Annotated in this window: 45 protein-coding genes, 1 tRNA gene, 2 pseudogenes and 1 riboswitch (2 of these 49 cut by a window edge); of the genes and pseudogenes, 41 read left to right on the forward strand and 7 right to left on the reverse strand. The window is 45.8% G+C overall.

Translation table 11 applies throughout. From position 1 onward, the window contains the following. From truB to AC6I2O_RS17975, 8 genes are all read left to right on the forward strand, one after another. A protein-coding gene (gene truB / locus AC6I2O_RS17940; RefSeq protein WP_497743408.1) for a tRNA pseudouridine(55) synthase TruB crosses the window boundary here: on the forward strand, positions 1 to 732 show its 3' portion. Its footprint begins 228 nt before the window's first position; the window shows 732 of its 960 coding nt (coding positions 229-960); its start codon lies off the left edge, out of view; its stop codon occupies positions 730 to 732. A gap of 21 nt (positions 733 to 753) precedes the next feature. Continuing rightward, complete coding sequence (locus tag AC6I2O_RS17945) at positions 754 to 1,650, forward strand: bifunctional riboflavin kinase/FAD synthetase (protein ID WP_497743409.1); 897 nt, start codon at positions 754 to 756, stop codon at positions 1,648 to 1,650. Then, a complete protein-coding gene (locus tag AC6I2O_RS17950; protein WP_497743410.1) occupies positions 1,643 to 2,089 on the forward strand; it encodes a DUF3592 domain-containing protein in 447 nt (148 codons plus the stop codon). The genes AC6I2O_RS17945 and AC6I2O_RS17950 overlap by 8 nt, the downstream gene beginning before the upstream one ends. A gap of 123 nt (positions 2,090 to 2,212) precedes the next feature. Continuing rightward, positions 2,213 to 2,479: a 30S ribosomal protein S15 gene (gene rpsO / locus AC6I2O_RS17955; RefSeq protein WP_120391528.1), complete on the forward strand. Its 267-nt coding sequence runs from the start codon at positions 2,213 to 2,215 to the stop codon at positions 2,477 to 2,479. A 274-nt stretch (positions 2,480 to 2,753) separates the two neighbouring features. Continuing rightward, positions 2,754 to 4,844: a polyribonucleotide nucleotidyltransferase gene (locus AC6I2O_RS17960; RefSeq protein ID WP_120391529.1), complete on the forward strand. Its 2,091-nt coding sequence runs from the start codon at positions 2,754 to 2,756 to the stop codon at positions 4,842 to 4,844. A 135-nt stretch (positions 4,845 to 4,979) separates the two neighbouring features. Beyond that, positions 4,980 to 7,013, forward strand: a complete 2,034-nt coding sequence (locus AC6I2O_RS17965) for an ABC transporter substrate binding protein (RefSeq protein WP_497743411.1) — start codon at positions 4,980 to 4,982, stop codon at positions 7,011 to 7,013. Between the two features lie 2 nt (positions 7,014 to 7,015). Next, a complete protein-coding gene (locus tag AC6I2O_RS17970; protein WP_120391531.1) occupies positions 7,016 to 8,374 on the forward strand; it encodes a M18 family aminopeptidase in 1,359 nt (452 codons plus the stop codon). Between the two features lie 16 nt (positions 8,375 to 8,390). Continuing rightward, positions 8,391 to 9,374 (forward strand): diaminopimelate dehydrogenase, encoded by a 984-nt coding sequence (locus tag AC6I2O_RS17975; RefSeq protein WP_497743412.1) that lies wholly within the window; start codon positions 8,391 to 8,393, stop codon positions 9,372 to 9,374. A 120-nt stretch (positions 9,375 to 9,494) separates the two neighbouring features. Here AC6I2O_RS17975 and aroA read toward each other — a convergent pair whose 3' ends face one another. Together aroA and AC6I2O_RS17985 are read right to left on the reverse strand one after the other, a co-directional pair. Beyond that, on the reverse strand, positions 9,495 to 10,772 hold the full coding sequence (gene aroA, locus AC6I2O_RS17980) for a 3-phosphoshikimate 1-carboxyvinyltransferase (RefSeq protein ID WP_497743413.1): 1,278 nt from the start codon (positions 10,770 to 10,772) through the stop codon (positions 9,495 to 9,497). Positions 10,773 to 10,859: 87 nt separating this feature from the next. Further along, positions 10,860 to 11,960: a prephenate dehydrogenase gene (locus tag AC6I2O_RS17985; protein WP_120391534.1), complete on the reverse strand. Its 1,101-nt coding sequence runs from the start codon at positions 11,958 to 11,960 to the stop codon at positions 10,860 to 10,862. A 211-nt stretch (positions 11,961 to 12,171) separates the two neighbouring features. Here AC6I2O_RS17985 and AC6I2O_RS17990 point away from each other — a divergent pair, with 211 nt between their 5' ends. From AC6I2O_RS17990 to AC6I2O_RS18025, 8 genes are all read left to right on the forward strand, one after another. Next, positions 12,172 to 14,247 carry an elongation factor G gene (locus tag AC6I2O_RS17990; RefSeq protein WP_120391535.1) on the forward strand — a complete coding sequence of 692 codons (2,076 nt, stop codon included), beginning with the start codon at positions 12,172 to 12,174 and terminating at the stop codon, positions 14,245 to 14,247. Positions 14,248 to 14,417: 170 nt separating this feature from the next. Next, on the forward strand, positions 14,418 to 15,137 hold the full coding sequence (locus tag AC6I2O_RS17995; protein ID WP_497743414.1) for an HAD family hydrolase: 720 nt from the start codon (positions 14,418 to 14,420) through the stop codon (positions 15,135 to 15,137). Between the two features lie 186 nt (positions 15,138 to 15,323). Further along, positions 15,324 to 15,467, forward strand: coding sequence for a six-cysteine ranthipeptide SCIFF (gene scfA, locus AC6I2O_RS18000; protein WP_120391537.1), 144 nt, complete (start codon positions 15,324 to 15,326; stop codon positions 15,465 to 15,467). Between the two features lie 75 nt (positions 15,468 to 15,542). After that, positions 15,543 to 16,913, forward strand: coding sequence for a thioether cross-link-forming SCIFF peptide maturase (gene scfB, locus AC6I2O_RS18005; protein WP_120391538.1), 1,371 nt, complete (start codon positions 15,543 to 15,545; stop codon positions 16,911 to 16,913). 13 nt (positions 16,914 to 16,926) lie between these two features. Further along, positions 16,927 to 19,074, forward strand: coding sequence for a protein translocase subunit SecD (secD, locus tag AC6I2O_RS18010; RefSeq protein ID WP_120391539.1), 2,148 nt, complete (start codon positions 16,927 to 16,929; stop codon positions 19,072 to 19,074). Between the two features lie 189 nt (positions 19,075 to 19,263). Then, positions 19,264 to 21,063, forward strand: coding sequence for a single-stranded-DNA-specific exonuclease RecJ (gene recJ / locus AC6I2O_RS18015; RefSeq protein WP_497743415.1), 1,800 nt, complete (start codon positions 19,264 to 19,266; stop codon positions 21,061 to 21,063). A 76-nt stretch (positions 21,064 to 21,139) separates the two neighbouring features. After that, positions 21,140 to 23,554 carry a leucine--tRNA ligase gene (gene leuS, locus AC6I2O_RS18020; RefSeq protein WP_120391541.1) on the forward strand — a complete coding sequence of 805 codons (2,415 nt, stop codon included), beginning with the start codon at positions 21,140 to 21,142 and terminating at the stop codon, positions 23,552 to 23,554. A 261-nt stretch (positions 23,555 to 23,815) separates the two neighbouring features. Further along, positions 23,816 to 24,076, forward strand: a complete 261-nt coding sequence (locus AC6I2O_RS18025; RefSeq protein WP_497743416.1) for an HPr family phosphocarrier protein — start codon at positions 23,816 to 23,818, stop codon at positions 24,074 to 24,076. A 22-nt stretch (positions 24,077 to 24,098) separates the two neighbouring features. On the opposite strand, the gene AC6I2O_RS18030 is transcribed toward AC6I2O_RS18025, so the two are convergent. Then, positions 24,099 to 24,479, reverse strand: a complete 381-nt coding sequence (locus AC6I2O_RS18030) for a putative ABC transporter permease (protein WP_120391543.1) — start codon at positions 24,477 to 24,479, stop codon at positions 24,099 to 24,101. A 204-nt stretch (positions 24,480 to 24,683) separates the two neighbouring features. After that, positions 24,684 to 24,790, forward strand: a riboswitch (THF riboswitch). Positions 24,791 to 24,872: 82 nt separating this feature from the next. On the opposite strand from AC6I2O_RS18030, the gene AC6I2O_RS18035 reads away from it, so the two are divergent. The 11 genes from AC6I2O_RS18035 (at position 24,873) to AC6I2O_RS18085 (ending at position 41,513) form a co-directional block, all read left to right on the forward strand. Continuing rightward, a complete protein-coding gene (locus AC6I2O_RS18035) occupies positions 24,873 to 25,439 on the forward strand; it encodes a folate family ECF transporter S component (RefSeq protein ID WP_120391544.1) in 567 nt (188 codons plus the stop codon). Positions 25,440 to 25,648: 209 nt separating this feature from the next. After that, positions 25,649 to 26,932 carry a bifunctional folylpolyglutamate synthase/dihydrofolate synthase gene (locus AC6I2O_RS18040; RefSeq protein ID WP_497743417.1) on the forward strand — a complete coding sequence of 428 codons (1,284 nt, stop codon included), beginning with the start codon at positions 25,649 to 25,651 and terminating at the stop codon, positions 26,930 to 26,932. 30 nt (positions 26,933 to 26,962) lie between these two features. Beyond that, entirely contained in the window at positions 26,963 to 28,093 is a 1,131-nt protein-coding gene (gene pheA / locus AC6I2O_RS18045; RefSeq protein ID WP_120391546.1) for a prephenate dehydratase, read from the forward strand. 82 nt (positions 28,094 to 28,175) lie between these two features. Beyond that, a complete protein-coding gene (locus AC6I2O_RS18050; protein WP_497743418.1) occupies positions 28,176 to 29,471 on the forward strand; it encodes an ATP-binding protein in 1,296 nt (431 codons plus the stop codon). Positions 29,472 to 29,596: 125 nt separating this feature from the next. Continuing rightward, on the forward strand, positions 29,597 to 31,141 hold the full coding sequence (locus AC6I2O_RS18055; protein WP_120391548.1) for a Ppx/GppA phosphatase family protein: 1,545 nt from the start codon (positions 29,597 to 29,599) through the stop codon (positions 31,139 to 31,141). Positions 31,142 to 31,152: 11 nt separating this feature from the next. Then, positions 31,153 to 33,282 carry an RNA degradosome polyphosphate kinase gene (locus AC6I2O_RS18060; protein ID WP_120391549.1) on the forward strand — a complete coding sequence of 710 codons (2,130 nt, stop codon included), beginning with the start codon at positions 31,153 to 31,155 and terminating at the stop codon, positions 33,280 to 33,282. A 61-nt stretch (positions 33,283 to 33,343) separates the two neighbouring features. After that, positions 33,344 to 34,399, forward strand: a complete 1,056-nt coding sequence (gene ispG / locus AC6I2O_RS18065; protein WP_120391687.1) for a flavodoxin-dependent (E)-4-hydroxy-3-methylbut-2-enyl-diphosphate synthase — start codon at positions 33,344 to 33,346, stop codon at positions 34,397 to 34,399. 19 nt (positions 34,400 to 34,418) lie between these two features. Further along, entirely contained in the window at positions 34,419 to 35,033 is a 615-nt protein-coding gene (locus AC6I2O_RS18070; RefSeq protein WP_120391550.1) for a GNAT family N-acetyltransferase, read from the forward strand. Positions 35,034 to 35,096: 63 nt separating this feature from the next. Further along, positions 35,097 to 39,563, forward strand: coding sequence for a PolC-type DNA polymerase III (locus AC6I2O_RS18075; protein WP_497743419.1), 4,467 nt, complete (start codon positions 35,097 to 35,099; stop codon positions 39,561 to 39,563). A 49-nt stretch (positions 39,564 to 39,612) separates the two neighbouring features. Further along, a complete protein-coding gene (locus AC6I2O_RS18080) occupies positions 39,613 to 40,125 on the forward strand; it encodes a YqeG family HAD IIIA-type phosphatase (RefSeq protein ID WP_120391552.1) in 513 nt (170 codons plus the stop codon). A 68-nt stretch (positions 40,126 to 40,193) separates the two neighbouring features. After that, the gene (locus AC6I2O_RS18085; protein ID WP_497743458.1) at positions 40,194 to 41,513 is read left to right on the forward strand and encodes a replication-associated recombination protein A; all 1,320 of its coding nucleotides are present in this window, start codon (positions 40,194 to 40,196) and stop codon (positions 41,511 to 41,513) included. 41 nt (positions 41,514 to 41,554) lie between these two features. Here the strand turns inward: AC6I2O_RS18085 and AC6I2O_RS18090 are convergent, their stop codons facing one another. Continuing rightward, on the reverse strand, positions 41,555 to 42,856 hold the full coding sequence (locus AC6I2O_RS18090) for a dihydroorotase (RefSeq protein WP_497743420.1): 1,302 nt from the start codon (positions 42,854 to 42,856) through the stop codon (positions 41,555 to 41,557). A gap of 228 nt (positions 42,857 to 43,084) precedes the next feature. On the opposite strand from AC6I2O_RS18090, the gene efp reads away from it, so the two are divergent. Further along, a complete protein-coding gene (gene efp, locus AC6I2O_RS18095; protein ID WP_120391554.1) occupies positions 43,085 to 43,642 on the forward strand; it encodes an elongation factor P in 558 nt (185 codons plus the stop codon). A gap of 429 nt (positions 43,643 to 44,071) precedes the next feature. Then, positions 44,072 to 44,974: a DUF5688 family protein gene (locus AC6I2O_RS18100; protein WP_120391555.1), complete on the forward strand. Its 903-nt coding sequence runs from the start codon at positions 44,072 to 44,074 to the stop codon at positions 44,972 to 44,974. Positions 44,975 to 45,030: 56 nt separating this feature from the next. Here AC6I2O_RS18100 and AC6I2O_RS18105 read toward each other — a convergent pair. Continuing rightward, a tRNA-Arg gene (locus AC6I2O_RS18105) sits at positions 45,031 to 45,103 on the reverse strand. A 779-nt stretch (positions 45,104 to 45,882) separates the two neighbouring features. Here AC6I2O_RS18105 and AC6I2O_RS18110 point away from each other — a divergent pair. The 6 genes and pseudogenes from AC6I2O_RS18110 (at position 45,883) to AC6I2O_RS18135 (ending at position 49,114) form a co-directional block, all read left to right on the forward strand. After that, on the forward strand, positions 45,883 to 46,272 hold the full coding sequence (locus tag AC6I2O_RS18110; RefSeq protein WP_120391556.1) for an Ig-like domain-containing protein: 390 nt from the start codon (positions 45,883 to 45,885) through the stop codon (positions 46,270 to 46,272). 19 nt (positions 46,273 to 46,291) lie between these two features. Then, positions 46,292 to 46,525, forward strand: a complete 234-nt coding sequence (locus tag AC6I2O_RS18115; protein ID WP_120391557.1) for a hypothetical protein — start codon at positions 46,292 to 46,294, stop codon at positions 46,523 to 46,525. A 230-nt stretch (positions 46,526 to 46,755) separates the two neighbouring features. Next, positions 46,756 to 46,875: pseudogene (locus tag AC6I2O_RS18120) on the forward strand (TnpV protein); the annotation flags it as partial. A gap of 104 nt (positions 46,876 to 46,979) precedes the next feature. Beyond that, positions 46,980 to 47,582: a TetR/AcrR family transcriptional regulator gene (locus AC6I2O_RS18125; RefSeq protein WP_120391559.1), complete on the forward strand. Its 603-nt coding sequence runs from the start codon at positions 46,980 to 46,982 to the stop codon at positions 47,580 to 47,582. A 68-nt stretch (positions 47,583 to 47,650) separates the two neighbouring features. Further along, a complete protein-coding gene (locus tag AC6I2O_RS18130; protein ID WP_120391560.1) occupies positions 47,651 to 48,472 on the forward strand; it encodes an MBL fold metallo-hydrolase in 822 nt (273 codons plus the stop codon). A gap of 114 nt (positions 48,473 to 48,586) precedes the next feature. Continuing rightward, a complete protein-coding gene (locus AC6I2O_RS18135) occupies positions 48,587 to 49,114 on the forward strand; it encodes a GNAT family N-acetyltransferase (protein WP_120391561.1) in 528 nt (175 codons plus the stop codon). 11 nt (positions 49,115 to 49,125) lie between these two features. On the opposite strand, the pseudogene AC6I2O_RS18140 reads toward AC6I2O_RS18135, so the two are convergent. Continuing rightward, positions 49,126 to 49,281 (reverse strand): annotated as a pseudogene (locus tag AC6I2O_RS18140) (cysteine-rich VLP protein); the annotation flags it as partial. A gap of 41 nt (positions 49,282 to 49,322) precedes the next feature. Further along, positions 49,323 to 49,955 carry a type 1 glutamine amidotransferase family protein gene (locus tag AC6I2O_RS18145; RefSeq protein ID WP_120391562.1) on the reverse strand — a complete coding sequence of 211 codons (633 nt, stop codon included), beginning with the start codon at positions 49,953 to 49,955 and terminating at the stop codon, positions 49,323 to 49,325. 120 nt (positions 49,956 to 50,075) lie between these two features. Between AC6I2O_RS18145 and AC6I2O_RS18150 the strand changes: the two genes are divergently transcribed. The 6 genes from AC6I2O_RS18150 to AC6I2O_RS18175 all read left to right on the forward strand — a co-directional run. Continuing rightward, the gene (locus tag AC6I2O_RS18150; RefSeq protein ID WP_120391563.1) at positions 50,076 to 51,008 is read left to right on the forward strand and encodes a helix-turn-helix transcriptional regulator; all 933 of its coding nucleotides are present in this window, start codon (positions 50,076 to 50,078) and stop codon (positions 51,006 to 51,008) included. Positions 51,009 to 51,492: 484 nt separating this feature from the next. Further along, positions 51,493 to 52,422, forward strand: a complete 930-nt coding sequence (locus AC6I2O_RS18155; RefSeq protein WP_120391564.1) for an SH3 domain-containing protein — start codon at positions 51,493 to 51,495, stop codon at positions 52,420 to 52,422. A 237-nt stretch (positions 52,423 to 52,659) separates the two neighbouring features. Next, entirely contained in the window at positions 52,660 to 53,430 is a 771-nt protein-coding gene (locus AC6I2O_RS18160; protein WP_120391565.1) for a pseudouridine synthase, read from the forward strand. After that, the gene (gene ligA, locus AC6I2O_RS18165) at positions 53,427 to 55,400 is read left to right on the forward strand and encodes an NAD-dependent DNA ligase LigA (RefSeq protein ID WP_497743421.1); all 1,974 of its coding nucleotides are present in this window, start codon (positions 53,427 to 53,429) and stop codon (positions 55,398 to 55,400) included. The genes AC6I2O_RS18160 and ligA overlap by 4 nt, the downstream gene beginning before the upstream one ends. A gap of 87 nt (positions 55,401 to 55,487) precedes the next feature. Beyond that, positions 55,488 to 56,429: a homoserine O-acetyltransferase MetA gene (metA, locus tag AC6I2O_RS18170; RefSeq protein ID WP_120391567.1), complete on the forward strand. Its 942-nt coding sequence runs from the start codon at positions 55,488 to 55,490 to the stop codon at positions 56,427 to 56,429. A 181-nt stretch (positions 56,430 to 56,610) separates the two neighbouring features. Next, a protein-coding gene (locus AC6I2O_RS18175) for a C69 family dipeptidase (RefSeq protein WP_120391568.1) crosses the window boundary here: on the forward strand, positions 56,611 to 57,671 show its 5' portion. Its footprint extends 502 nt past the window's final position; 1,061 of the gene's 1,563 nt are visible here — the first part of the coding sequence; its start codon is at positions 56,611 to 56,613; the stop codon falls past the right edge of the window.

Raw genomic sequence — 57,671 nt, forward strand, 5'->3', positions numbered from 1 at the left:
ACTGACACGCAGGATTTGACAGGGACAGTGATACAGAATGCGCCGGTACACTGTACAGAAGAGGAGCTACTGCCATGTATTTCAGGTTTTGTCGGAACGCAGGAGCAGATTCCGCCGATGTATTCAGCCTTGAAAGTGAATGGGAAGAAGCTGTATGATCTGGCCCGCCAGGGGATTGAAGTGGAGCGCAGGCCAAGGACGATTACGATTGAAAAGATTCAGGTGGAAGAGATTCGTTTTCCTGAGGTGGTTTTTACGGTTCGCTGTTCAAAAGGGACCTATATCCGGACACTTTGTCACGATATTGGCGCAGTGCTCGGTTGTGGGGGCTGTATGAAGGCGCTGCTGCGCACGCAGGTCGGTCCTTTTTTGGTGAAGGATAGTGTCAGACTGGACGAAATTGTCCGTTACAGAGATCAGGGAGAGCTGGGGAAGATCGTTCAGCCAACAGATTCCGTATTTATGCAGTTTCCGTCTTTTACATTAACTGCGCAGATGGAACGAATGGTGCGCAATGGCAACCCGCTCCCACAGCGCTTGATGTGCAGCCAATATATGCAAGAGGTGGGAGAGGAAGCGTGTGCGGCGGCAGGGACAGGTGACGAAAAGAGTTGCCGTCTGGAAAATCCGGCAGAGCAGCTGCGTCTGTACAGCCCGGATGGAGAATTTTTGGCAATTTACGGATGGAATCACGAGAATGCCTGCTATAAGGCAGTAAAAATGTTTTTATAAAAGGAGCTGGCCGGGAAACTGATGATATATATACACGACACGACAGAATTTTATTCAGAAGTACCTTCGGTTGTCACACTTGGGAAATTTGACGGATTTCACAGAGGGCATCAGAAGCTGCTGAGGGAAGTGAAGAAATTGCAGGAAGAGCAGGGACTTCGCGGGATTGTTTTTACCATTTCATCGGAAAAGCTTCCGGTGCTTCTCTCAACGGACGAAAAACGTTGGATGGTGGAGCAGTACGGAATCGACTGCATGATACGGTGCCCGTTTGTACCGGAAATTCTGAGTATGGACCCGGAAACTTTTGTGTCGGAAATTCTGATAAAAAAATTGCAGGCGAACTATATTGTGGTTGGAACAGATTTTCGGTTCGGACATCAGAGAACAGGGGATGTACGGCTACTTGGGGCGCTTCAGCAGGAGTACGGATTTACACTGCGAGTGATGGAAAAAGAGTGTCTGGGCGAGAGGGAAATCAGCAGTACCTATGTGAAAGAAGCGCTGGCCGGAGCAGACATGGAGCTGGTGACGGAACTGCTTGGTTATCCGTATCTCGTAAAAGGGACTGTACAGCATGGCCGCAAGCTGGGCCGCAAGCTGGGGATGCCGACTGTGAATCTGATCCCGGAGGATAAAAAATTACTTCCGCCGCCCGGGGTATATTTCAGCCGGACGGTTTGTGAAGGGCGTACCTATTTTGGCATGACAAATGTAGGCTATAAGCCGACGGTAGATGGTTCCTTTCTCGGTGCGGAGACCTATCTGTTCGGGACAAATGAGGACATGTACGGGAAAGAGCTTGAAGTCAGCCTGATGAAATTCCGCAGGCAGGAGCGAAAATTTGATTCAGTAGAAGAACTGAAAGCTCAGATGCAGAAGGATATACAGGCAGGAAAGGAGTATTTCCGTGTATAATATACTTTGGAGCGTCAGTGTGCTGCTTATTTTTCTGGGAATTCTTTTGGCTGGGGCCGGAGCGTTTTTTAAGTTTTTTGCACAGAAAAACGAAGTGTATAAAGGGCGTGCGGAGGCGCGAGTCGTGGATATCGTTACGGAACCGCGCAAAGGCGCAGCGTCTTTATCAGAATTTCGAAACTATCAGGTAGCTGTGTTTGAATTTTACGCGGAAGGACATTTAATAAAAGTCCGTGACTCTGCGGATACATATCCCTGTCCATATTACCGTGGGCAGAAGGTTCGCATTGCTTATGATGAATCAGCTCCGGAACACTTTCAGATTGAGGACCGGAATTTATTTTATCAGCTTGGCAGCGCTGCAAATATTTTAAGCGCGTGTTTCATTCTGGCAGGTTTTTTGCTGTTTTTCATGTATGCGTCGGGAGTCCGCATTTAGGTTGACAGCTTCCATTTTCTATGCTATATTGAACAAGTATGAGTTTTAGCCACTGCCCGGAATATCGGATTCTCCGACCGTACTCTTGGCAGACAGGCGATTAAAAAAATAGGAGGATTTATCATGATTTCAAAAGACAAGAAAACAGCAATCATCAACGAGTATGCAAGAACACCTGGTGATACAGGTTCACCGGAAGTTCAGATCGCAGTCCTGACAGCAAGAATTCAGGAGCTGACAGCACATCTTCAGACACATCCGAAGGATCATCATTCAAGAAGAGGTCTTCTGAAAATGGTTGGTCAGAGACGTGGACTTCTTGCTTATCTGAAGAAGACAAATCTGGAAGGCTATCGTGAGCTGATTGCAAAGCTTGGAATCAGAAAGTAAGACACAAAAACAAGGGCGGATTTTCCGCCCTTACTTTGCATTGCTTTGAAGATAACAGGAGAGCCCATATTACTTTTATTGGGAAAGATTTTTGCAGGAACGTCGCCGAGACCACTGAAAAGCAGATTTTTGCACAGCATCAAATCTTTTTTTCAGTAGTTTCGGACTCTTGCAGAAATCACTTTTTTGGTTCAGCGTTTGAGCGGACTGTTTCAGACGCAGGCTTTGTGAAGAGATAATAGTGATTAGCAGAAGTAGAAAAGGAGATCAAATGATGTATAAGAGTTTTTCGATGGAGCTTGCAGGGCGTACGTTGACTGTTGATGTGGGACGTGTTGGTGCGCAGGCAAATGGATGTGCATTTATGCACTATGGTGATACGACTGTTCTTTCCACGGCTACTGCGTCAGAAAAGCCGAGGGACGGTATTGACTTTTTCCCGCTGAGCGTAGAATATGAAGAAAAATTTTATGCTGTAGGAAAGATTCCGGGAGGTTTTAATAAAAGAGAGGGACGTGCGTCAGAAAATGCGATTCTCACATCACGTGTGATTGACCGTCCGATGCGTCCGCTGTTTCCGAAGGATTACCGCAACGACGTAACCCTCAATAACATGGTTATGTCGGTAGATCCGCAGTGCCGTCCGGAGCTTACTGCTATGCTTGGCGCAGCGATTTCGACAGCGATTTCCGATATTCCGTTTGACGGTCCGTGTGCGATGACTCAGATGGGTATGGTAGACGGAGCGCTGATTGTGAACCCGTCGCAGACTCAGTGGGATAATGGCGATTTGCAGCTTACCGTTGCATCGACGCGTGAAAAGGTCATTATGATCGAGGCAGGCGCCAATGAGATCAAAGATGAAGTTATGCTGGATGCGATTTACAAATGCCATGCGATTAATCTTGAGATCATTGCATTTATCGACAAGATGGTAGCAGAGGTAGGCAAGCCGAAGCACACATATGAGAGCTGCGCAATTCCGGAGGAGCTTTTTGAAGCAATGAAAAAAGTCGTTACCCCGGAAGAGATGGAAGTAGCTGTGTTTACAGATGTAAAGCAGGTGCGCGAAGAAAATATCCGCCAGGTATCTGCAAAGCTGGAAGAGGCGTTTGCAGAACATGAGGAGTGGCTGTCCCTGCTTCCGGAAGCGCTTTACCAGTATCAGAAAAAGACTGTGCGTAAGATGATTCTGAAGGATCACAAGCGTCCGGATGGACGTGCGATTACGCAGATCCGTCCGCTGGCTGCGGAGGTTGACCTCATTCCGAGAGTGCATGGTTCTGCGATGTTCACGCGTGGACAGACACAGATCTGTACTGTGACGACACTGGCTCCGCTTTCTGAGGTACAGAAGGTGGATGGTCTGGATGAAAATATTACAAACAAGAGGTATATGCATCATTATAATTTCCCGTCCTATTCGGTGGGAGAGACAAAGGTCAGCCGCGGACCGGGACGCCGCGAGATCGGACATGGAGCGCTGGCTGAGAAAGCACTCGTTCCGGTTATTCCTTCTGAGGAAGAGTTCCCATATGCAATTCGTACGGTGTCTGAAACGTTTGAATCCAACGGCTCTACTTCACAGGCAAGTATCTGTGCATCCACGATGTCGCTGATGGCTGCCGGGGTTCCGATTAAGAAGATGGTTGCCGGTATTTCCTGCGGACTTGTGACAGGAGATACAGATGATGATTATATTGTTTTGACTGACATCCAGGGGCTGGAAGATTTCTTTGGCGATATGGATTTCAAAGTGGCAGGAACAAAAGACGGTATCACTGCAATTCAGATGGATATCAAGATTCATGGCCTGACCCGACCGATTGTGGAGGAAGCGATTGCGAGAACACATGAAGCAAGAGATTATATCTTGAATGAGATCATGATTCCGTGTATTGCGGAGCCGAGAGAGACGGTCAGCGAATATGCGCCGAAGATTATTCAGCTTCAGATTGATCCGCAGAAGATCGGAGACGTGGTTGGACAGCGCGGAAAGACGATCAATACGATTATTGAGCGCACTGGCGTAAAGATTGATATTACAGATGACGGTGCGGTATCCATCTGCGGAACAGACCAGACGATGATGGATAAAGCAGCTGATATGATTCGAATTATTGTGACAGACTTTGAGGCCGGTCAGATTTTTACAGGTGAAGTTGTCAGCATTAAAGAGTTTGGCGCATTTGTTGAGTTTGCTCCGGGCAAAGAGGGAATGGTACACATTTCCAAGATTGCAAAAGAGCGTATCAACCGTGTGGAAGATGTTCTCACACTTGGCGACAAGGTAAAGGTTGTTTGCCTTGGCAAAGATAAGATGGGACGAATGAGTTTCAGCATTAAAGATGTAAAAGAAGTATAAAAGATTTAAGATGTGGGAGCTGCCGCAAAATGCTTCCGAAAGGTTTTTGCAGCCCGCAGGGATGTCCAAAGAACTTTTCATGCATTTTGCAACAGCTCCTTTGTGTTTAAAACAGGGGAGATAAGGAGGATTGCGATGAAATACAGAGTGATTGCCGGAATAATAGGGATTTCCATGATGATGGCAGTTTTGTCAGGTTGCAGCAATTTGCAGGGTGACAAAGAAACAGAACTCCAGTCATTGGAGATTGCCGATATGGAAATCGTTGAGATGACACAGAGCAATTCTGACACAGAATCAGGCTCAGAGGCAGAATCGCTTGCGATGGAACTTGATCTGAGTAATCAAACAAAAACACCATCTGCGGGGGTGGAAAAACAGACAGGTAATGTAGCAGAAACACAGACAGAAGAGACGCAGGCCGAGACAATTGCTGCGACTGAGCCGGAGACGCTTCAGCTGCCGGAAGCCCAGCAGAAAGGTGCTGGAACACAGACAGACCAAAAGTCAGAGACTTTACCGGATACAGAGAAAGTGCCGGAGAAGCAGAAAGAAACGGAAAAGCAAACAGAAAAACAGACGGAACAGGTATCTGAAACTCAAAAGGCAACGGAAAGGCTGACGGAAAAAGAGTCAGAGTCAGAAGAACAGTCTGAGTCCGTGGAACAGGCAGATATGAACACGGAAGTTCAGACAGAGGATCGAACAGAAGCTGAGACGGAAGAACGGACGGAATCCCAGACAGGGGTTGAAACAGAAGAAGAGACAGAGACTGAAACAGAAGAAACCGAGACTGAGACGGAAACCGAAACAGAAAAAGAGATACCAAAGGCGGAAGTACGGATTATCAATGATCGCGTAAATGTCCGGCAGGAGCCGTCCACAGAGGCGGAGATTGAGGCGCTTTTGATTTGTGGTATGCGTGTGGCAGCGATTGAGGCGAATGATGAGTGGAGCAAGATTCGCTATGAAGGTTCTGATGGATTCCAGGATGGATTTGTAAAGACCGAGTTTTTGAGTGCCATAGACACGCTTTATACGGCGAAGGAAAAAGTAAACGTCAGGAAAACAGCATCCACAGAGTCTGACAAGGTCGGAGCTTTGCAGGCAGAGGAAAAAGTGGTTGTTGAAAAAGAAGAGGCGGATGAGTGGCTTCAGATTCGGTTCATGAATGATGATAATAAAGTGGTGAGTGCTTTTGTAAAAGCTGAATTTTTAAATCAGGTTCCGCCCGAATCGCTGAGCGAAGCGCTTGCTGATGAGCTGGAGCGTCTCCAGGAGGAGGCAGGAGCAGCAGGCACACCAGTGCAGAGCAGTGAAGCAGCGCCGCAAGCCAATGATCCGGAAACTCCTGAAGCAGCAGAAACAGAAGCACAAAATGAAACTGAGACGGAATCCGAAGAAGAAACGGAGCGTCAGAGCGAGGCAGAAACAGAGGAGGAAGCAGAGACAGAACAAAATCAGACAAATACAAAAACTATGCAGGTGACTGTCCGAGTGAATCTTCGCAAAGAGCCATCCACGGAAGCTGAAATTCTCTCACTTCTGGTTGCAGGGACCAAGGTACAGGCAGTCGGTACACAGGGAGATTGGACGAAGGTTCATTATGAAGCAGAAGAAAACGGTTTAGATGGCTATATCAAAAGTGAATACCTGACAGAGGAAGGAGCCGGAACGGCTTCAGAGAATAAACCAGAAGAAGACAACAAAAAGCCGGTTGTTTTAAAAGAAGGTACGGAAGGTCAGCTGGATTTGGCGAAACTTTTGTTCCCTGAAGTACAGGCAGTTGGTATTATATATTCGAAAGGCAACAAAGGCGCCAAAAAGCAGCTTGCATCTTATGAGAAGCTGGCAGCAAGCAGAGGGCTGACAATCGTTGCTTCTGAGATAGATTCAGAGATGGATATTGATATAGTGGCATCTGAGCTGGTAAGTATGGCAGATTGTATTCTTTGTATTGAAGATGACATGGTCACACCGTTGGTTCAGACAGTACGTGCCTACGCAGACGAAGGTGGGATTCCGGTTATCGGAATGGACGAAGGGCATGTAAAACAGGGATGTGTAGCCGCATTTGCAGACGGAAAAGTGCTCTGGAATACAGAAGAGGCTGCAAAGCTTGGTCTGAATAGTGGGTCATATAATTTTAAAGATATAAAGGAATATTAAATATGGAACAGTTTTACGCAGAATCAGAGAAATTATTGCAATTTATTGCGCAGAGTCCAACGAGTTTCCATGTAATAAAAAATGTGGAGGAACAGCTAAAGAGCGGAGGGTTTCTTGCATTAGAAGAGCATCAGGCCTGGAATCTGGAGCGTGGCAAATCTTACTATGTGACGAGAAACAGTTCTTCCTTGATTGCATTTCAGATTCCGGAGCAGAGCTATCAGGGATTTCAGTTAATCAGCAGCCATACGGACTCGCCCTGTTTTAAGGTCAAAGAGTTGCCAGAGCTGGATGCAGATAAAAAATATACAAAGCTGAATGTGGAAAAATATGGCGGAATGCTGATGGCGCCGTGGTTTGACCGTCCGCTGTCGGTTGCAGGCCGTGTGATGGTATGGGCGGGAGACAGGATTCGTCAGGTTCTGGTGAATATCGACCGGGATCTTCTTATGATTCCGAACCTCGCGATTCATATGAACCGGAAAGTAAATGAGGGCTATGCTTACAATGCCCAGGTAGATCTGTGCCCTGTCTTTGGAGATGAAACGGCAAAGGATTCTTTTTTGAAGCTGATTGCAGAAGAAGCGGGTGTTGATAAGAAACAGATTTATGGAATGGATTTGTTTCTGTATAATCGTCAGAGAGGTACTTTTTGGGGGGCCGGGAATGAATTCATCGCAAGCCCACGCCTTGACGATTTGCAGTGTCTGTACGGATCATTGCAGGGATTTCTCGAAGCAGATGCGCCTCAGAATATTTCAGTTTTGTGTGCTTTTGATAATGAGGAGACAGGCAGCGTTTCAAGGCAGGGAGCTGGGTCTACGTTCCTTGTTGACACGTTAAGCAGGATGAACGAGGCCCTTGGCGGCTCAGGAGAGGATTATCGACGGCTTCTGGCAGGGAGCTTTATGATCTCCGCAGACAATGCGCATGCGGTACACCCGAATCATCAGGAGATGGCGGATCCGGCAAACCGGCCGCAGATGAATCATGGGATTGTAATCAAATACAATGCAGATCAGAAGTACACGACAGATGCAGTCAGCACAGCCGTTTTCCGGCGTTTGTGCGAATATGCGGACGTTCCATATCAGACCTATGCAAACCGTTCTGATATGGCAGGCGGGTCAACACTGGGGAATATTTCTAACACGCAGGCTTCTCTGCGCTGTGTGGATATTGGGCTTGCACAGCTTGCGATGCATTCGCCTTATGAGATGGCAGGGGCGAAGGATGTACTGTATCTGAAGCAGGTTTCCAAGACATTTTATGAGAGCAGGATTGGGATATCTCATGAGGGAATCAAAATAGAGACAAGGGAACAAGAAAGCGCATTTATGGACAAGAAACAGAACACATAAAAGGAGAGCTGAAAGTATGAATAAAATTAGAATTGGTATTATTGGATATGGCAATATTGGAAGAGGAGTGGAAGCTGCAATTGGCCACAATGCAGACTGCGAGCTTGCCGGCGTATTCACAAGGCGCGACCCGCAGACAGTAAAAATTGCATCTGATGCAAAGGTATATGCCATGGACGAGCTGGCCTCGAAAAAGGATGAGATTGACGTCTGCATCATCTGCGGCGGAAGTGCAACGGACCTTCCGAAGCAGACACCGGAAATCGCAAAAATGTTCAATGTAATTGACAGTTTCGATACACATGCAAGGATTCCGGAGCATTTTGCAAATGTGGATGCAGCGGCAAAGGAGAACGGCCATGTGGGAATTATTTCCGTAGGCTGGGACCCGGGTATGTTTTCTCTGAACCGTCTCTATGGCAACGCAATTTTACCGGATGGAAAGGACTATACATTCTGGGGAAGAGGTGTGAGCCAGGGACATTCAGATGCAATCCGCCGGGTAGAGGGCGTACAGGACGCAAGACAATACACGGTTCCGGTAGAAAGCGCGGTAGAATCCGTGAGAAATGGTGAAAATCCGGAGCTTACGACAAGACAGAAGCATACAAGAGAGTGTTTTGTGGTAGCAAAAGAAGGAGCAGATCTGGCGCGCATTGAGTCAGAGATTAAAAACATGCCGAATTATTTTGCAGATTATGATACGACAGTGACCTTTATCTCGCAGGAAGAGCTGGATAAGAATCACAAAGGAATTCCGCATGGCGGTTTTGTCATCCGCAGCGGTCAGACAGGAGACGGTACGAATAAGCATATTATCGAATACCGTTTGAAACTGGATTCCAACCCGGAATTTACAGCGAGCGTACTCGTCGCATTTGCACGCGCGGCAAAGCGTCTGGCAGATGAAGGTGTGAGCGGCTGTAAAACCGTATTCGATATCGCACCAGCTTATTTATCGCCAAAGAGCGGCGAGGAGCTGCGGGCACATTTGCTGTAAATTTTTTCGGGAAAAGGGATGGACGGGAACTGGATCGTTCGGATGCTTTTTGAAGATTAATTACATTTGCAGACTTGTCAAAAGCCACCACAGAGCATTCATCTGTGATGGCTTTTGTTTTTATCGGCTGAGCCTTTCAAGATCCTGATAAAATCCCGGATAACTGATATTGACACAGTCTCCGTCGAGAAGCTCCATTTCACCATCGCAGGCCAATGCAGCTACGGCAAAGCTCATGGCAATGCGGTGGTCTTTTTTTGTATCAATAGAAGCGCCATGGAGCGCTTTGCCACCTTGGATGATCATACCGTCGTCCGTTGCCGTGACGTCGCAGCCGATGCGCTTCAGGTTTTCAGTCATAACGGCAATGCGGTCGGATTCCTTGACCTTCAGTTCAGCCGCATCGCGGATGACGGTGGTTCCGTCTGCGCATGCGCCGAGTACAGCCAGAACGGGAAGCTCATCAATCAGAGTCGGGATAATATCGCCTTCAATGACCACTCCTTGTAAGGAACTGCTGCGTACGAGGATATCTGCGCATGGTTCGGCCCCGCTGTGGTTTTCATTTACATAAGTGATATCTCCGCCCATTGCGCGGCATACGCGGAGCAGTCCGTCGCGGGTCGGGTTGATACCGACGTTTTTCAGCAGGACTTCCGAGCCGGGTACAAGCAGGGCAGCAGCAATAAAATAAGCGGCGGAAGAAATGTCTCCGGGAACGCAGATTTTCTGGCCGGTCAGTGGAGGGTCAGGGCAAATGGAAGCAGTTGTTCCCTTGGTATTCACATCAGCGCCGAAGTAGCGGAGCATCAGCTCAGAATGATTGCGCGAAACAACGGGCTCCGTGACACTGGTTATGTCGTCGGCATACAGCCCGGCGAGCAGAACGCAGGATTTGACCTGAGCCGAAGCGACCGGTGACTTGTAGTCAATGGCTTTCAGTGACTTTCCGTGGATCGAAAGAGGGGCGCAGCCGTTCTCATAAACAGAAGAAATGTCTGCCTGCATCATGGAAAGTGGAGTCATAATCCGTTTCATGGGGCGTTTCTGTATCGAAGTATCGCCGGTGATCGAAGAGGAAAACGCCTGCCCGGCAAGGATTCCCGATATCAGACGGACGGTAGTTCCGCTGTTTCCTGCATACAGAATCTGCTCCGGAGCTTTCAGGCCATGAATCCCTTTTCCGAATACCTTCACAGAGGAACCATTTTGCTGCACCTCAATGCCCATCTGGCGGAAGCAGGAGATGGTAGAAAGACAGTCCGCTCCTGTCAGAAAATTTGTAACTTCTGTCATTCCGTCTGCCAGAGCACCAAACATAATGCTTCTATGCGAGATAGATTTGTCGCCCGGAACCGTGAGTTCTCCGCGGAGCGGTCCTTTAGATCGAACAATCATGATAAAAAGTCCTTTCTGTAGTACGTATTTTCGTATTTTTATTGATAAATTTGCGAAGTCTGATTCTGGAGGATACCTGAAACGGCATCAGCGCACCAGCACCTCATACCGGTGCTGCCGTAAAATCTGCGCTGCTTTCTGGGACGGTTCCTCTTCATAAAATTCAATCCGAAGAACTCCCTCTTCAAATTCTCTGTTATGTACAATTCCGATATTTTTAATGTTGATTCCATTTACAGCAAGTGTGGTTGCAATTGTCGCAATCGCACCGGACTCATCCACAATATCGCAGTAAACGCAGTACGTTTTTTTGATACTGCCAAGAGAGGTGGAGGAGAAGGAATCTCTGTAATCTCTGGAACGCTCAAAGGTTTCATAGATGGCAGCTCCGTTTCCGGCCGACATTTCCGTGCGGCATTTTTCAAGCAGTTGCATAAAAGTATCCATGACCTCTGAAATATTTTCACGGTTGGAAAGGCAGATATGTTCCCACATTTCCGGGGAGGAGGATGCGATTCTTGTGATATCTTTAAAACCTCCGGCAGCAATCATTTTCATGATCTCTTCTTTCGAGTCCAGATCGTGCACGGTATTGACGAGTGAGGCGGCAATCAGATGCGGCAGATGGCTCACGGCTGCAGTTACATAGTCGTGCTGTCTGTAATCAAGTACAAGCGGAAGCGAGCCGATGTCTGTGGCAAGCGTACGATAAATGTCAAGAGCTTCCGGGTTCGTCCCCTCTGACGGCGTGATGACGTAGTACGCATTTTCAAACAAATGTGCCTGAGCGCTTGAGAAACCTGATTTTTCTGAGCCGGTCATCGGATGTCCGCCAATGAAACGTCCGCCAAGCCCGAGTTCAGAGGCTGCCTGGTGAATGTCTGATTTGACGCTTCCGACATCGGTCAGAATGCAGGTGTCTGTTACGACATCCTTGAGCGACTGAAGCGCTGCAATATTACTTTGCACCGGAGTGCATAAAAATACACAGTCACATGCAGAAAATTTCAGATCAGAGGGCGACTCGCAGATATCATCAATGACATGCTGCGCGTGTGCCTGCTCTGCGGTGGCGCGTGTTCTTGTATAAGCCATGATACGGCAGTCCGGATAAATACGGCGAAGCGCCATCGCAAGGGAACCACCGATCAGTCCAAGGCCGATAAAACCAAATGTATTCCATTTCATATAATATTGATCTCTCTTTCCAAGGGTAAAAACATAACGACATTTTACTATCAAATGATTTCTCTGTCAAACGCTTCAATGCTTTAAAGTGCAAAAAATAAAAAAATTGTTAATAGTGAATAAAATGCTTGAACTATTTATAATATTTTAGTAGAATATATCTATGTGGAAAGTTGTGACCACGACTAACTAGTATTGGAGGAAAGAAGCTATGAATGTTTACACAACAGACAAAATCCGTAATGTCGTAATTCTCGGTCACGGTGGTGCCGGAAAGACAAGTCTTGTAGAGTCCATGGCATATCTGTCAGGTATTACGAGCCGCTTGGGTAATGTAGCTGAGGGAAATACCATCAGCGATTTTGATAAAGAAGAGATTAAGAGAAAATTTTCAATTAGCACAACGATGGTTCCGATCATTTGGGGAGATACGAAAGTAAATATTCTGGACACACCGGGATATTTTGATTTCTTTGGAGAGGCAGAGGAAGCTGCCGCAGCAGCAGATGCAGCTATTATCGTAATTAACGGAAAAAACGGCGTGGAAGTCGGCACACAGAAAGCATGGGATCTCTGTGAAAAATATAAACTGCCAAGATTTTTCTACGTTTCAAATATGGACTTTGACAATGCCAGCTACCGTGAGGTTGTTGAGACACTGACAGAATTATACGGAAAGAAGATTGCTCCTTTGCATCTGCCGATCCGTGAGAACGAAAAGTTTGTCGGTTATGTAAACGTTGTAAAGAAAGCAGCAAGACGCTACGTGAACAAACAGGAAAAAGTAGAGTGTGATATTCCGGATTATCTGCAGGATTATCTGGAGCATTACCGTGAGAATCTGCTCGAGGCAGTTGCAGAGACGAGCGAAGAGTTCATGGATCGTTACTTTGGCGGAGAAGAGTTCTCCGAGGCTGAGATCGTGGCAGCACTTCATGCAAATGTCGGTGATTGCTCGATCGTTCCGGTAACGATGGGCGCAGCACTGAACCTTCAGGGCACACCGCTTCTTCTGGATGATATTGTCAGCTATATGCCTTCACCGGAAAAGAGAAAGATTGCCGGTGTCAATATGAAGACAAAGGAAGTCTTTGAAGCTGATTACGATTTCGCGAAAGCTAAATCCGCATTTGTATGGAAGACAATCGTTGACCCGTTCATCGGAAAGTATTCAATGATTAAAATTGCTTCTGGCGTTATCAAGAACGACGATGCACTTTACAATGAGTCCAAGGATTCTGAGGAGCGAATCAGCAAGCTGTATGTGATGGAAGGCAGCAAGGCTGTTGAAGTAAAAGAGCTTCACGCAGGAGACATTGGCGCCATTGGCAAGCTCAATGCTGCTACCGGAGATACGCTTTCTACAAAGGCTGCTCCGATTGAATACGGCAGAATTGATACACCGACACCTTATACTTACAAGCGTTACCGGGCAAAGACGAAGGGTGAAGAAGATAAGGTAGCACAGGCACTTGCAAAGATGGCACAGGAAGACCTGACCATGAAAGTGATCAATGACGGGGAGAACCGCCAGACACTGCTTTACGGTCTTGGCGATCAGCATCTCGATATCATTGCAAGCAAGCTTCTTACCAAATACAAAGTAGACGTTGAACTGGAGAAGCCGAAGGTAGCTTTCCGCGAGACAATCCGCAAGAGTTCTGACGTGGATTCCAAATATAAAAAGCAGTCCGGCGGACATGGACAGTACGGCCATGTAAAGATGCGTTTCTCACCGCTTGCTGAGCTGGATAAGGCGTATGAATTTGAGCAGGAGGTTGTAGGCGGAGCAGTTCCGAAGAACTACTTCCCGGCAGTTGAAAAGGGAATCCAGGATTCTACGGTAAAGGGACCTCTGGCCGGATATCCGGTTGTAGGTGTGAAGGCCGTTCTTTACGATGGATCTTACCATCCGGTAGACTCCTCGGAGATGGCGTTCAAGACGGCAGCCAGCCAGGCGTTCAAGAAGGGCTTTATGGAAGCCGGCCCGGTTCTGCTTGAGCCGATCGCATCCATGAAGGTTATAGTTCCGGATAAGTTTACCGGCGATGTAATGGGTGATCTGAACAAGCGTCGTGGTCGTGTGCTTGGTATGAATCCGGACCACAAGGGCAATACAATTGTCGAAGCAGACATTCCGATGTCTGAGCTTTACGGATATTCGACGCAGCTGCGTTCGATGACCGGCGGCAGCGGCTCTTACTCCTACGAGTTTGCACGTTATGAGCAGGCTCCGAATGATGTACAGGAGAGAGAGATTGCAGCCAGACAGAAGGATGAAGAATAATACATCTGTTTACATTTTTGATGCTGTGCCAGTTTTGCATAGGATCTCTGGATCACACACATACTATAGGCCGTCAGCTTCCATTTGGGGAAGCGGCGGCCTTTTCACGGAATAGAATTAAGAAAAACACGCAAAAGCAAACTTATGGAGAAAACCAGAAAGGAAGAACTGTGATCACAATATTTTTTGATCTGGATGATACGCTGTACGATCAGATCGAGCCATTTCGGAAAGCGTATGATGCAGTGTTTGGCAATCGTTTCGACATAGATATTTACCAACTGTTTGAGGCAAGGTCTGTCCGCGGAGATGAGGTGTTTGAGCTGGCCCAGTGTGGAAAGATGCCAATGGATGAGATGCATATTTACAGAATACAGAAGGCTTTTGAAGATCTGGGTTATGTGGTGACGGACGAAGAAGCACTGAGATATCAGAAATTGTATGAGGAAAATCAGGGAAAAATTTCGATGTCAGACACTGTTAAAAAGATGCTGGAGCTTTGCAACGTCTATAACATCAGGGTTGGAATCATTTCCAACGGGCCTTCCGGTCATCAGAGAAAGAAAGCGAAGGTGCTGAACGTTGGGGCATGGATTCCCGAGGAACATATCGTTATCTCAGGTGACTATGGGGTGTCAAAGCCCAATACCGGCCTTTTTCTGCATGCACAAAGGCAGCTTGGTACGGAGGCAAAAGACTGTATTCTGGTGGGAGATAATTACCAGAATGATATCGTGGGAGCGAAGCGGGCAGGATGGAAGGCTGTATGGCTGAATAAACGAGGGCAGGATATCCGGGAGGAAGTGTGTCAGCCGGATTATGAAGTGAAAAATGAGGCAGAATTGTTTGCGTGGGTGCGTTCTGTTTGCGAGCGTGGGATGGAATTATAAGGGAAAGACTGAAAAACTTGTCATAAAAACAGGACAAGGCTGTAAATTGTGGTTTGAAATCACAAGAAATTGTGGAAATCTCCAAGAAAACTCTTTTATTTTCAAATATTCTGTGATACAATAACAGTCAAAGTCGGAAGAAGCTTTTCTTCCGCCGGAATTACGAGGATAAGGAGAGTGCAAGACATGAAACATATCAAAACACTGAATACAAAACCGTTACAGAATACTCTGAAAAAAGGCGGTTGCGGTGAGTGCCAGACATCCTGCCAGTCAGCATGCAAGACATCCTGTACTGTAGGAAATCAGACATGCGAAAATAATAAATAAAAGATCTTTCGATAAGCAGCGGACGTGCTTCGCTGCTTATCTATTGGTTTTTTATAAATACGGGAAGGAGCTTATATGATCCATCAGTATCAGAATAATGGATATAACATCGTTTTGGATGTAAACAGCGGCTCCGTGCATGTGGTGGATGAGCTTGTATACGATGTCATTGCCCTGCTTGATGAAGGAAAGACGGAAGAAGAGGTTTGTCTTTTGCTTCGGGAGAGATATCCGAAGGAAGAGCTTACAGAAGCCCTTGCAGAGTGCCGGGAGCTGAAAGAGGCCGGGGTGCTGTTTACTGAAGATATATATGAAAATGCAATTATTGACTACAAGGCGCGTAAAACGGTGGTAAAGGCACTTTGCCTGCACATTGCGCATGACTGCAACCTTGCCTGCAGATATTGTTTTGCAGAAGAGGGAGAGTATCATGGCCGCCGCGCGCTTATGAGTTTTGAGGTAGGGAAAAAGGCGCTGGATTTTCTGATCGCAAATTCAGGAGAGCGCCGGAATCTCGAAGTGGATTTCTTTGGCGGGGAACCGCTTATGAACTGGCAGGTGGTCAAAGATCTCGTGAAATACGGAAGGGAGCAGGAAAAGCTTCACAATAAAAACTTCCGTTTTACCCTGACGACCAATGGCGTACTGCTGAATGACGAGGTCATGGAATTTTGCAACAAAGAGATGGCCAATGTGGTGCTCAGCATTGACGGTCGAAAAGAGGTGCACGATTTCATGAGGCCGTTCCGAAGAGGAGACGGCAGTTATGATATGATTCTGCCGAAGTTTAAGCAGTTTGCAAAGAGCAGGAATCAGGAAAAATATTATGTGAGAGGGACCTTTACCCATCACAACCTTGATTTTTCAAAGGATGTGCTGCACCTGGCAGATGAAGGGTTTGAGCAGATTTCCGTTGAGCCGGTTGTAGCGCCGGAGGGAGAGGAGTACGCTTTAAAAGAAGCCGATCTTCCGCAGATTCTTGCAGAGTATGATAAGCTGGCTGCAGAGATGGTAAAGCGGGAAAAAGAGGGAAAAGGCTTTACCTTCTTTCACTATATGATTGATCTCACGGGCGGACCGTGTGTATACAAACGTCTTTCCGGATGCGGTTCCGGTACAGAGTATCTGGCCGTGACGCCATGGGGAGACCTGTATCCGTGTCATCAGTTTGTCGGTATAGAGAAATACCTGATGGGCAATGTGGACCAAGGGATTACAAAGCCTGAAATTGTGGATGAGTTCAAATGCTGCAATGTCTACACAAAAGAAAAGTGCAGAAACTGTTTTGCAAAGTTTTATTGCAGCGGCGGATGCGCAGCAAATTCCTATAACTTCCACGGAACCATTCAGGACGCGTACGACATCGGATGTGAGCTTCAGCGAAAGCGCGTCGAGTGTGCAATTATGATAAAAGCAGCATTGGCCGATAATGCTGACAAAGAATAAAGGAGAGAGAATCATGAACAAGAAAAAAGCAAGAGTAGTTCTTGTCGGGATCGTTGCGCTGCTGGCATTGTTAATCTATACCTCAGCAGTGGGTATCGGCAAGACGGGCACTGGTTCAGCAAGAAACATCAAGCTTGGTCTGGACCTTTCAGGCGGCGTTAGTATCACGTATCAGGCAAAAGGCGACGAATCACCTTCTTCCGAAGATATGAATGATACAGTGTACAAGCTGCAACAGAGAGTACAGGGCTACAGTACAGAGGCACAGGTTTATCAGGAAGGCGCTAACCGTATTAACATCGAGATTCCGGGTGTAAGCGATGCAAACGCAATTCTGACAGAGCTTGGAAAGCCGGGGTCCCTGGAGTTCCGTCTGGCAGATGGAACCGTGGTGCTGACCGGTACGCAGGTGGACACAGCGAGTGCACAGCAGCAGCAAAATGAAATGGGCAACCGCGAATATGTGGTACGCCTGGAGCTGAACAAGGATGGTACCGATGCATTTGCAAAGGCAACGTCTGAAAACGTAGGGAAGATTATTGAGATTGTTTATGACAATCAGGTTATCAGTTCTCCGAGAGTAAACGAGGCGATCACAGGTGGTACAGCCTATATTTCAGGTATGGCTTCTGTGGAAGAGGCGCAGAATCTTGCATCTTCCATCCGTATTGGTTCCCTTTCTCTGGAGCTGGAAGAGATCCGTTCCAATGTAGTAGGAGCACAGCTTGGTGAGGATGCGATCCGCACAAGTTTGATTGCAGGTGCAATTGGTCTGGCGATTGTGATTCTGTTTATGATCTGGGCTTATGCGCTTCCGGGTGTTGTAGCAGGTATTTCACTTCTGGTTTACGTTGGACTGGATCTGGTGCTGCTGAATGCATTTGATATGACGCTGACCCTGCCGGGTATCGCAGGTATTATTCTTTCCATCGGTATGGCAGTTGATGCGAATGTTATTATCTATGCGCGTATCCGCGAGGAGATCGGAGCAGGAAAATCCGTAAAGGCTTCCATCAAAACAGGTTTCCAGAAAGCGTTGTCTGCAATACTTGACGGAAACATTACGACACTGATTGCTGCTTTCGTACTGAATCTGATGGGTACAGGAAGTGTAAAAGGTTTTGCTCAGACGCTGGCTCTTGGTATTGTTCTTTCCATGATCACAGCGCTTCTGGTTTCGAGACTGATTGTAAATGCACTGTATGAGCTGGGCTTTAAGGATGAGAAGTATTACGGAAAAGCAAAACAGCATGCAGCGATTGATTTTATCGGCAAAAAGAATATCTGTTTTATCATTTCACTTGTTCTGGTGCTGTCTGGTCCGGTGTTTATGGGTATCCATGCGGCATCCGGCAATGACGCGCTGAACCTCAGCATGGATTTCAAGGGTGGTACGTCCACGAGCGTTATGTTCCAGGAAGATTTGAGTATTGATCAGCTGGATGCAGACGTGAAGCCGATCATCCGTGACATTACGGGAGATGCAGAAATCCAGACGCAGAAAGTGGCAGGTTCCAATCAGGTATACATTAAGACGAGAGTGTTGAGCGTGGATGAACGTGAGCAGATATCAAAAGCAATTCAGGAAGCATATGCGCTTGGAGAAAAAGATATCTCCTTTGAAACAATTTCTTCTACTGTAAGTAATGAGATGCGTCAGGATGCTGTCGTGGCAGTTATTATTGCGGCGCTGTGTATGCTTGTTTATATCTGGTTCCGTTTCAAGGATATCCGTTTCGCAGGCAGTGCGGTTTTGGCGCTTCTGCATGACGTACTGGTTGTATTTGCATGTTATGCAATTGTCCGGATTTCTGTCGGTAATACGTTTATTGCATGTATGCTGACAATTGTAGGTTATTCGATCAATGCAACAATCGTTATCTTTGACCGTATCCGTGAGAATATGGCAATTATGAAGAAAGATTCACTGGCAGAGATCGTCAATACAAGTATCACGCAGACCCTGACGAGAAGTATCTATACATCCTTCACAACGTTTGTTATGATTGCAGTGCTGTATGTACTCGGTGTTGCAACCATCAAAGAATTTGCTCTGCCGCTGATCGTCGGCGTAGTGGCAGGCGGATATTCTTCCGTATGTGTGACGGGCGCGCTGTGGTATGTATTGAAAAAGGGCCAGAAGGTTTCCGCTTCGAAATAAGCGGGCGAAGGTCAGTGGTATTTCAGTAAAAAAGATTTACACAGGATAAGAATTTAAGCCGGATGGGGCTGCCGGGAAATGCTGCGGAATTGCTTCCGATGCATTTGCGGCAGTCCCTGATTTTTTATACACAAAGGTATAAAAGGAGGCAAGCAAGTTGTTTGTCGTTTCAGAGAAAGGGAGTTTAGGATGGCAGTAAATCAGGCATGCAGCGCAGGAAAACGGGAAAGGTGGTTTGTGGCGGCGAAACGGGCGGATTTTCGGGCGATTGCTGAAGTGTTTGGAATTGATCCGGTTACGGCACGGATTATCCGAAACCGGGATGTCGTGGGAGAAAAAGAAATTTTTAACTATCTGCATGGTTCAATGGAACAGCTTCATGCACCGGAGCTTTTAAAAGGGGCGCAGGAGGCGGCCAAGCTTTTGAAGCAAAAAATTGAAGCAGGAAAAAAGATACGGATTATCGGTGATTATGATATTGACGGTGTGAATGCGACATACATTTTATATCGGGCACTGGTGCGGTGTGGTGCAGATGTAGATTATGAAATTCCGGACCGGATGAAGGATGGATATGGATTGAATCTTCATCTGATTGAGCTGGCCGCTTCGGAAGGCATTGATACGATTCTGACGTGTGACAACGGAATTTCAGCGATGGATGAGATTGCGTTTGCAAAAGAAGCTGGGCTGACCGTGATTGTGACAGATCATCATGAGACAAGGTTTGAGGATCGTGCGCAGGAGCGGCATTATCTGTTGCCTGCGGCGGATGTGCTGGTCAATCCGAAGCAGCCGGGGTGCGGATATCCATATAAAAAGCTCTGCGGGGCGGCTGTGGCGTGGAAGCTGGTCTGCCTTTTGTTTGAACTTTCCGGCATTCCTGTTTGTGAAGCAGAGGAACTGCTCCCGTTTGTGGCCTTTGCGACGATTGGGGATGTGATGGATCTGGACGGTGAAAATCGAATCCTGGTAAAAGAAGGCTTGAAGCGAATGGCGGTCACTCAGAATTTTGGCCTGAGGGCGCTTGCAGAGGCAAATGGTCTTGCATTATCGGATATTTCTTCGTATCATATCGGATTTGTGCTGGGGCCATGCATCAATGCGAGCGGACGTCTCGATACAGCCAGAAGGTCAATGAAGCTGCTTCTGGCAAAGGACATACAGGAGGCAAAGCAGCTGGCATCTGATTTAAAAGAACTAAATGATGAACGAAAAGCGCTGACACAGCAGGCAGTGGAGGAAGCATGTGCCATGATTGAAGGCGGGCTTTACCAGGAAGACCGGGTACTGGTGATTTATCTTCCCGGTTGTCATGAGAGCATTGCCGGAATCGTGGCCGGGAGGCTGCGGGAGCGGTATTACAAGCCGGTTTTTGTTGTGACGGACAGTGAGGATGCAGGAGGCGCCAAAGGCTCCGGCCGTTCGATTGAGGCATATTCCATGTTTGAGGAAATGGTGAAGTGCCAGGATGTGTTTACAAAATTCGGCGGACATCCAATGGCTGCCGGGTTTTCTCTGGAAAGAGAGCGGATTGATGAGATGCGGCGCAGGCTGAATGCACACTGTTCTCTTGGCGAAGAGGATATGCTGGAAAAGGTGTCAATTGATGTTCCGATGCCTTTGGACTATATCACAGAACCGTTGGTTGAGGAGCTACAGCTTCTGGAACCATTTGGAAAAGGAAACGAGAAGCCTCTTTTTGCGGAGCGCGAGATTCGGCTGCAGAGCGCCCGGCTTCTCGGAAAGAATCAGAATGTCCTGAAGTTTCGTGTTATGAACCGCTCTGGGAGAGTGATGGATGCGCTGTATTTTGGCGATACGGCAAAAATGCATAGTTATCTGACTGCAAAGTTCGGAGAGGAGAAGGTACAGGCGCTTTTCTGGGGAAGGCAGGAGGGGCTTACGCTGGACCTGACCTATTATCCGTCTGTGAATGAATATATGGGGCGAAAGTCGTTGCAGATTGTGATTAAAAATTATTTATAACGGCGCAACTACTTGACAAAGCAAAGCCCGAAGGCATAAAATATTTACCATGTAAAACAACTGGAGGAGAGAAAAAATGGCAGTATCTTATAACCACAGAGCCATTGAATTAAAATGGAGAAAAAACTGGGAAGAGCACCCGGTGAATGTAGATGATGGCAAAAAGCCGAAATACTATTGTCTGGACATGTTTCCGTATCCGTCAGGCAGCGGCCTTCACGTAGGTCACTGGAGGGGATACGTTATTTCTGATGTGTGGAGCCGTTACAAGATGATGCAGGGCTATTACCTGATTCATCCAATGGGCTGGGATGCATTCGGCCTTCCGGCTGAGAACTACGCGATCAAGATGGGCATTCATCCGGCTATTTCTACTGCACAGAATGTAGCCAATATCAAGAAGCAAATTAACGACATCGCTGCCATTTACGACTGGGACCGTGAGGTGAACACGACAGATCCGGATTTCTACAAATGGACACAGTGGATTTTCGTGAAGATGTTCAAAGAAGGTCTCGCTTATGAGAAGGAGTTTCCGATTAACTGGTGTCCGTCCTGTAAGACGGGCCTTGCCAATGAGGAAGTTGTAAACGGCTGCTGTGAGCGCTGCGGCGCGTCCGTGACGAAGAAGAATCTGCGTCAGTGGATGCTTCGCATCACAAAGTATGCAGATCGCCTTCTGAATGACCTGGATAAGCTTGACTGGCCGGAAAAGGTAAAGAAGATGCAGTCTGACTGGATCGGCAAGTCCTACGGTGCAGAGGTAGAGTTCCCGGTTGAGGGAAGAGAAGAGAAGATCACTGTCTACACAACGCGTCCGGATACACTCTACGGAGCTACCTTTATGGTACTGGCTCCGGAACATGCTCTGGCAGCATCCCTGGCGACAGAGGAGACGAAAGAGGCTGTGGAGAAATATATCTATGATGCTTCTATGAAGTCCAATGTAGACCGTCTGCAGGATAAAGAAAAAACCGGCGTATTCACCGGAACGTATGCGGTCAATCCGCTGAACGGCGCAAAGGTGCCGATCTGGCTTTCCGACTATGTACTTGCTGATTACGGTACGGGAGCTATCATGTGTGTACCTGCGCACGATGACCGTGACTTTGAGTTTGCGAAAAAGTTTGATATTCCGATCATCCAGGTTATTGCGAAGGATGGAAAAGAAATCGAGAATATGACGGAAGCGTATACAGATGCGGTGGGAACCATGATTAATTCCGGCGAGTGGAATGGTATGGAATCTGCTGTTCTGAAAAAAGAAGCCCCGCATATCATTGAGGAGCGCGGACTTGGCCGTGCGACAGTAAATTATAAGCTGCGTGACTGGGTATTTTCCCGTCAGCGTTATTGGGGCGAGCCGATTCCGATTATTCATTGTCCACATTGCGGCAATGTTCCGGTACCGGAGGAGGAGCTTCCGCTTCGTCTGCCGGAGGTAGAGTCGTATGAGCCGACCGGTACAGGCGAGTCACCGCTGGCAGCGATTGACGAGTGGGTGAACTGCAAGTGTCCGGTCTGCGGCGCCGACGCAAAGCGCGAGACCAATACGATGCCGCAGTGGGCAGGATCTTCCTGGTATTTCCTGCGCTATGTGGACAACAAAAATGACAAAGAACTGGTATCAAAGGAGAAAGCTGACAAATACCTGCCGGTTGATATGTACATCGGCGGCGTGGAGCATGCTGTGCTGCACCTGCTTTATTCCAGATTCTATACAAAGTTCCTTTATGATATCGGGGCAGTTGATTTTGATGAGCCGTTCCACAAACTGTTCAATCAGGGTATGATTAACGGTAAAAACGGTATCAAGATGAGCAAATCCAAAGGAAATGTGGTTTCGCCGGATGATCTTGTGCGCGATTATGGCTGTGACAGCCTGCGTATGTACGAATTGTTCGTAGGACCGCCTGAGCTTGACGCTGAGTGGGATGACCGCGGTATCGACGGTGTATACCGTTTCCTGAACCGTTTCTGGAAACTGGCGATGGACAGCAAAGAGGCAAACGTAGCTGAGACGAAAGAAATGGTGAAGCTGCGTCACAAATCAGTCTATGATATTACGCAGCGCCTTGAGAACTTCAGTTTGAATACGGTTATTTCCGGCTTCATGGAATACAACAACAAGATGACTGACCTCGCGAAGACGAGCGGAGGTATCGACAAAGAGACAATCGAGACCTTTATCCGGATGCTGGCACCGTTTGCACCGCACATTGCAGAGGAACTCTGGGAGGCATACGGCCATACGGATTCTGTTTTCCATACAAGCTGGCCGGAAGCAGATCAGGAAGCCATGAAGGACGATGAACTTGAGATTCCGGTTCAGATCAATGGCAAGACAAAGACTGTGATTATGGTTCCTGCGGATATCTCCAAAGAGGATGCGATCGCGCGAGGTAAGGAAGCGCTGGGCAATAAGCTGAACGGGACGATTGTGAAAGAAATTTATGTTCCGAAAAAGATCGTGAATATTGTGCAGAAATAAAAGAATCAAATCAGAATTGAGATAGTAAAATCAGAAGCAGAATGTAAAATAAATAAGCTGTTGTACAAGTGTGATCTTGGGCAACAGCTTATTTTTTATAATACGGCAGTTATGTTTGTTTGATCGGAAAAATGAACAAAAATGAAAAAAATGAACAAACTGTAAATAGTTCTTTAAAATTTGTATATAGTGTTGAATATGGACAAATAATTTTGTATAATATTATAAAAATTGTCGAAAATAAGTTGGGAGATGAACAAAATGGTAAGCAAGAACCTGGTAGTCCAGTCAAAGGAGGGGCTGGATATCCGTTGCGCAGAGCTTCTGGCACAGACAGCAGAGAGCTGCGATTCTAAAATTGTAATATTATACAGACATAATGTGGTAAATGCCAAAAGCATGTTGAATATACTTTCTGCTGCGATTAAAGCAGGGGACGAGATAGAACTTCGCTGTACGGGACCAAATGAAGAAGCGGATCTGGAAAAAATGGAAGAGGCCGTCCGGCGTCTGAGAGAGTGAAAAAAGGCTGCACAGTATCTGATTACTGTTGCAGCTGTTTTTCGTAAAAAAGTCCGGTCAGAAACCAGAGTGGTGCGTAATCCAACCGGATGACACCGTTCACATGGTACGGAGAGTCGCTGTAATCCCAGGGACAGCAACCACGCTTTTTCAGATAAGTACCGGAGGTGTATTCCACAAAAAAGATGCCGAGCATATAGACAAGCCCCCTTGTTATCATCCTGCACTTTTTCAGGCAGGCAGACAGCGGGGAGATGAAAGAGGCCATTCCGTAAATGGGAAACATCCGCAGTGATGAAAATCCCATCAATTTCGGATCATTGTGAATGAGGGAATTTAATCCGGTCCACAGTACTTCGATACACCAGCCATACATGCCACATTTGATAAATTTGGATTTCATGATAAATTTCTCCTGTCTCAGGAATTGGATTGTTTCAAAAATAGTTTTTCCGATTGGAGAAGAAATATGCCAGGATGAAAGGAAAATCTGGCAATAATCTGTTACGAAAGAATGTATTTTTTACCATTGTAAATTTATTGTGAAACATGCTAAATGTGCTTGCATTCTATAAAATTTATGTTATAATGTGTCTAAATAAATAATAGCGAAGTAGGAATTTGCGCGTTAAGTTGTCAGCGGCTGGGGAGTCGCCCTGAACCGAAAAACCATGTTTAAAATGTGTTTGCGATGCATTTTCCGCACCCGTTGCTACAATATGAGGACGCCTCATAATGTGGAGCGAATATTATTTATCGTTACTTATTTTTTCTCTCATTATGGAGGTGTTTTGTTATGCAAAAAAATAACAGCAAAATGAAATGGGATACCCGTACACTTGTTTTTCAGGGACTTTTGATTGCGTTGCATATTGTGCTGGCGCGCCTTGTGGTGATTGATCTTGGGTCCTACCGTATTACGATCGGCAGCGTCTGCACCGTTCTGACAGGACTCTGGTTCGGACCGGTGGCAGGAGGTATGAATGGTCTTCTGTCAGACCTTATTGGTTGCGTGCTTAAGGGTTATGCGGTAAATCCTCTGATTACCGTAGCGGCAATCCTCTGGGGTGTGATTCCTGCATTGATGCGTCCACTCATCACCGGCGGCAAAGTGCGGAAGACGGCAATGCTCAGCATTTCAGTCGTAGTGTCCTCTATTCTGGGTACGCTGGTGTTTACAACGGCAGGCTTAGTATTGATTATCGGCTACAATTTCTATGCAATTATGCCGGGACGTATCGTACAGTGGGCGATTATGACGCCGATCTACTGTGTACTGACTGCGGTTTTGTACTTCAGTCCTCTGACCAGTATGGTGTTGAATATGACTGTTCGCAAAGCAGATCAGACAGCGAATGCCTGAAAAATATGGCTTGAGTGCAAGACAGAATAAAAGATAAAAAACGAACAAAAACAGAACATAGCTCCAGATGATTCCCCATGGAGCATAAGGGGCGGGCGCTGCGATGATGCAGCGCCCGTATCTGTATGATTAGAGATGATTTGGAAGTTGTTAATGTTAAAAATTAAGATAACAGAAAAAAGGGATATGTCCCTGTTTGGGAGGATTTTATGAATTATCAGGAAGCAAGAGCGTTTATCACGGAGGTATCGGCAAAGGGTAGTGAACTGGGGCTTGAGAGTATTACGAATCTTTTGGCGTTGCTCGGCAATCCGCAGGATGAGCTGAAGTTTGTGCATGTGGCAGGAACGAACGGAAAGGGGTCTGTGCTGGCGTATATGTCTACGGTGCTGGAAAAAGCAGGGTTTTTGGTGGGAAGATATATCTCTCCGACGCTGTTTTCTTACCGGGAAAAGATTCAGGTCAACCGTGAGTTTATCAGCCGCGAGGAATTTGCAAAGGCAGCCACAAAGGTGGCGGAAGCATACGCCCAGATGAAAGAAAAGGCTATGTCGCTGCCAACGGTTTTTGAGGTAGAAACAGCAGTGTCATTTCTTTATTTCCAGAAGATGAAATGTGATTTGGTGCTTCTGGAAGTAGGGATGGGCGGGAGACTGGATGCCACAAATGTTATTCGGACGCCAGTTCTTACCATGGTAGCATCTGTCAGTATGGATCATATGGAATTTCTGGGAAATACACTCGCGGAAATTGCATGGAACAAGGCAGGGATTTTCAAGCCAGGTGTTCCGGCAGTCTGTGCACACCAAAAGCCAGAGGCAGAGGAAGTAATCAGGCAGGAGGCCGAAAAAAATAAAAGTTCCTGTACTTTCGTGGATACAGGCCGGATTTCAGAGGTCCGTTACGGTCTGGAGCAGCAGAGCTTTGTCTACAAAGATTTCGGGAAGGTGGAAATTTCACTTGCAGGGGCGCAGCAGGTGGAAAATGCAGCGCTTGCACTGGAAGGAATCGCGGCATTGCGGGCACATGGATATGAGATTCCGGATGTGGCGCTGCGGGAAGGAATGAAGGAGACAAGCTGGCTGGGGCGTTTTTCTGTGATTCACAAAGAACCGCTTCTGATTCTCGATGGTGCGCACAACCCGGATGCAGCGCTGCGGCTCCGGGAGTCGCTGGAAACATATTTTAAAAACAGAAAAAAATATTATATCTTTGGCGTGTTTTCTGACAAGGAATATGATAAGATTATAGAGATTACGGCTGGTCTGGCAGAGCACATCTACACGGTAGAAACGCCGGACAATCCGCGTGCGCTTCCGGCAGCTGATCTGGCAGAAGCAGTGAGCCGTGTGAATGCTTCTGTTGAAGCGGTGGATGACATTGAGGATGCAGTCAGAAAATGCTTTGCAAAGGCTCAGACGGACGACGTGATCATTGCATTCGGGTCCCTGTCTTTTTTGGGAGAGGTACGCAAAGCTGTAGAAGAAAATTAGACAAAGTAAGCAAAATATGGAGAATGACAGATGAGAGATTTACTGGAATTGCGGGATGAAATTGACGGGATTGACCGGCAGATCGTAGAATTGTTTGAGAACCGGATGAAAGTCAGCAGGGAGGTTGCGGCCTATAAAATTGCAAATGGCAGGAAAGTTTTTGATAAAGACAGAGAGCAGGAGAAGCTGGAAGTGCTGACAGGCCTTGTGCATGATGATTTTAACAGACATGGCGTGGAGGAACTGTTTCAGCAGATCATGTCCATGAGTCGGAAGCTACAGTATCAGCTTTTGGAAGAGCGCGGTGTGTCAGGACGGCTGCCTTTCATTGCAGTGGATGATATTGAGCGCGAGAACATTCGCGTCGTTTATCAGGGAGTCGAGGGTGCTTACAGCCATGCGGCGATGCGGACGTATTTCGGAAAGGATGTCAGTTGTTTCCATGTGAAAAAGTGGCGTGATGCGATGGAGGCTATTGCGGAGGGTTCTGCAGATTATGCGGTGCTTCCGATCGAAAATTCCTCCGCTGGCATTGTGGCGGATAATTATGACTTGCTGGTAAATTTTGAAAATTATATTGTCGGAGAGCAGATTATCAAATGCGAGCATGCGCTGCTCGGTTTGCCTGGCACAAAGCTGGAAGACATTCAGAAGGTCTATTCTCATCAGCAGGCGCTTTCACAGTGCGAGGAGTTCCTGGCACAGCACCGCAGCTGGCAGACAATACCGTATGACAACACAGCGACTTCAGTGAAAAAGGTAGCAGAAGATGGAGACAGGACCCAGGCAGCGATCGGCAGCAAATTTGCGGCAGAGCTTTTTGGCCTTGAGGTACTTGCAGACCATGTTTATTATAATGAGGCTAATTCTACCCGTTTTATCATAGTTACAAATCAGCGGATTTTCCGGCGTGATGCGCAAAAGATCAGTATTTGTTTTGAGGTGCCGCATTACAGTGGAGCGTTGTACAACATTCTGTCACATTTTATCTATAATAACCTGAATATGAATAAGATTGAATCAAGGCCGGCCGCTGGGCGGAACTGGGAATATCGGTTCTTTGTGGACTTTGATGGGAATCTGAATGACAGCGCTGTGAAAAATGCGCTGCGCGGGATACGGGAAGAAGCAATCAATATGAAGATTCTCGGGAATTATTAAGGGAGATTGCGGGAGGTTATTAGGAATTAAAGTGGAATATAGAAAAAAGACTAAATACATAATATGATTAAAGGAACGAATCATGAGAATTGATGAATTGATTTTATATCGAAATCTGGAAAACGGTGCAGTGCTTTATGAGATGGCTTGGCTTATGGAGCATTATGGAGATGAGGAGCATAGGGAGGAGATGCGGGAGCGGTTCTTTGCCTGTATGCATGAGTTGATTGATCTTGCGGGACGGTATGGGTTTGAGAAGAATTTGTGGCATGCGTATCTGACGTTTCTGCTTGTGAATGATGAAAATGTGTTCAGCAGGTCTTGTGAAATCCGGGGCGCGGCGAAGGGAAGTCTGCTTTCTCTTGCCCGGCATGATTTTGTGATTTTTCGGGAGCTGTTTGCATATGATTTTTCGGGACTTGAGGAGACGTTTGCAGCCGGTTTTTTTGAAGAAGTTCTGGATTATGAAAGCGGCGGTGCAGCAGGGAGCGTGTTTAACAGACGTATTCGCGACCGGATCTGTGATCTGGCGGTGCAGCTTGGGGAAGCGAAAGACCTTGAGGCGTTTACGGAGGCAATGGTCCATTTTTATAAGGAGTTTGGCGTTGGTAAGCTTGGGCTGCATAAAGCGTTTCGCGTGGTGCATGACGATTGTGGCGTGCAGATTCAGCCGATTACGAATATCATGCATGTGAATCTGGATGATCTGGTGGGGTATGAGCTGGCGAAAAAAAAGCTGGTGGATAATACAGAGGCGTTTGTGCAGGGCAGGAGAGCCAACAACTGTCTGCTGTTTGGGGATGCGGGAACTGGAAAATCTTCGAGCATCAAAGCGATTTTGAACAAATATTACGATCAGGGGTTGCGCATCATTGAGATTTATAAGCACCAGTTCCAGGATTTAAATGAAGTCATTGCACAGATCAAAAACAGGAATTATCGTTTTATTATTTATATGGATGATCTGTCCTTTGAGGAATTTGAGATTGAATACAAGTATCTGAAGGCTGTAATCGAGGGCGGGCTGGAGAAAAAGCCGGACAATATTTTGATTTATGCAACCTCCAACCGACGCAATCTGATCCGGGAGAAATTCCGCGATAATCAGGAAGAACGGGACGGAGACATCCATACGAATGATACGATTCAGGAAAAGATGTCGCTTGTGTCAAGATTCGGCGTTACGATTTTCTTCGGTTCACCGAGTAAAAAAGAGTTTCAGAAGATTGTAAAAACGCTTGCGGAGCGCTACGGTGTGACGATGCCGGAGCAGGAGCTGTTTCTAGAGGCAAATAAATGGGAGCTGGCGCACGGGGGACTTTCCGGCCGCACGGCGCAGCAGTTTATTGATTATCTGCTGGGGCAGGTAAAGAGCTGAACACGGAGTTGAATAGAAAAGCAACTGGAATATCGTACAGATATCATATAAAACGGATACAAATCTATAAAAAACAGAAAAGACGTGGGAGAAAGATACAGGAATAAGGCAGGAGGGGTGGAACTATGGCAGTGAAATATTTTGCGGCCATCGGAATCGGTTCAACGGTAACGGACATGAAGATTTTCGAATGGGGCGGAAGAAAGCCGGCGCGTGAGGTGGAAAATGTCAGCACCAGGATGAATCTGGGACTGGATGTTTATCAGACAGGCCGGATTGGCAGCAGACATGTGGAGGAGCTCTGTACCGTGCTTCGCAGCTTCCGCCAGATCATGCAGGGGTACAAGGTGGATGCATACCGGATCTGTGCGACCAGCGCATTCCGGGAATCGAGGAATATGCTGATCCTGCGGGATTATGTAGAAAAGCAGACCGGGTTGCGCATCGAGGTTCTGAGCAATTCTGAACAGCGTTTTATGGATTACAAATCTATTGCTTCCGTATCCTCCGAGTTTGAGACGATCATTCAGAATGCGGCGGCAATTGTTGACATTGGCAGCAGCAGTATGCAGATTTCGCTCTTTGATAAGGATAAACTGATTACGACGCAGAATATCCGTATCGGCAGCGTGACAACGCGGGAGCATCTTGCTCCGCTGATGAAAAACAGCGAACATTTTGAAAAGATGGTTGTTGAGCTTTTGAATCATGAGCTGGCCGGATTTGCGAAGCTGTATCAAAAGGACCGTCAGATCAAAAATCTGATTGTGATCGGCGGCAATCTCCTGGAGCTGATGCGTCAGTATCGCAGTGAAAGCCGTGAGATTACGGCTGTCACGAAAAATCAGTTTCAGGAGATCTATGAGAATGTGATCGGCCTGAATCAGGATGAGATTTCGGAGCGGTTCCATATCTCTTTTGATCAGACGGGCGTAATGGTGCCGTCTGCGATATATTGCAGAGCTCTGATGGAAAATCTGGGCGCAGAGACGTTGTGGCTTCCGGATTACAGTATCTGCGACGGTATGGCATATGATTACGGAGTAAAAAACGGTTATATTCAGAACAGCCATAATTTTGAGGAGGATATTATTGCGGCAGCCCGCAGTATCGCAAAGCGTTATAAATGCAGCCAGGCGCATATCCGGAATCTGGAGGAGATTGCGCTTCTGGTATTTGACCGCATGAAAAAAATTCACGGGATGGGAAAGCGCGAGCGACTTTTGTTGCAGATATCTATTATTTTGCATAATTGCGGAAAGTTTATCAGTCTGGAGGATGTTTCGGAATGTGCGTTTAATATCATTATGGCGACAGAGATTATCGGTCTGTCTCATGCAGAGCGTGAAATGATTGCGTACACGGTGAAATTCAACACGAGTCGTTTTCTGTCCTATGAAGAGCTGTCCGTCAGCACAGCGCTGACGAAATCACAGTATATGGCAGTGGCAAAAATGACAGCGATTCTGCGTATGGTAAATGCACTTGACCGGACGCACCAGCAGAAGTGCAAAAATGTCACAGTGACGCTGCGGGAGCACGAGCTGAAGCTTACGGTGGCGAGTCAGGCAGATTTGTCTCTTGAGATAGGAACCTTTCAGGAAAAAGCGGAGTTTTTTGAAGAAATTTTTCATGTGCATCCTGTATTTAAGCAGCGGAAGCAGATTTAGGAGGGAAAACAATGGCAGAGTTCATGTTTGACAGGCCGGAATATTATACGAACAGAGAATGCAGCTGGCTGGCATTTAACAGCCGCGTGCTTTCAGAAGCGCGGGATAAGAGCCTCCCGCTTCTGGAACGATTGAAATTTTTGAGCATTACTGCCTCCAATCTGGATGAATTTTTCATGATTCGTGTGGCGTCTCTGAAAGATATGGTGCATGCAAAGTACACGAAAAAGGACATTGCAGGGATGACGCCGCAGGAACAGCTTGCTGTGATCGGTGAGAAGGCGCATGAGCTGGTAGCCTCCCAGTATTCGACGTATAATCGGTCTTTGCTGCCACTGATGAAACAGTCGGGGATTGAGGTTGTCACAGAGCATGAGAAAATGACGAAAAAGCAGAAGGAGTATGCGGATCAGTATTTTCATGACAATGTATATCCTGTATTGACGCCCATGGCAATGGATCCGTCTAGGCCGTTTCCGCTGGTGCGTAATAAGACCTTGAACATCGGCGCGCTGATTTCGAAAAAAGGGGAAAAAGGAAAGGCGGAATTTGCAACGGTACAGGTACCGTCTGTTCTTCCGCGGATTGTACGCCTGCCGGATACAGACGAAGGGCACAAATGTGTGATTTTGCTGGAACAGCTGATTGAGCGGAATATTGACGCCCTCTTTTTGAATTACAACGTGGTAGCGGCCTGTCCGTACCGGATTATGCGTAATGCAGATTTGTCCTATGATGAGGATGAGGCGGCAGATCTGCTCAAGGAAATTGAAAAGCAGCTGAAAAAGAGGCAGTGGGGAGAGGTAATCCGACTTGAAATTGAGGAAAAGATGGACCCGAAGCTGTTGAAAATACTGAAGGCAGAGTTTGCGGTAAAGGATGAGGATATTTATAAAATTAACGGGCCTTTGGACCTGACTTTTCTGATGAAGCTGTATGGTCTGGAAGGGATGGACGAGTATCGCTACAGTTCCTATAAGCCTCAGCCGGTTCCGGGACTACAGGACGGAGAGGATATCTTTACGCAAATCAGGAAAAGGGATATTCTGCTTCACCATCCGTATATGACCTTTGAACCGGTGGTACAGTTTGTGAAACAGGCGGCCGCAGATCCCGATGTCCTGGCAATCAAGCAGACGCTTTACCGTGTCAGCGGCAATTCGCCGATTGTGGCGGCTCTGGCTCAGGCGGCGGAAAATGGCAAGCAGGTATCGGTCCTTGTTGAGCTGAAAGCAAGATTTGACGAGGAAAACAATATTATCTGGGCAAAAATGCTCGAAAAAGCGGGCTGTCACGTTATTTACGGACTGCTTGGCCTGAAGACACACAGCAAGATCACGCTTGTTGTGCGGCGTGAGGAGGACGGCATTCGCCGTTACGTGCATCTTGGCACAGGCAATTATAATGATTCTACAGCCAAGCTGTATACAGACTGCGGAATTTTAACCTGTTCGGAGCAGATCGGGGAGGATGCCACGGCAGTGTTTAATATGTTGTCCGGCTATTCGGAACCGAAGCACTGGAACCGGCTTGTACTGGCGCCGATCTGGATGCGCAGCCGGTTCATGCATCTGATTGAGCGGGAAACGCAGCATGCAAAAGCGGGTGAACCGGCCAGAATTATCGCCAAAATGAATTCGCTTTGTGACAAAGAGATCATTGCGGCGCTGTATGAGGCCTCGGCAGCCGGTGTGCAGATTGATCTGATTATCCGGGGAATCTGCTGCCTGAAAACAGGAATTGCCAGGATCAGCGAGAATATCCGGGTCCGTTCCATTGTCGGAAATTTCCTGGAACACGCACGGATTTTCTATTTCCAGAACGGTGGAGACGAGGAATTCTATATGGCGAGTGCGGACTGGATGCCGCGCAATCTTGATAAGCGGGTGGAGATTCTGTTTCCGGTAGAGTCGCAGGAGCTGCGGGAGCAGGTACGGCATATTTTACAGATCCAGCTTGAGGATAACGTGAAGGCGCACGTTTTGCAGCCGGACGGAACGTATGAAAAGATTGATAAGCGCGGGAAGCTGCTGCTCTGTGCGCAGGATTATTTCTGTGAAGAAGCGGTACGGACGGCACAGGTGGAGAGCGAAGTGCAGAAGAGTCACGTGTTTGTTCCGGCGGAAGCGATGGATGAATAGAAAGAACGTTTGGAAAACAAAGAAAGAGACTGTTTGAAAAGTGGAAAAAGCGGGGGCGGGTATGTACAGAGATCATACAAAAACAATAAAGATCGGGGATAAGATCATCGGGGGCGGGAATCCGATTCTGATTCAGTCCATGACGAACACACGGACGGAGGATGTGGCGGCAACGGTTGCACAGATTCAGGCGCTCGCGGCAGCTGGGTGTGAGATCATCCGTTGCGCAGTTCCAACCATGGAGGCGGCGCAGGCATTTTCTGAGATACGAAAGCAGATTTCGATACCGCTGGTGGCGGATATTCATTTTGACTATAAGCTGGCAATTGCAGCCATGGAGCATGGCGCGGATAAGATACGCATTAATCCGGGTAATATCGGAAGTGTGGACCGCATAAAAGCAGTGGTCGATGTGGCCCGCGAACGGAATATTCCGATACGAGTTGGCGTAAACGGCGGCTCTTTGGAGAAAGAGATTGTCGCGCGCGACGGCGGCGTGACGGCGGAGGGACTTGTGGAGAGCGCGCTGCGTCAGACTTCGGTGATTGAGGACATGGGGTATGACAATCTGGTGATCAGTATCAAATCTTCGGATGTACTGCTTTGTGCGAGGGCACACCGGCTGCTGGCAGAGAAAACAAATTATCCGCTGCACGTAGGCATTACGGAAGCGGGGACGCTGTTATCAGGCAATATCAAATCAGCGGTCGGACTTGGGCTGATTCTTTCAGAAGGAATCGGCGATACGATTCGGGTATCTTTGACGGGAGATCCGCGTGAGGAAGTGAAGTCGGCGAAGCTGATTCTCCGGACGCTGGGGCTTCGACGCGGTGGCATTGAGGTTGTATCGTGTCCGACGTGCGGGCGAACCAAAATTGATCTGATCGGTCTGGCAAATCAGGTTGAGGCAATGGTGGAAGACATTCCGCTTGATCTCAAAGTGGCTGTCATGGGCTGTGTCGTAAACGGTCCGGGCGAAGCGAAGGAAGCAGATATCGGGATTGCAGGGGGGAAAGGCGAAGGCCTTTTGATTAAGAAAGGCGAAGTGGTGCGGAAGGTTCCGGAGGATGAGCTGCTGGACGTGCTGCGGAATGAGCTGCTGAACTGGAAACATTGATATTTGGTAGGACAAAAATATGAAAAAAGAAGAAATCTATATTCGTGTGGCCTCAGAGGTGGATGCCAAGGAACTGCTGAGAATTTATGCGCCGTATGTCGAAAAGACGGCAATTACGTTTGAATATGAAGTTCCTTCTTTGAGCGCATTTGAAGAGCGGATTGCGCGGACTCTGAAAAAGTATCCCTATCTTGTTGCGGTAAGCGGGGAATCGCTTTTGGGGTATGCATACACCGGCGCGTTTGTGGGACGGGCGGCCTATGACTGGGCAGCAGAGACTTCTATTTATGTAAAAGAGGACAGTCGGAAAAAGGGGGTCGGCAAGGCTCTGTATCAGGCGCTGGAGTCTGTCTCTAAAGCGCAGAATATCCTGAATCTGAATGCCTGTATCGGTTATCCGGAGGTAGAGGATGAACACCTGACAGGAAACAGCGTAGCGTTTCACAGCCACATGGGATATCGTATGGTTGGAAAGTTCCACAATTGCGGCTACAAATTCGGCACGTGGTATCATATGGTGTGGATGGAGAAACTGATCGGTGCACATTCGAAAAGTCCAGAGCCTGTTATCGCTTTTTCCAAGCTAAAGGCGGAAGCGTTGCAGCAGGCAGGAGTGTGGACGCAAGAAAAATAATTTTGAACCTGGTTGGAACTATATGGGAAGGATTTAACAGACAGGCGAGAAGGAGCTAGTTTCATGCAGAAGCCATTTTTTGATGTTTTTCCGGTACTGGATTTGGGCGATCACCTGCAGGGAATCCTGGAATTTGTCCAGGTGAGCCGGGTGACGCTGAACCGAGAGCGCACGTTCATGCGTGTGTATCTGGAAAGTGAAAAACTGATTTATAAAAAAGATATTCTGGAAATCGAGCAGGCCATTCAGGACCAGCTCTTTTCTGATGTCGTGATGACGGTTAAAATCATTGAAAAATTTCATCTTTCGAGACAATATACGCCGCGCAATCTGATGTCCGTTTATGAGGACAGTATTTTGCTGGAACTGAAAAATTACAATGCGCTTCTGTATTCGCTTCTGCGGGAATCGGAAAAGGAGTTTACAGCGGAGGATACGCTGCATCTTCGGATTCCGGATACCGTGATTGCCGATGGAAAAGAGGAAGAACTGCTTTCGATTTTGGAAAAGATTTTCTGTGAGCGCTGCGGCATGAATTTTCATGTGAGTGCTGAGCGGATGGAACCGAAAAACAGTAAAAAACGAAAGCTGCAGGAGCTTGAGCTGGAGCAGGAGGTTGCCGCGATAGCCAAAAACTATGCAGCGGCGAAGGCAGAGGAGAGCAAAACACAGCAGGAGCAGCAGGAAGTTGCACAGCAGAAAACATCTGCGAAACAGCCTGCGGAGAAAAAAGACGCTTCCCGAACGGATTCCGGCACAGAGGCGCCGAAAAAGAAAAGCTTTTATCAGTCCGGCGACCGGTTTGGCGGCCGGCGTTCGGATAATCCGGATATTATCTACGGAAGAGATTTTGACGGTGAAGTGATTTCTATTGAGTCGATTACAGGCGAGATCGGCGGCGTCGTAATCCGCGGACAGGTGCTTTCCGTGGAGCTTCGTGAGCTGCGCAATGAAAAGACGCTGTTTATTTTCAGCATGACCGATTTTACAGATTCCATCGGAATTAAGCTTTTTACCGGAAATGAACAGGCCGAGGAGCTTTCTTCGTCGATCAAGGCCGGAGCTTTTTTGATGCTTACAGGTGTGACGACGATCGACCGTTTTGACAGTCAGCTTACGATCGGAAATATCCGCGGGATTAAAAAAATTCCGGATTTCAGGGTAAAGCGTGTCGATACGTATGCAGAGAAGCGGGTTGAGCTGCACTGTCACACAAAGATGAGCGACATGGATGGTGTTTCTGATGTAAAAGATATTATCAAGCGTGCAATGGGCTGGGGACACCCGGCGATTGCAATTACCGATCACGGAGCCGTGCAGGCGTTCCCGGATGCGAACCATACCGTTCCGGGAGACAGTAGCTTTAAGGTCATTTATGGCATGGAGGGGTATCTGGTAGATGATCTGAAAGAGATTGCCACGAATACAAAAGGGCAGGGCCTGGAAGAGTCGTTTGTTGTGTTTGACCTTGAGACAACCGGATTTTCTCCGGAGCAGAACCGGATTATTGAGATTGGTGCAGTCAAGGTGGAGCATGGCCGAATTACAGACCGGTTCAGTACCTTTGTTAATCCGGAGGTGCCCATTCCGTTTCGAATCGAGGAGCTGACCAGCATCAACGACAATATGGTGCTGGATGCCCCTGTGATTGAAAAGGTCCTGCCGGAATTTATGGAATTTTGTGAAGGCTGTATTATGGTGGCGCACAATGCCTCGTTTGATATGAGTTTTATTGATGCAAACTGTGCGCGGCAGGGAATTGTGTGTGATAAGACAGTGGTGGATACGGTGGCCATGGCGCGCGTGTTGCTGCCGAATCTGAACCGTTTCAAGCTGGATACAGTGGCAAAGGCACTTGGCATTTCACTGGATCATCATCACAGGGCAGTGGATGACGCTGCCTGTACGGCGGAGATTTTTGTGAAATTTCTGGAGATGTTGCGCGGGCAGGAAATTCAAACGCTGGAGGAGCTGAATGCGCTTGGGAAAGCTTCGGAGAATCAAATAAAAAAGCTTCCGACGTATCATGTGATACTTCTGGCCAAAAACGATATTGGCAGAGTAAATCTCTATCGCCTTGTTTCGTGGTCTCATTTGCAGTATTACAGCCGAAGACCGCGGATTCCGAAGAGTGTGCTTCAGAAATACCGGGAAGGACTGATTATTGGCTCCGCCTGCGAGGCGGGAGAACTGTATCAGGCGTTGCTGCGAGGCGGGCCGGAACAGGAGATTGCCCGTATTGTGAATTTTTATGATTATCTTGAGATTCAGCCTCTAGGAAACAATATGTTTATGACAAAGGAAGACCGGGAGGACCGCAAGAGTGTGGAAGACCTGATTGCACTTAACAAACGGATTGTAGAGCTTGGGGAGCGTTTTAACAAGCCGGTAGCGGCCACGTGCGATGTCCATTTTCTTGATCCGCAGGATGAGGTTTACCGCAGAATCATTATGGCCAGCAAGGGCTTCAAGGACGCGGATGATCAGGCGCCCCTTTACCTTCGCACAACGGAGGAGATGCTGAAGGAATTTGCATATCTGGGCGAGGAAAAGGCGCACGAAGTAGTCATTGACAATACGGTGAAAATTGCAGCGATGTGTGAGCGGATTTCCCCGGTAAGGCCGGATAAATGCCCGCCGATTATCGAGCATTCGGACCAGATTCTCCGAAATCTCTGTTATGAGAAGGCGCATGAAATTTATGGAAAGGAGCTTCCGGAGGTCGTATCAGAACGGCTGGAGCGTGAGCTCAATTCGATTATTTCGAATGGATTTGCCGTGATGTACATCATTGCGCAGAAACTGGTATGGAAGTCGAATGCGGACGGATATCTGGTGGGCTCGCGTGGGTCGGTCGGTTCTTCGTTTGTGGCTACGATGTCGGGTATCACGGAGGTGAATCCGCTCAGTCCGCATTATTACTGTTCAAGTTGCCACTACAGCGATTTTGACTCAGAGGAAGTGCGGGCCTTTTCCGGAATGGCGGGCTGCGATATGCCGGATAAGGACTGCCCGGTGTGCGGGACAAAGCTGAAAAAGGAAGGCTTTGACATTCCGTTTGAGACGTTCCTCGGTTTTAAGGGAAACAAGGAACCGGATATTGATTTGAATTTTTCGGGTGAGTATCAGAGTAAGGCTCACCGATATACGGAGGTTATTTTTGGAGCCGGACAGACGTACCGTGCCGGAACAATCGGTACCCTGGCTGATAAGACGGCATTTGGGTATGTAAAGAAATACTATGAGGAGCGGGAGCAGCGTAAGCGTAACTGTGAAATTGACCGTATTGTGCAGGGGTGCGTCGGCGTGCGGCGTACGACGGGCCAGCATCCGGGTGGTATTATCGTTTTGCCGGTGGGAGAGGAGATCTATTCGTTCACCCCGGTTCAGCATCCGGCAAACGATATGACGACGGATATCGTGACAACGCATTTTGATTATCACTCAATTGACCATAATCTTCTGAAGCTCGATATACTGGGACACGATGATCCGACCATGATTCGTATGCTGGAAGATCTGACCGGTATTGACGCGAAAAAGATACCGCTTGACGATAAGGGAGTTATGTCGTTATTTTCCAGTACGGAGGCGCTGGGAATTACTCCGGAGGATATGGGCGGCGTTCCGCTTGGTTCTCTGGGGATTCCGGAGTTTGGTACAGAGTTTGCCATGCAGATGCTCATTGACACAAAGCCGACGCATTTTTCTGACCTTGTGCGGATTGCGGGGCTGGCGCACGGAACGGATGTATGGCTTGGCAACGCGCAGACGCTCATTCAGGAGGGAAAGGCCACAATCTCTACTGCGATCTGTACACGTGACGATATTATGATTTACCTGATTGGCAAGGGGCTGGACAGTGAGCAGTCCTTTACGATCATGGAGAGCGTGCGAAAGGGCAAGGGACTGAAACCGGACTGGGAGAAGGAAATGCGGGCGCATGATGTGCCGGAGTGGTACATCTGGTCGTGTAAGAAAATCAAATACATGTTCCCAAAAGCACATGCGGCGGCATATGTTATGATGGCGTGGCGAATTGCATACTGCAAGATTAATTATCCTCTGGCTTATTATGCGGCATATTTCAGTATCCGTGCGTCAGGGTTTGATTATGAGCTGATGTGTCTTGGCAAGGAAAAGCTGCTGTTTCATATGCACGATTATGAAAAACGGATGGATACCTTGAGCAAAAAGGAACAGGATACCTATAAAGACATGAAGAGCGTGCTGGAAATGTATGCCCGTGGATTTGAATTTCTGCCGATTGATATTTATCAGGCACAGGCTGTGCGTTTTCAGGTGATTGACGGAAAGATTATGCCGTCTCTGAGTTCTATTTCAGGCCTTGGAGACAAGGCGGCGGCAGCGATTGTGGATGCGGCAAAGGACGGGAAATTTCTTTCAAAGGATGATTTTCAGACAAGGACAAAGGTTGGAAAAACGGTTACGGCGCTGCTTTCGGATTTAAAGATTTTATCACATTTGCCGGAAACGAATCAGTTGTCGTTGTTTGATTTTGCAGTGTAAGTACTGTTTGTTTTATATTTTTTATGTGGAAAAATGGAGAGGAGAAGCTATGCTGCAGGCATTTTACCCGAAGGAATATCTGGATTCTACATATGAGATAGACTTTGAAGGGTTTTACCGGAAGGGGTATCGGGGGATTATTTTTGATATTGATAATACGTTGGTGCCGCATGGGGCGCCGGCGGATGAAAGGGCGAAGGAGTTGTTTGACCGTTTGAAGAGGCTGGGATTTTCGTGCTGTCTGCTTTCAAATAATCAGAGGCCCCGTGTGGAGATGTTTAATGAAGAGATTCAGGTGCATTTTATTGAGAATGCGCATAAGCCGTCGGTAAAAAATTATCGGAGGGCTATGGAATTGATGCAAACGGATTTAAAGAGCACGCTGTTTGTCGGAGATCAGCTTTTTACGGATGTGTATGGGGCGAATCGCGCTGGCATTTATTCTATTTTGGTGAAGCCGATTCATCCGAAGGAGGAGATTCAGATTGTGCTGAAGCGGTATCTCGAGCGGATTGTTCTGTATTTTTACAAGCGAAAATATAAGACGGGATCTGGGAAATGATTTCAGGCGCTGTTTCGCGGCTGACGGAATAACAAGTAATGCAAGAAACGGGGAGGATGAACGGTATGATGGGACAGATGAGCTTATTTGATGATAGGGAGCAGCTGTCACCGCTGGCGAGCAGGCTGCGGCCGGAGTGCCTGGATGAGTATATGGGACAGCAGCATCTGATCGGGAAAGGAAAAATATTGCGCCGTCTGATTGAACAGGACCAGATTTCTTCCATGATTTTCTGGGGACCTCCGGGGGTAGGGAAGACGACGCTGGCCAGAATCATTGCAAAGCAGACGCGGGCGGAATTTGTAGAATTCAGCGCAGTGACAAGCGGAATCAAAGAGATCAAGGAAGTGATGCAGCAGGCAGAGAACAACCGGCGGTATGGAATCCGGACTCTGTTATTTGCGGATGAGATTCACCGTTTTAATAAAGCACAGCAGGATGCATTTTTGCCCTGGGTGGAAAAGGGGAGTGTGATTCTAGTCGGTGCAACGACGGAAAATCCTTCTTTTGAGATTAATTCAGCTTTGCTGTCCAGGTGCAAGGTATTTATTTTGAAGGCGCTGGAAGCGGAAGATCTGCTGCGCCTGCTTGAGCATGCGCTGAAAAGCCCGAAGGGTTTTGGGAACCTGGAAATTTCGATCAGCGAAGAGGAACTTTCGATGATTGCCGGTTTTTCAAACGGAGATGCGAGAACGGCTTTGAATACGCTGGAAATGGCCGTGCTTAATGGCAGAATGGATGAGCGCGGCGTTCTTTGTGTGGAGGAGGACGTGCTGGCACAATGTATGAACAGGCGGTCGCTTCTGTACGATAAAAATGGAGAAAGTCACTACAATCTGATTTCTGCGCTGCATAAGTCGATGCGGAACAGTGATCCGGACGCCGCCGTTTACTGGATGTGCCGGATGTTGGATGGAGGAGAAGAGCCCCTTTACATTGCGCGCAGGTTGATTCGTTTTGCAAGTGAGGACGTCGGCATAGCGGATTCGGAAGCGCTGCGGATAGCTGTGGCGGCGTATCAGGCGTGTCATTTTCTCGGGATGCCGGAATGCGATGTGCATCTGACCCATGCGGTGGTTTATCTCTCCATGGCTCCGAAATCGAATGCGCTTTACCTTGCCTGTGAGGCGTGTAAAAAGGATATCCGGGAAATGCCGGCAGAGCCGGTTCCGCAGCAGATCTGTAATGCCCCGACCAATCTCATGAAAGAGCTGCATTACGGAGAAGGCTATCAGTATGCGCACGATACGCAGGAAAAGCTGACAAAAATGCAGTGTCTGCCGGATTCTCTGGCAGGGCGCAGATATTATGAGCCAACAGATCAGGGAAGGGAGAAAGAGGTAAAAGAACGACTGGATGGCATATTAAAATGGAAACAGGAGAACTAGATGAGACCGGTTCTCCTGTGTGTTTTGATACAGGGCATATTTTATGCAGTTATAAAGGAATCCCAAGCAATTTTTCCACGGCAGATCGTATATTTGATTTTACCGGAAAGTTCCATTCCGGTAAATGGAGTGTTTTCTGACTTTGACTGATAATTCCCTGCGATAAAGGATTCCTGCGGATTGAAAATAACAAGATCTGCAACGCAGCCGGGGCGAATGGAGCCATAAAATGGCGAAGCAGTTTTTTTTGTCAGAAGAGTATTGGAGCCGGGGATGGCCATCTGGTTTATGGCATACAGCTTTGCAGGATTGACTGTCATTTTTTCAAGAAGCTGCATCATGGTCAGATGTCCCGGCTGTACTAGATTTGTGATACCGAGCGGTAAAGCGGTCTCAAGGCCGATGATACCGCTTGGGCAGGAGAAAAAGTTTTCCTGGTGCTTTTCCTCAGTGCTGTGGGGCGCATGGTCGGTGGCGATTACATCAATCGTACCGTCTTTCAGGCCCTCGATAATAGCGAGCCGGTCCTCCTCTGTGCGAAGAGGGGGATTCATTTTGGCATAGGTACCATGAAGTGCAACTGCTTCTTCTGTCAGGGAAAAATGATGCGGCGTTGCTTCTGCAAAGACTTTGGCGCCAAGTGCCTTTGCGGTGCGGACGAGTGCAACAGAGTTTTTGGAACTGATATGCTGAATGTTGATGACAGCTCCAGTGTGCAGAGCCAGCATGCAGTCCCGGGCAACCATGATATCTTCTGCAATCGAAGGAGCGGTACGGTGTGTGCCGCTTTTTTCAATGAAAGCAGGGTGTTCTTCGTGGAATGAGAGCGGCAGGCCGAGCATTTTTGCATGTAACATGGCGGCTTCTGTCAGCTTTTCATCCAGAAGCGGGATTCCGTCATCCGTAAAACCGGCTGCGCCATGTTTCGCGAGCGCTTCAAAATCAGTAAGCTCAATGCCTTTCAGCCCTTTTGTGACAGCAGCGGCGAAAAGAATACGGATTTTTTCGTGCTGGGCCCGGGCAACAAGATCACTTAACCGTTGTTCTGTATCGGTAGTCGGATTTGTGTTTGCCATACAGACAACCGTTGTAAAGCCTCCAGCAGCGGCAGCGCATGCACCCGTGTGCAAATCTTCTTTATAAGTAAAACCGGGGTCACGGAAGTGGACATGCACATCAATCAGACCGGGAGCTATCAGGCAGCCTGCGGCATCAATGACGGTTTCATCTTCCTGTGCTTCTAAAGTACCGATTTCTGTAATTCTATCTTCTGTAATGCGAAGATCTGCAACAAACTGTTCGTTTGTTCCGGGAGAAAAGATATGTCCATGTTTAATAATCATAGTCAGATACCTCTTTGTGTGTATTATTTTGTAAAGTAAAAATGGATTTAATTTCATTTTATGAGGGGCAAAAGAGTGTGTCAAGCTTTCTAAAAAAACAGTTGAAAAAAATGTTCAGATACGGTAAAATATTACAGGCGTGTATGTTGCCACAGGGAAAGAACAGACTTTTCTAAATGTGATTTCGAGAAAATCCTGTTTGGATAAATATAAGGAGGAATAATAGCAATGATTTCAGCAGGCGATTTTAGAAACGGCGTTACACTGGAGATGGAAGGAAATATTTATCAGATTATTGAATTCCAGCATGTAAAGCCTGGTAAGGGAGCTGCATTTGTCAGAACAAAATTAAAAAATATTATCAATGGTGGTGTGGTTGAGAAGACGTTCCGCCCGACTGAGAAGTTCCCGCAGGCTCGTATCGACCGTGTTGAGATGCAGTATCTCTACACAGACGGAGATCTGTTCCATTTCATGAACACAGAGACATACGATCAGATTGCCCTGAACCAGGATGCGATTGGCGACGCACTGAAGTTCGTAAAAGAAAATGAGATGGTAAAGATCTGTTCTCATAATGGCAATGTATTTGCAGTAGAGCCGCCTCTTTTTGTAGAGCTTGAAGTTACGGAGACAGAGCCAGGATTTAAGGGTGATACAGCGACAGGCGCAACAAAGCCGGCTACCGTTGAGACAGGCGCTGTTGTATACGTACCGTTGTTTGTTGAGACTGGCGATAAATTGAAGATTGACACGAGAACAGGAGAGTATCTGTCTAGAGTATAAGCTCAGAACAGATACGAAACGGCCGATATGGTTGTTGTGTATGGAGTGATATAATTACGCATGTTCCGTGTATTTTATTTATATGAACGCGCGTTTTATATGAATTAGATGAAATAAGAACCGTGAATTGGATCATAGTATCAGATTCACGGTTTTTTTATGCATACTTAAATGACTCGTAAAGATCATTGGCTATGTGTGACAAGTAAGACGGATTTTGTTGTTCCTTGATTTTTATGATATAGTAGCAGCAGTAACACTTGTGTAACTTTTGTCTCAGAAAAAAGTTTAAACAAAAAAGAAATAACTACTTGCAATATGTGAATATTAATGATATAGTAAGAGAAGAAAAATTCTGGCGCATATGCGCATCACTGTGTGGTTCACACAAATTTCCGATTTAAAAATATTCAGAAGGGTGGTTGTTTATTGGAGTACGTAGAATTTTTGGAGCAAGTCAAACTTACAGTACAGGAGAAAACAGGCCGGGAGACGAAGGTTTCGATCGGGCAGCAGATGAAAAACAACAGAGAAGGAGCTGGCAGCATAACGATACAACAGACAGGAGGAAATATTGCACCTGTGATTGATCTGGCTCCATACTATGAAGAACATCAAGCAGGTAAAACGCTTGAGGCGATAGCAGAAGAAATACTGGAAGTTTACAGGCAGAAGAAAACCTGCGGAACAATTGATTTATCCTTTTATACAGACTATGAAAAAGTAAGGAATTGCATTTCATGCAAACTTGTAAATTATGAAAGAAACTCTTATTTATTGGAACGGGTACCGCATCAAAGATTTCTGGATTTGGCCATTGTATATCATTGTACGGTAGAAAATGCATTGATTGGGAAAGGGAATATTTTGATCCAAAATGCACATCTGGAACTCTGGGATACAGATCTTAAGGAACTTCATGACGCAGCGATCAGCAATACAATTCGATGTTATCCCTATGAATTGATTGAAATTAGCGATATGTTAGCAGAACTGGTTGGGAGTTTGCCGAAAGAGGAAAAACCTCTTTATCCTATGTATGTATTGACGAATACACAAAGATGTTATGGAGCTGTTAACCTTATTCTGCATCCGGTACTGGAAGCCATTGCAGAAAAACTGGAGAGTGATTTTTTTGTTCTGCCAAGCAGTATTCATGAATGTATGATTGTACCGGTATCAGAGGAGATTCACCCCAAGGAATTACATCAGATGGTGCATGAGATTAACCTGGAACATGTGGCTCCGGAAGAAATTCTGGGCGAATCCGTATATCGTTATCAACGACAGAAAGGACGCCTTTTCACGGCATGGGAAGCTTATTCGGTATAATTTTCCGGCACCTCTTTTTGCATACAAAAAAGCAGCTTTTATAAGCTGCTTTTTAGCACACCTGGAGGGATTCGAACCCCCGGCACGTGGTACCGGAAACCACTGCTCTATCCCCTGAGCTACAGGTGTTTTTGAAATTGCCTAATTATAATAGCATAGTTTGAGTGAAAAGTAAAGCAGTGATTTTGCTTATTTTCAGATACAATGCGAGGAAAAACTTGCGGATATCGAAAGTCTGTGTCTGTCTTGATAGCCGATTATTCCTGATGTCGGATCTGCTTCCAGGCAAAAACACCCGTCCAGGAATCTGTGGTGCCGTCAACGACAATCGCACATATTTCAGATCAGAAGCAGGATTGACAGAGAGATTTATAAGTGTATAACGTGATATTTGACAGATGAAGTGATTATTAAAGATAATCAGATTTAGCATATAAAAGACAGATATCCATATGATTATGAACGATTTGAAAGAATATAAAAATTCCATGATTCCTTTTTTAAAAATAGAACAGAAAAAATGGGATAAATATTTGCGCAATAAGAAAATACTTTATAGTCGGGAATAAAAAAGTTATAATGCTTATACAATAACAGAGGAAAATACCTGTGGTGGTAAATTTTCGTGTCAACCACACGCCGCTGGTACTGACAAGGGGAAACCCTGAGAGATGCAGGAGAATGGCACGCCTGCCAAACAGTTTTTCTAATATGGATAACTGAATATTGAATACAACAATTAGATACCACCAGTCAGAAATGGCTGGTGGTATTTTGGTACTTGATTTTTTCATGAAAGGAAAGGTAAAAACTGTGAAAAGGTTTAAAGATTATTAATTATATGGTAAAATGGGAGAAAATAACAAGAAACGGAGAGTGTGAATTAAAAAAATGAAAAAGATGCTGTTGTGCATGATGCTGTTTTTGCTTTTGGTTGTCTTGTTCCGACTAAAGCAGAGGCAGCCATAAAGATCAGCAAGAAAACAGCAGCTTTGACTGTTGGGAAAACGTTGCAGCTTAAAGTGAGCGGAACAAAATTAAAGGTGACTTGGAGCAGTAGTAATAAGTCTGTTGCATCTGTGACACAAAAAGGAAAGGTCACTGCAAAGAAAAAAGGAACTGCAACGATTATGGTGGCTAAAGGCAAAGACTCATGCTATGCTCTTGAACCGGGACGTGAATGTGCTTTAAGAGCGTGGGAAGCAGATGATACATGGAATTCCTATAATATTACTCTGGGCGTAGAAAAGGCTACGAATATTATAGGGAATGCTTCTAAATATACAGTGCATTTTTAATTTTGGAAATGAGAATGTGATGGCAGAAGTGAGGAACGTAGGGAAAAAGAATGCGTATACAAATTTGGCGGTCGTATATTATAAGGATGGACGCATTGTAGGATACGATGATCGCTATGCAGATGTACAGAATCCGGGAACGGTAGATTATATGGAATTTCGGTTGCCATATGGAAGAGATTATAAGACGATAATTCCAGACAGCTATAAGCTCTATGTTAATTCCTCTTATACGTATACATGGATGAATTGAAATGCTTATTAATTATGGGAGGGCGGGTAACCGCTCTCTTTTTGTTTCATGAAAAATGTAGTAGAAGGGAGGCAAGAACTGTGAAGAGAACCAAAGTAATCAAGTGTTACAGTGACGTGGTACTGAAGTGAATTGTCAAAAAGAATGAAAAGCTGGAAGTATGCGAAGCAAGCGCAGAGTATCTTGTAAAAGAAGGCATGGCCGGGCTCATTGGTGAGGGCAAGCAGGCAAAGGCAGAGGGTATAACAGAACAACTAAAGGAAGAAAACTCCTTAGAATGGACAGGACGGCTCAATAATAAAAGGGCGTGTGCGAAGGAGATTATAGAGGAAGAGATTATTTTGAAATAATTGTCGGTGACGGCAGGGAGAAGTCTTTTCCTCCTTTTGTTGACTTTCCGACATGTGTGTCGTATAATAATTTCAGACATACATGTCGGAAAGTGGGAGCGTTTATGAATAAAAGAGGACTGGAAACAAGGAAACAAATAAAGAAATGTGCCTGTTCTTTATTTGCAGAAAAAGGTTTTAAACAAGTGACAATGAAGGATATCTGCGAAGTGGCAAAACTAAGCAGAGGCGGGTTGTATTGCCATTACGAAAGCATACGTCAAATCTTTCAGGAGATTATTGATGATATGACTAGTGAGCAGGATAATGAGATTGATTTAAGAATAGAACAAAATTATTCGGCAGTAACTATTTTGGATGATATTTTAAACAAGTACGAGAATGAAATGCTTGACAGCCAATCTTCATTAAGCATAGCAATTTATGAGTATTTTAGCATTCCTGATATTGCAAATCAGAATAATACGTTGTATGAACAATATTTAATTTCAGCCAATACATGGAAGAAGCTAATACAATACGGGATGGACAGACATGAATTTAATGAAGTGGATATTTCCGCAGTATTCGATTTAATTGTGTTTTCGTATCAAGGTGTAAGGATGTACAGTAAACTTATGCCTATGGATAAAGAAACGCCTTCCAGAATAATAAAAGAAATAAGAAAAATATTAGTGAAAAGCGGAAGTGATAGCGACATTATTTAAACATTTTAACTTGAATTAAAATGCATTATTTTTCCTTGCAATTAATGTAAAAAGGTGGTGTGAAAACATTGAAATTAAAAATTATTGGTAGCGGTGGCATGTCAATTATTCCGAGTTCATTTTGTAAATGTAAAATCTGTGAAGAAGCCAGACAAAAGGGTGGCAGGTATGAACGGTTAGGACCAAGCCTGTATATTGACGATATAAAAATGTTGATAGACACACCCGAAGATATTGCGGTAGCCTGTAACAGGCAAAGAATATCGGAAGTGAAACACCTTTCCATTTCCCATAGTGACCCAGATCATGTCAGGGGTATTAGGATTGTTGAAAAAATAGGTTGCGACTTTATTAAAGGAACGAGTTTGCCTATTGGCTTTTATGCACTTCCAGAGGTCATTAAAGATATAAACCAAATGAACCGTGATTGTTTTAAGTATTATGGTGACGTTCTTCAGTGTATTTCTGTTAATGAAACATCACATATAAAGATAGATAATATTAACATTGACTTAATAAACAATAATCCAAGCAGAAATATCACTTTTTATGTTATAAAAGAGGATGAAAAAAAGGTTATCTATGCCTGCTGTAATCCGAAACCTTTTGCTCATAATGATTTATATTTTGACGCAGATATTTTGATTATAAGCATGGTTTCTGATGATGGCATATTAAATGATGGAACGAAACTTATAGACACGCCATTGAAAGATGAAATATTAACATTGGATGAGGTTACAGAACTAAAAAACTATTATAGAATAAAAAAGATTATAGTCACACATATTGATGAAATATGGGGGAAATCATATGGCTATTATAATGTATTAGAAAAGGAGCTTGATAATATTTTATTTGCGTATGATGGCATGGAAATCATAATCTGAAAAGTTAAACACTACATAGTGACTAGGATGTTATGCCTGTTCCTAAAGAGTTATTGGATGAAAAAGTAACTTTTGTTATTAAAATTAATATTTATAAAAATGAGGAATTGATAGATGGTATGCGAAAAAATACGGCTTGTAAAGCCGACATTAGAACGGAAGAATGAAGCGCTTGAATATCGGCAGGAACATTATGATTTCGGGGAACAGGTAATCAATGGGAGTGAATTGTTTGATAAGATTGTTTCTTATGACGAATGGCTTGAGAAAGTTGTTTCCAATGCAAGTGCAGAAACGGTTGACCCTAATTGGGTTTTAACTGATACATTTTTTGCAGTTAGGGTGTCAGATAATAAAATTGTTGGCATTGTTGATTTGAGGTATCAATTAAATGATTTTCTGAAAGATTTTGGCAATTGTGGATATAGTGTAAGACCGTCAGAAAGAAGAAAAGGGTATGCTACTGAAATATTAAGACAATTATGTTTTGTTGCAAGAAAATACGGTCTGAAACAGTTACAATTATCAGTTGAAAAGGGGAATGTTGCTTCAATAAAAACAATTAAGAAAAACGGTGGAAATTATTGTAGGAGCTTTACTTTTGAAAATGAGGAAGCATATGTATATTTCATAAATCTTTAAAGGGGGATATATAGCGAGTAAGAAATGCTCTGCGGACAAACACATTCCTCGCCGTTGTCCAGGAGCAGACAGTTTCCGCAATCGTAGTTGCAGCACTCATGCACCAGCTGCTGGGCGGTTCGGTACTGCTGCTTATACGACGGCTTTTTTCTTTTGCCGTCGCCCAGCAGTTTTGGTATATTGTGTTTCTATCTATGATAAGAGAAGATTATTCGCTTGTTGGCAAGGTTTGCATGAGGGCAAAGAAATGCTGTTCTTCACCACTACTGAAATACATATACCATGCTTCCAACGTATCTGGCTGAAAAATTTCCAATCGCTCAATGATTTGCTTTGCCCACAATAAGGCTCCGGTAGAACTTGCAGTAATCAGATTTTGATCTGAGACGGATGGCTGATCAACATAGAACTGCTGGCCTTTGTAGCAGGGAGAAAACATTGCAAGGTATCCTGTCCCATTGCTGGTATGCAGGCGCTGATCCAGTAGACCGGCATTTGCCAGTGCAGTGGTGGCACCACAGATAGCACATACTGTAGCACCTGCTGAAAGAAGCCCTTTGGCCTTTTCGATAATAGCGCCATGCTTCGGGTCGTCCCAGGTGTTTGCGCCCGGCAACAGCAATACACTTTTTTCGTCCACTGCAACGTCGTTAATAGTACAATCAGGAAGTATAGTTAAGCCACCCATTGTCTTGATTGGCTCTTTTGAGATACCGACCATTTTGACCGCTATACCCGGTGCATCCTTTTTGAAAAAACGCTTTGAATTTAATTCCGCAGTAACATATCCCAATTCCCAGTCTGCCAAAGTATCAAGAGTATAAACATAAACCGTAAACATATCATTCCTCCGCTTTCATTTTCTGTTTCGCTGTTAACTTCTTCATTGTACCAGTCAATCATTGACATCAGTATGGCAACAATTTATATTAAAAGAGGACTTTTGAAAGGCGGTTATGAGATGAAAGTTGACAGACTTGTTAGTATTATTATGATACTCCTTGATAAAAAGCGTATAGGAGCACAGGAGTTAGCGGATATGTTTGAAGTTTCGCCTCGTACAATCTATCGTGACATAGACGCAATCAATATGGCGGGTATTCCGATTCGTTCAATATCAGGAGTTGGCGGCGGCTTTGAAATCATGCCAGAGTACAAGATTGATAAAAAGGTTTTTTCGACTGCCGATCTTTCCACAATTTTGATGGGGCTTTCCAGTCTTTCCAATATGGTTAGAGGTGATGAACTTGTAAATGTTCTCGCGAAAGTCAAGAGTTTCATCCCTGCCGACAAAGCGATAGACATTGAAATGAAAACAAATCAAATCTGCATAGATTTAAGCCCATGGCTGGGCAATAGAAATATCCAACCATACTTACAAATGATTAAAGCCGCTTTAGAGGGTTACAAGATAATTTCTTTTGAATACATAGCTCACCATGGAAATAAAACTGTACGAACTGTTGAGCCATACCAGCTTGTATTGAAAAGTAGCCATTGGTATTTTTATGGATACTGTTATGACAGAAACGACTACCGGCTATTTAGGCTATCCCGTATGTCAGACTTGCAAATGAGACAGGAAACCTTTGTTCCGCGGAATTTTCAAAAACCAAATATGGACTTTGAGGAAATTATAGATACGATGCAAACAGAAATTAAAATTCGCATTCATAAATCAGTGCTGGACAGGGTACTTGAATTTTGTACCTATGACCACTTTGAACCAGATGGTGATGAACATTACATTGTAAATTTTCCATTCATTGAAAATGAATATTACTATGATATTCTTCTTGGCTTTGGGGATAAATGTGAGTGCCTTGAACCTTTACACATCCGCACAAAAATAAAGCATAAAATATGCGGTATGGCTGCCGTATATGGAAATTAGAAACCATAAAAGCAATCAGCGACAATGTTACTTCAGATGATTGCAGAACTCAAAAAACGTGTAGAAGATCCGGACAAGAAAACGGCATAAATAAAATAAGGTTGAATTAGTCAGCCAGGAATCGACAAGGAGGCGGGCTTGCCACTGCTCCTTATTAAAACAAAGATATCACAGAGGGATGGAGGAATGCCGTCTTTTTTATAACAAAAAAAGTGCCTTTAAATCTGTAAAGATTTGCTGCGCGGGACACTCGCTGGTTACAAAAACATCGAAAAAGTGCCGTATTTGGACATTTTTTGAAAATATAATATTAGGATTTCTTTAAGAAACGGCCACTTTACATATATTTATAAGTATGCTAGAATTATTCTGAAATTTGTACTTGTTAAACTTCTAATGTTTAATAAGGCATGGCTTTTGTCTCAATTTATTTAAGGTTAGAGTCGTGAAATTTCAGTGATAATGAATAGCAGGGGGAGAACAAATGTTAGATAATTTCAAAGAGTGGATTTCCGATAATTTACGGTATATTCTACTTGGACTTGCAGGGATTCTGCTACTCGTGATTGCTTTTTTTGCGATCAGACTGGTGAGCGGGCTGGGTTCCCCGAAAGAAAAGAAGCCAGAGCAGGAGGCTGTTACAGAAGGGAATACAGAAGCAGGGACGGAGAGAAGGGTTTCGTCTACGCTTGTGAAAGATCAGGCAGATGTTTTGAAACTGATAAAAGAATACTATTCTGCACGTGGCAGCAAAAATTATGATGCAATTGCAGATATGTACGAGACATTTGATGACAAAGAGCGTTCCGATGTTGAGAAAAGTGATACTGCGGTAGAATCTTACAGCAATATTATGACATATTCCAAACCAGGTCTGACAGACGGTTCTTACGTGGTTTTTATCTATTTTGATGCAAAACTGACTGGAGTTACGACTTTAGTGCCAGGTTTAAGAGGTCTTTATCTGATTACAAACAACGAAGGTAAATTGCTGATTGCAGATACGAATGCGCATCCGGAGCAGGAGGCATATCTGAGAGAGCGAATGGCTGACGATGATGTGCAGGCGCTCAGCGAAGATGTGGATACCAAGCTGGAAAATGCCAAAGCCTCGGACCCGGAATTGAAAAAGCTTCTTGAGCCGGACAGCAGTCAGGATACCCCGCAGACAGACAGTCCTGACGGAGGAGACGGGGGAACACCGGTTACGGGTACTACGACGGGTACGATGGTAGCTACAACAGAAGTGAATGTACGTGGTGAGGCTTCAGCAGATGCAGCGCTTTACGGTGTGCTTACCCAAGGACAGTCGGTGGAGGTACTCGAGAACCTTGAGAGCGGATGGTCTAAAATCCGTTATACAGCAAATGGAACGACGATTGAAGGTTATGTGATGTCCCAATATTTGGGGTAGTATTCGTTCCAGACAGATGTAAATCTGGAAAATATAAAGATAACAGAAGCAGGCTGTTGTAAAATGCACAAGAATTTAGTTCGATTGCATTTTGCAGCAGCCTTTTATGTGCACGAGAAAAATCTTCGTTACTTGATCATTTTGGGGAAACTTTTATTGTACCGGATGTGCTCTTGTGTTAAACTAACGTAAGTGACTAAAATGCAGTGCTAAAAGTTCATAATGAGGTTCAGATACATGGGATTTGTGAAAGAGAAGATTGTCGGAGAAATCCGGTTAAATAAATATTTAAGCGATGCCGGAGTGTGTTCCAGGCGGGAAGCGGATCGTTTGATCGAAGCAGGACAGGTTTTGGTAGATGGCCGACCGGCAGTTTGTGGTATGAAACTTTTGCCTGGAGCGAAGGTTCTGGTTAAAGGCAGTGAGGTAGTGCGGGAAAAAGAAATGATTCTGTTGGCGGTGCATAAGCCAAGGGGCGTTGTTTGTACGACAGATAAGAGGTGGGATGACAAGACAATCTATGATCTGTTGAATTATCCGAAACGCATTTTTTCGGTCGGAAGACTGGATAAAGACTCAGAAGGTCTGCTTCTGATGACGAATAACGGGGATATTCTGAATAAAATTATGCGTGCTGGTAATTATCATGAGAAAGAGTATCTCGTAACAGTAGATAAAAAGATAACGCCTGAATTTCTTAAAAAGATGTCTGAGGGTGTGTATCTTTCAGAACTTGAAGTAAAAACGCGGCCGTGCAAAATATCACTGGCAGGAGAACGACAGTTTCGCATTATCCTGACGCAGGGGTTGAATCGTCAGATCCGCAGGATGTGTGCGGCATTTCATTATAAGGTGACACGTCTCATACGTGTCAGGATTATGAATATTGAACTTGGAAAGCTACAGCCCGGGGAATACCGAAGTGTGACACGCAGGGAGCTGGGAGTACTGCAAGAGCAGTTGGGGCAGATTCCAGGGAACAGGGAAAGGAATCAAAAAGTCAGATGAATCAGCAGATTGAACGGATGAAGGAATTATCTGAACAGCTTACAAAAGCATCAAAAGCGTACTATCAGGATGATCAGGAGCTCATGAGCAATTTTGAATACGACAGGCTGTATGATGAGCTGCAGAAGCTGGAACGGGACAGTGGTATTGTACTGGCCGGAAGTCCGACTGTGACGGTAGGATATGAGGCACTGGAGACTTTGCCTAAAGAGCGTCATGAGACGGTTATGCTTTCCCTTGGAAAAACAAAAGAACGCACGGAACTTGCAGCATTTGCGGGTGAGCATAAGGTACTTGTTTCATGGAAGCTGGACGGTCTTACGGTTGTATTGACTTATCGTAATGGCAGTCTTGCGAAAGCTGTTACGCGTGGAAATGGAGAGATTGGCGAAGTTATAACAAACAATGCCAGAGTTTTTCAGAATATACCGCTGCGCATTGCTTACCAGGGAGAATTGATTCTGCGCGGTGAAGCAGTGATTACGTATACAGAGTTTAAAAAGATCAATGAAGAGATAGGAGATATTGATGCAAAATACAAAAACCCGCGTAATCTCTGCAGCGGCTCGGTAAGACAGCTGAATAATGAGATTACAGCGAACCGGCATGTGCGTTTTTATGCCTTTTCACTTGTAAAAGCAGACGGGATTGATTTTCGCAATTCAAGAGCGGCACAGTTTGAGTGGCTTGGAGCGCAGGGCTTCGATGTTGTGGAGTATCGTGTCGCTGATGCGAAAAATATCGAAGATACAATTGATTATTTTGCGGAGAGAATACAGCATTATGACATTCCTTCCGATGGCTTGGTTGTGACCTATGATGACATAGCGTATGGCCAATCACTGGGAAGGACTGCGAAATTTCCGCGCGATTCGATTGCTTTTAAATGGCAGGACGAAACGAGAGAAACGAAGCTTCTGGAGATTGAATGGAGCCCGTCACGAACCGGACTGATTAATCCGGTGGCGATTTTTGAACCGGTAGAGCTGGAGGGAACGACCGTCAGCCGGGCGAGCGTCCATAATCTGAGTATCATGAAAGCACTGCGCCTTGGGCTTGGGGATACGATTACTGTATACAAAGCTAATATGATTATTCCACAGATTGCAGAAAATCTGACTGGGAGCGACAGCATTCCGATACCGGAAATGTGCCCCGTTTGCGGAGGGAAAACCGAGGTGCATTCCGTAAATGATGTAGAGACATTGTATTGTACGAATACAGAGTGCAGTGCGAAGAAAATCAAATCATTTACACTGTTTGTCAGCCGTGATGCAATGAATATCGAGGGACTTTCTGAGGCGACGCTGGAAAAATTTATTGCCAAAGGCTATATTCGCCGGTTTGCAGATATTTTCCATCTTTCAAAATATAAAGATGAAATTGTGGAGATGGAGGGATTTGGAGAAAAGTCTTACCAAAATCTGATCCAGAGTATTGAGTATGCCAGACAGACAACGCTTCCGAGGGTTATTTACAGTCTGGGAATTCCCAATATCGGTGTTGCAAATGCCAAGTTGCTTTGCCGTCATTTTGATTATGATCTGGATCGAATTCGTTCCGGCAGTGAGGAAGAGCTCGCAGCAGTGGAGGGACTCGGGCCAGTCATCGCAGCAGCAGTGGCCGGTTATTTTTCGGACCCGGTAAATGCCAAGAATCTTGACCTGCTCTGTGAGGAGGTTGTAATTGAACGGCCAGAGGCATCAGCAAAAGCACAGGTATTTGCGGGAAAAGTATTTGTGATTACTGGTAGCGTAAATCATTTTGAAAACCGGAATGAGTTGAAAGCATTTATTGAGGAGCGAGGAGGGAAGGTCACAGGTTCTGTTTCAAAGAACACAGATTATCTGATTAACAATGACACAGCCTCTACGTCTTCTAAGAATAAAAAAGCGAGGGAGCTTGAAATACCAATTCTGTCGGAAGAGGCATTTCTGGCAATTACAGAGGAGGCCGATGTTCCACAGTAATATTTAGTGAATAATTACGTTTGTCGCACAGCAATAGGAGCAGGGAATAATACCCCAGCGGAGATAAAAGACACAGGAGGAAAGAAAATGCCGATTAAAGTACGCAGTAACCTGCCGGCGAAAGAGATTCTGGAACGGGAAAATATTTTTGTGATGGATGAAAACCGGGCGGTACATCAGGACATCCGTCCGATTCACATTGCAATTTTAAATCTGATGCCACTGAAGGAGGATACGGAACTGCAGCTTTTGCGCTCTCTGTCGAATACGCCTCTACAGGTGGATGTGACATTTGTGAAAGTGAGTTCGCACGAGGCGAAAAATACGTCACGGAGCCATTTGAATGAGTTTTATGTTGAATTTGAGGACATCAGAGAACGTCGTTTTGACGGAATGATTATCACCGGAGCTCCAGTGGAGATGCTGGAATTTGAAGAGGTGGATTACTGGGAAGAGCTGAAAGAGATTATGGAGTGGACAAAAGAGAATGTAACCTCTACCATCTATTTATGTTGGGCAGCTCAGGCCGGGCTTTTTTACCATTATGGACTTCAAAAGCGTCGGCTGGATAAAAAAATGTTCGGCCTGTTCTGGCATCGTGTGCTAAACCGTAAGGTACCTCTGGTCCGCGGTTTTGACGATGCATTTCTTGCTCCACATTCCAGACATACGGATGTTCCCATAGAGGAAATTCGCAAAATACAGGAACTCACGATCCTCGCTGAGTCAGAGGAGGCCGGGCTGTTTTTGGCTATGGCAGATGACGGCCGGAAGATTTTTGTGATGGGTCATCCGGAGTATGACCGTGTGACGCTGGACGGGGAGTATCACAGAGATTTGAATAAAGGATTGCCGATTGAGGTTCCGAAAAATTATTATACAGACGATAATCCGGAAAACAAGCCACTGCTGCTGTGGAGGTCTCATGCCAACAATCTGTATACAAACTGGCTGAACTATTATGTATACCAGACAACGCCTTATGATATGATTGGTGCGCCAGATTTTACGAGAGTAACACAGAAATAGAAATGCTGCAGAGATGCTGATACTTACGAAAAGTTTCTTCTGCAGCATCTTTGTTTACTATGATGCTTTATAACGTTAAAATATTAACACTTTAAATGGTTGACATATAGAGCTGGGGAGTGGTATTCTTTTCCTGTACTTTCTGATAACTGCTGATACCTGATAAGGAGAGGAGAAGATTATGAGAAAAAGAAAAACAGCATTAGTAATTGCAATGGCTGCAGCACTTGCAGTGCCGAGCACGAGCGCGCTTGCCTGCACAGGACTGTATGTCGGAAAAGAGGCAAGTGAAAATGGAGCAACTGTGATAGCACGTACCGTTGACCTGCATCCGCTTGCGGCAACTTTTCTTGAAGTTGTTGTAGACCGCGTGGAAAATGAGCCGGGCAGAACGTATGACGGCGTAGCTGGATTCAGCTGGGAGCTTCCGGATACAACTTACAAGTATACATCCACTCCGATGGCAACCGGTATGGGATTCGGGCGTTACGGCTCCGCCTGCGCAAATGAATGCGGTGTTGCCATTACGGGAACTGTCACTGCATATATTCGTTCTGAGATCAGAGCAATGGATCCGCCAGTAAAGGGTGGTCTTTGCGAAGAGGTGGTTACAGAGCTGGTTGCAGCGACCTGTAAAACAGCACGTGAAGGCGTGGAACTGATCGGACAGATTATGGAAGAGCTTGGAAGCAGTGAGCAGAATATTCTCATGATCGCAGACCAGACAGAGGCGTGGTACGTAGAGACTTATACAGGACATCAGTGGGCGGCTGTTAAGATGCCGGAGGACGCTGTTTCTGTTTACGGAAATGAATTTATGATTCAGTATCTTGATCCGGAAGATGAGAATGTAATGTGCTCACCGGAGCTGTTTTCCATGCCGGAGGAGGCAGGACTGGCAGTAAAGGATGAAGAGAGCGGACAGATGGATATTTTTGCCACCTATTCAGGCAGACTGGCAAATTATGCGAACCGCCGCACCTGGGTTGGACATACGCTGCTTGCACCGTCTACGGCAGGCGATTATGCAACCAATACAAAATATGATCTTTTCTACAAACCGGACGAAAAAGTCAGTGTGGAAGACGTTCTGGAAGTATTCCGGAACCGTTTTGAAGGAACAGAGTTTTCACCGGATGAGACAGGACGTATTGACCAGCGTGTAATCGGTACAGAATCACAGGGTACTGCTCATGTGATTGAAGTGTATGACAATCTCCCGGCAGAAATGGCCTGCGTAAC

Source organism: Blautia sp. St.27G3 (genome assembly GCF_059728505.1).

Excerpts from the sequence above, each read along its gene's own strand:
- AC6I2O_RS18085 (WP_497743458.1), top strand. The coding sequence starts at position 40,194 with ATGGGACAGATGAGCTTATTTGATGATAGGGAGCAGCTGTCACCGCTG.
- pheA (WP_120391546.1), top strand. The coding sequence starts at position 26,963 with ATGAGAGATTTACTGGAATTGCGGGATGAAATTGACGGGATTGACCGG.
- AC6I2O_RS18040 (WP_497743417.1), top strand. The coding sequence starts at position 25,649 with ATGAATTATCAGGAAGCAAGAGCGTTTATCACGGAGGTATCGGCAAAG.
- metA (WP_120391567.1), top strand. The coding sequence starts at position 55,488 with ATGCCGATTAAAGTACGCAGTAACCTGCCGGCGAAAGAGATTCTGGAA.
- recJ (WP_497743415.1), top strand. The coding sequence starts at position 19,264 with ATGGCAGTAAATCAGGCATGCAGCGCAGGAAAACGGGAAAGGTGGTTT.
- aroA (WP_497743413.1), bottom strand. The coding sequence starts at position 10,772 with ATGATTGTTCGATCTAAAGGACCGCTCCGCGGAGAACTCACGGTTCCG.
- AC6I2O_RS17985 (WP_120391534.1), bottom strand. The coding sequence starts at position 11,960 with ATGAAATGGAATACATTTGGTTTTATCGGCCTTGGACTGATCGGTGGT.
- AC6I2O_RS18060 (WP_120391549.1), top strand. The coding sequence starts at position 31,153 with ATGGCAGAGTTCATGTTTGACAGGCCGGAATATTATACGAACAGAGAA.
- AC6I2O_RS18150 (WP_120391563.1), top strand. The coding sequence starts at position 50,076 with ATGAAAGTTGACAGACTTGTTAGTATTATTATGATACTCCTTGATAAA.
- rpsO (WP_120391528.1), top strand. The coding sequence starts at position 2,213 with ATGATTTCAAAAGACAAGAAAACAGCAATCATCAACGAGTATGCAAGA.
- leuS (WP_120391541.1), top strand. The coding sequence starts at position 21,140 with ATGGCAGTATCTTATAACCACAGAGCCATTGAATTAAAATGGAGAAAA.
- AC6I2O_RS17990 (WP_120391535.1), top strand. The coding sequence starts at position 12,172 with ATGAATGTTTACACAACAGACAAAATCCGTAATGTCGTAATTCTCGGT.
- ligA (WP_497743421.1), top strand. The coding sequence starts at position 53,427 with ATGAATCAGCAGATTGAACGGATGAAGGAATTATCTGAACAGCTTACA.
- efp (WP_120391554.1), top strand. The coding sequence starts at position 43,085 with ATGATTTCAGCAGGCGATTTTAGAAACGGCGTTACACTGGAGATGGAA.
- AC6I2O_RS18080 (WP_120391552.1), top strand. The coding sequence starts at position 39,613 with ATGCTGCAGGCATTTTACCCGAAGGAATATCTGGATTCTACATATGAG.
- scfA (WP_120391537.1), top strand. The coding sequence starts at position 15,324 with ATGAAACATATCAAAACACTGAATACAAAACCGTTACAGAATACTCTG.
- AC6I2O_RS18030 (WP_120391543.1), bottom strand. The coding sequence starts at position 24,479 with ATGAAATCCAAATTTATCAAATGTGGCATGTATGGCTGGTGTATCGAA.
- AC6I2O_RS18050 (WP_497743418.1), top strand. The coding sequence starts at position 28,176 with ATGAGAATTGATGAATTGATTTTATATCGAAATCTGGAAAACGGTGCA.
- AC6I2O_RS18035 (WP_120391544.1), top strand. The coding sequence starts at position 24,873 with ATGCAAAAAAATAACAGCAAAATGAAATGGGATACCCGTACACTTGTT.
- AC6I2O_RS17965 (WP_497743411.1), top strand. The coding sequence starts at position 4,980 with ATGAAATACAGAGTGATTGCCGGAATAATAGGGATTTCCATGATGATG.
- AC6I2O_RS18155 (WP_120391564.1), top strand. The coding sequence starts at position 51,493 with ATGTTAGATAATTTCAAAGAGTGGATTTCCGATAATTTACGGTATATT.
- secD (WP_120391539.1), top strand. The coding sequence starts at position 16,927 with ATGAACAAGAAAAAAGCAAGAGTAGTTCTTGTCGGGATCGTTGCGCTG.
- AC6I2O_RS18125 (WP_120391559.1), top strand. The coding sequence starts at position 46,980 with ATGAATAAAAGAGGACTGGAAACAAGGAAACAAATAAAGAAATGTGCC.
- AC6I2O_RS18075 (WP_497743419.1), top strand. The coding sequence starts at position 35,097 with ATGCAGAAGCCATTTTTTGATGTTTTTCCGGTACTGGATTTGGGCGAT.
- AC6I2O_RS18160 (WP_120391565.1), top strand. The coding sequence starts at position 52,660 with ATGGGATTTGTGAAAGAGAAGATTGTCGGAGAAATCCGGTTAAATAAA.
- AC6I2O_RS18145 (WP_120391562.1), bottom strand. The coding sequence starts at position 49,955 with ATGTTTACGGTTTATGTTTATACTCTTGATACTTTGGCAGACTGGGAA.
- AC6I2O_RS17975 (WP_497743412.1), top strand. The coding sequence starts at position 8,391 with ATGAATAAAATTAGAATTGGTATTATTGGATATGGCAATATTGGAAGA.
- scfB (WP_120391538.1), top strand. The coding sequence starts at position 15,543 with ATGATCCATCAGTATCAGAATAATGGATATAACATCGTTTTGGATGTA.
- AC6I2O_RS17970 (WP_120391531.1), top strand. The coding sequence starts at position 7,016 with ATGGAACAGTTTTACGCAGAATCAGAGAAATTATTGCAATTTATTGCG.
- AC6I2O_RS18090 (WP_497743420.1), bottom strand. The coding sequence starts at position 42,856 with ATGATTATTAAACATGGACATATCTTTTCTCCCGGAACAAACGAACAG.
- AC6I2O_RS18055 (WP_120391548.1), top strand. The coding sequence starts at position 29,597 with ATGGCAGTGAAATATTTTGCGGCCATCGGAATCGGTTCAACGGTAACG.
- AC6I2O_RS17945 (WP_497743409.1), top strand. The coding sequence starts at position 754 with ATGATATATATACACGACACGACAGAATTTTATTCAGAAGTACCTTCG.
- AC6I2O_RS18135 (WP_120391561.1), top strand. The coding sequence starts at position 48,587 with ATGGTATGCGAAAAAATACGGCTTGTAAAGCCGACATTAGAACGGAAG.
- ispG (WP_120391687.1), top strand. The coding sequence starts at position 33,344 with ATGTACAGAGATCATACAAAAACAATAAAGATCGGGGATAAGATCATC.
- AC6I2O_RS18025 (WP_497743416.1), top strand. The coding sequence starts at position 23,816 with ATGGTAAGCAAGAACCTGGTAGTCCAGTCAAAGGAGGGGCTGGATATC.
- AC6I2O_RS18115 (WP_120391557.1), top strand. The coding sequence starts at position 46,292 with ATGGCAGAAGTGAGGAACGTAGGGAAAAAGAATGCGTATACAAATTTG.
- AC6I2O_RS17960 (WP_120391529.1), top strand. The coding sequence starts at position 2,754 with ATGTATAAGAGTTTTTCGATGGAGCTTGCAGGGCGTACGTTGACTGTT.
- AC6I2O_RS18070 (WP_120391550.1), top strand. The coding sequence starts at position 34,419 with ATGAAAAAAGAAGAAATCTATATTCGTGTGGCCTCAGAGGTGGATGCC.